This is a genomic window from Deinococcus aerophilus (assembly GCF_014647075.1).
Classification (GTDB): domain Bacteria; phylum Deinococcota; class Deinococci; order Deinococcales; family Deinococcaceae; genus Deinococcus; species Deinococcus aerophilus.
The window spans coordinates 1-57,292 of record NZ_BMOM01000022.1; the positions used below are offsets into that span (position 1 = coordinate 1).

A 57,292-nucleotide genomic window follows, 5' to 3' on the forward strand; every position below is an offset into this window, starting at 1 on the left:
CCCAGAATCTGTGACTTCGACACTCCCAGATTCTCTCGGCTGGGAGCGCTTTGGCGTCGTTATGCAGGTGCAACTCCTGAGTCCAGGGCAGACCATCGGTTCTTCCAGAATGTATCCTAGAGAATCCGGTTTCATTGATTGAAAGAGGGCCAGTAAATTTAAATAAATAACAACCTCAGAGCCCTTGAAAGGGACAGTCAAAAAACTGGTGGGCGGGGAAGTTCTCCCGGCCCACCAGCGCTGTGTCCGCGTTGCCGCAGTCTGTTGCGTTCCTGCCCGTCAGTGACGCTCGACGTTGCGCAGGAAGGCGGGGATGTCGTAATCCTTGGGATCATAGCTGCTGCCCGTGCTGCCGCGCTTGGGGCGCACGATGGTGTCGAGGCTGCTGGCCGAGCCGGCCAGGCTGCCCGCGAGCGCGCCGGGCATTTCGTTGAAGCCGGTGGCGATCACCGTGACGCGCACCTCGTCGCCGGCATCCTCGTCGGGGGTGATGCCGAACAGGATGTCGGGTTCCTCGAAGCCGGTGGCCTCGCGGATCTTCTCGACGATCTCGTTGGCGTCGGTCATGCTCAGGTCGTAGCTGCCGGTCACGTTCACGAGGATGCGGCGCGCGCCCTCGATGCCGCGTTCGAGCAGCGGGCTGTGGATGGCGCTCATGGCGGCTTCCTCGGCGACCTTCTCGCCCCGGCCCGCGCCGATGCCCATCAGGACCGTGCCGCTGTTGGCCAGCAGGTTGCGCACGTCGGCGAAGTCGAGGTTGATCATGCCCTCGACGTTGATCACGTCGCTGATGCCCTTGACGCCGTAATACAGCACGCGGTCGGCGATCAGGAACGCCTCGCGGAACGAGACCTTCTTGTCCACGGCGGTCAGCAGTTTCTGGTTGTTCACCACGATCATGCCGTCCACGCGGTCGGCCAGCTTGCTGATGCCTTCCTCGGCCACCCGGATGCGCTTGGGGCCCTCGAAGCCGAACGGCCGGGTCACGATGGCCACCGTCAGCACGCCCATCTCGCGGGCGATCTCGGCCACCACCGGAGCCGAGCCGGTGCCGGTGCCGCCGCCCATGCCCGCCGTGATGAACAGCATGTCGGTGCCCGCGAGGTACTCCTTGATGTGCTCGCGGTCTTCCAGGGCGGCCTTCTCTCCGACCTCGGGGTCGGCGCCGGCGCCCAGTCCGCGGGTCAGACGGTCGCCCAGCTGAATACGGATCTCGGCGTGGCTCTTGGCCAGCACCTGGGCGTCCGTGTTGCCGGCGATGAACTCCACGCCTTCGAGTCCCGATTCGATCATGCGGTTCACGGCATTGTTGCCGGCCCCGCCCAAGCCAATTACGCGAATTCTGGCCGCTTGCATCTTGTCTCCTTACGCTACAGTCCTGCCTCTGGGAGGCAGGCTGCCGTGGTTTATCTGGGGTAGTTTAACGCACCATATCGGGCGTGTCGGGTCAAACGGAGGCCCCGCTTCCCCCAGTGCCCCCAACGGTGGGAGACGGGCAAGGCGCGGGGCGCGGGAACTACATCCAGTCCTTGAACAGGCCGCGAATGCGGTCCATCAGGCCGGGGCCATCACTTTTCTGTGCGCTTTTCTGGGAGGTGGGTTTGGCGCTGCTTGCGGCGACGGGGGCCGGTTTGGCAGGTGCCGGGTCCTCGGGCGCGGGCGGCGGCACCATCAGGTCCTCGGCGCGCTCGCGGAATACGGCGGGGGGCACCCGGCCGTCCTCTCCCAGGCTGTACAGCAGCAGGCCCACGCTGGCCGCGTGCTGGGGGCCATTCACGATGTCGGTCAGGCCGCCGATGCCGCGTGGACGGCCGATGCGCACCGGCAGCCGGAAGCGGTCGCGGGCCAGCTCGACCGTGCCGCGCAGCATGGCGGCCCCGCCGGTCAGGACCATGCCCTGGGCAACCAGTTCCACCGGCCCCAGGGTGTGGTCGATCTCGTCGCGGATCATGGAGAAGATCTCGGCCAGACGGGGCTTGATGATACGCGAGAGTTCAAAGGCGCTGATGGCGTGGGTGCTGCCCGACGCCGTGGTGATCTCGAGCGTCAGGTCCTGGTCGGCCAGTTCAGGCAGGGCCGCGCCGTAGCGCCGCTTGACGTTCTCGGCCTCCTCCATGGGAATCTTGAGGATCTGCGCGAGGTCAGCCGTGACGTGCTCACCGCCGATGGGAATGCACGCCGAGTGGGCCAGGTTGCCGCGCTTGAACACGCCGATGTCGGTGGTGCCGCCGCCCATATCAACCACCACGACCGTCTGGGTCTGCTCGGCGGCCTCCAGCGTCGCCAGCCCGGAAGCCAGCGCGTGCAGCACGAAGCCGTCCACCCGCAGGCCCGCCTCCTGCACGCAGCGGCGCAGGTTCAGCAGCGGTCCAGCGGTGCCGGCCACGATGTGGACATCGACTTCCAGCCGCACGCCGTGCATGCCCACCGGACTCTTGATGCCCTCCTGACGGTCCACCACGTACTCCTGCGGCAGGGTGTGCAGAATCTCGAGGTTGGGGTCCAGCGGCACGGCGCGGGCGTTCTCGATGGCCCGATCAACGTCCGGCTGAGCAATTTCCTGGTTGCGGCGGATGGCGGCCAAACCGTGGCTGGTGATGGCCTTGGCATGGTTGCCGCCCACGCTGACGTAGGCACTCTCGACCCGGACTCCGCTGACCCGCTCGGCGGCCTGGACCGACTGACGGATGGCGTGTGTGGCCCGTTCCAGATTGACGACGCTGCCGCGCTTCATGCCCTCGCTGGGCACGCTGCCTTCGCCGATGATGTCCACGCTGCCGTTCGGAGCGACCTCGCCGATGACGGTGGTGATCTTGGTGGTGCCGATGTCCAGGCCCACGACGATTGTATTGTCCTTCATTCCTGGACGCTCACCCCCCAGGGGTAAATGGAAATGTCTTGTTTCGGATACATGGTGATGCTCCCAGCATACTTCAGTAGGGTGGCCGGGTCACCACTCCAGACCGATCCTGTGGGCAATTTCACCCGCAGCCCGGTCGGGGTATAGACGACCGACTGCACATTGTAGCGGCCCAGGACCTCCAGGACCCGCAGGGCCTCCGGCAAACGGTCCGGACCCCAGCCCTGCACCAGCGGCAGCCCGCCCAGATCCCGCGCTCCCGGCAGCAGGGTGCCGTCGGCGGCCACCCCGACCACCGGCCTGCCCGAGCGTTGCCAGCGCACCTGTGGAGTCCGTTCCTGCACCTCCACCGTGACCCGGTCTGGAAAGATACGGGTGATGGTGGCCGAGCGCACCCAGGGACTGCTCTTCAGGGCGCCCGTGCGCCACGCGCCGTAGTACAGCCAGCCGAAGCCGGGGGTCAGGCCGGCCAGCTCACGCACCTGCGCCGCCGTCAGATGCCGCTCGCCGACCACCGTGACGGCGCGGATGGGCAGGGCGAACCAGCTCGCTGCCAGCGCACCGGTCATCAGGACCGCGCCCAGCACCCACGGCCAGCGGGGCCGGCGCGGCGGGCTGCCGGACACGGTCTCTGTGGGATCTGAGTTCTCGGGCGCTGGGTCCTCGGCGGGCAGGGGAGCCTGAGGGGAAGGGGAACGGGTCACAGGGTTCCTGTGGAGGCGGCACGCTGCTCGCCACCTGTCCCGGAACCATCCGCCGCAAGGCCAGCCAGGGGCGCTTCAGGCCACAGCTCGTATTCCAGTTCCAGCGGCAGGCCCACCCGCCCGCGGATCAGGTCCAGCAGCGCGTGGACATCCGCCGCCGCCGCGCCGCCCAGGTTGACAATGAAATTGGCGTGTTCCGGAGCGATCAGGGCCTGCCCCACGCGGGTGCCCTTGAGGCCCGCCTCGTCGATCAGGCGACCGGCGCTGACGCCGCCCGGATTCTTGAACGCGCAGCCTGGCGTCTTCATCTTGGGCTGGCCCTTGCGGGCGGTGTCGGCCAGGGTCATCTTTTCTAGGACCTCTTGCGGGGTGCTGCGGCGCAACTTGAGGCGCACGCGCGTGACGATGTGGCCCCGCGGAATGCCGCTGTCGCGGTAGCCCCACGGCAGGTCGTCGGGAGTCACCACCCGCACCTCCCCGGGCGTCACGATTTCCAGGCTGTGCAGGCCGTCGAACATCTCGCCGTAGCGGGTGCCGGCGTTCATCCACACCGCGCCGCCCACCTGGGCCGGAATGCCCACGGTGCCCTCCAGATTGCTCAGCCCCAGCTTCTGCAGGGTGCGGATCAGGCCGGGCAGGGGCACGCCGCCGCCGACCCAGCCGGTCACGAGCTGTTCTTCATCACTCAGTTCGGGATCGGGGGTCAGGTCGCGCTCGGCCAGCGCTCCGGTCAGGCGAATCACCCGTTCGGGAACGCCGTCGTCGGCGATCACCAGATTGCTGCCGCCGCCCAGGATGCGGTAGGGCGCCTGCATCGCCTCGTGCAGCTGGGCATGGTCGCTGACGAACCACACCTCGGCGGGGCCGCCCACACCCAGCGTGGTGAAGCGTGACAGGGCGAGCCGTTCGATTCGGGCCCCACTCCGGCTGGAAGAGGTTGTCGTCATCGGGGCACGTCCCCGGCTGTTGTGGGCACGGTCGCGGCGGCGTCGGTGGCAGGACGGGTCAGTTCCCGGGCGAGCTTCCAGACGTCGCCCGCGCCCATGGTCACGATCAGGTCGCCGGGCTGCGCGGTGCCGCGCAGGGTCCGGACGACCTCGGCGCGGTCGGGCAGGTAGCGCACGCCCGCGTGTCCGTTCTGGGCCATGCGTTCCGAGATCAGGGTGGCGTGAATGCCCTCAATGGGAGGCTCGCCGGCGGCAGCGATGTCCAGCACCAGTACCTCGTCGGCGTCCATCAGGGCGTCGGCAAGCCGCTTCCAGCTCTGCTGGGTGCGCAGGTAACGGTGCGGCTGGAACACCACCCGCACCCGCCGCCCGGTCTGGCGCGCGGCCTGCACGGCGGCGGCCACCTTGGTGGCGTTGTGGGCGTAGTCATCAATGACCAGGGCGCCGCCCACAGTGCCGATGCGCTGCCAGCGGCGGCCCGGGCCACCGAACGCGGCCAGTGCCGCCGCCGCCGACGCGAAATCCCCGCCGTAAAGATGGGTGGTCGCCAGCGCCGCGAGCGCGTTGAGGACGTTGTGTCGCCCGGGCAACCCGACACGCGCCTCACCCAGCACCTGATCCCGGTGCGTCACGGTGAAGGTGGTGCCGTCTGCGTCGGGACGCAGGTCCACGGCGCGGTAGTCGGCGCCCTGCGCCTGACCGTAGCTCAGCACTTCCTGCGCCCCCTGGCACAGCGCGGCCAGACCCGGCCAGTCGGCGCAGTACAGCACCCGTCCGGACTGGGCCACGTAGCGCGCAAAGCCCGCGTGTTGCTCCTCGACCGTTTCCCAGTAGGTCGCCTGGTTGCCGCCCACATGGTCATCCTCGGCATTGGTGAACACCGCCGTCTGACTGCCCAGCTCGGCAAAGGCCCGGTCGGATTCGTCCACCTCGGCGACAAACGGCCCGGTGCCCATGCGGGCGTTGCTGTTGAATTCGGGCACGATGCCGCCCACAAAGGCCGACGGGTCCAGACCCGCGCCGGCCAGCGCCACGGCGATCATGCTTGTGGTGGTGGTCTTGCCGTGCGTACCGATCACGCCGATGCTCGGGCCCGCGCGCAGCAGTTCACTGAGCAGGGCCATGCGCGGGCGGACCTCGGTGCCCGCCTCGCGCGCCGCCACCAGCTCGGGATGCGTCTTGGGCACGGCCTCGGAGGCCACAAGGACGTCCACCGCGCCATGGGCGGGGGCCGTGATGTGGGCGGCGTCATGACCATGCAGCACGGCGATGCCCTCGGCCTGCAGCTGGGCCGTCAGCTCACTGGCCTGGTCGTCGCAGCCGCTCACGTGGGCCCCGCGCGCACGCAGCAGCCGGGCAAAAGCACTCATGCCGATGCCGCCGATGCCCATCAGGTGATAGTGCAGGGGGCGCGGGGTGCTGGCAGGAACGGGGGTGGAATTGGCAGGGAAGTCAGTCATGTCTTGGAGGGGGGAGCGCGGCTACCGTGAAGCGGGCCACTAGCGCAGGTGCTGTTCGATCAGGTCGGCGAAACGTCCCGCCGCCCCCACCTGAGAGCGCCGCAGGGCCGCGTCGTGCATGGCGGCCCGCGTGTCTGGCGCTGCACACTCTAACACCGCCGCGCCCAGATCCATCTCGGCGTGCTGCTGCTCGACCAGACGTCCGGCTCCCGCTTCCTGCACCCGGCGGGCATTGTGCCACTGGTGGTTCTCGGCCGACTCCGGCAGCGGCACCGTGACCAGCGGCACGCCGTGAAAGGCGGCCTCGGCCAGCGTGCTTGTGCCCGCGCGGGTGATTGCCAGATCGGCCACCGCCCACGCGTCCACGGCGTCCACGTATCCGGTGACGTGATACCAGTCCAGTTCACGCACCCGTGGGATGACCTCGGGCAGCCAGCGGGGGCCGGTGGCGTGCAGTACCTGAACGTCGCGGCCCACCGGCACGGCGCCGTGGTCAGGGACGTCCATATCAAAATTCAGATCAATGTGGGGAGGCCCTCCGTGTGCCCCGGCAGACAGGACCTGGTTGGGCCGCATCGCCGGCACCCGGCCCGCATCGCCCAGCACGCCGCGCAGCGCCCCCGGCACCGTGCGGTTCAGGAACAACGATCCCTGTGAGCCGCCCATGACCAGCACGGTCAGCGGCCCTGATTTGAGTTTCAGGCGGGCCAGGGCCTGCCCGCGGTCGGCCCGTTGCTCGCGCACGGGCATGCCCACCAGCGTCGCCTTGCGCGGGTCCAGGCCGAGCACCTGCTCATAGGCCGTGCCGATGGCGACCGCCCGCCCCGCCGCCAGCCGCTGGGTCAGGCCCAGGCGGGCATTCTGCTCGTGCAGAACGGTGGGAATCCGCAGGCTCTGGGCAGCCAGCACTCCCGGCAGGCTGGCAAAGCCCCCAAAACCCACCACCGCGCCGGGCCGCAGCCGGGCCAGCAGCGTCCGCGCCTGCGCCACGCCCTGACCCGCGCGGATCAGCTCGCGCGGGTCAGGGCGGCCCTGGCCGCTGCGGGCCAGTTTGCCTGCGTCTACCCCCTGAAACAGCAGGCCGGCCTCTGCGGCGATGCGTTCCTCCATGCCGCCGCGCTGACCCAGAATCAGCGCGGCGTGTCCGCGGGCGATCAGCTCCCGTGCAGTTGCCACCGCCGGGTAGATGTGCCCGCCCGTTCCCCCCGTTGCCATGACCACCAGACTCATCGGGGCCGAGTGTAACGCGCCGTGGGGGTGGGGCAGCCCGACTCCCCGGTCCGCGGTCCGGCCGGCGCGTGCCCCCGCCCCTGCTTATCCTCCGGTGCGCCCGCGTTTTTCCTGCAGCTCGGCCTTCAGGGCTCCCAGCCGCCGCAGCACCTCTTCGATGTTCTCCATGCTCGTCGCGTAGCTGAGCCGCACGTGACCGGGCGCGGCGAAATCGGTGCCGGGGACCACGGCCACCCGTGCGCCGTCCAGAATCAGGCGGGCGGCCTCCAGTTCATCGGGATGCAGGGCGGTGGTGTCGGGCATCACGTAGAAGGCCCCCTGCGGCTTGGGGGTGGGCAGGCCCAGCGCATTCAGGCCGGCGACGATGCGGTCACGCCGGCGACGGTACTCGCTGCGGGCGTGCTGCACGAAGCGGTTGGTGGCCTCGTGGTCCTGCAGGGCGGCCAGGGCGGCATACTGTGACACGCTGCTGGCGTTGCTCGTGCTCTGCGACTGCAGGGCGTTCATGGCGGCGATCACCTCGCGCGGGCCGCCCGCGTAGCCGATGCGCCAGCCGGTCATGGCGTAGGCCTTGCTCGCACCGTTGATGGTCAGGGTGTGTTCGGGCGCGAAGGTGCCGATGCTGACCTGCTCGGCGTCGTAGACCAGATGCTCGTAGATCTCGTCGCTCACGATCATCAGGTTGTGCCGCTGGGCGATGGCCGCGACCGCCTGAAGCACCTCGGGCGAAAAGACCGCGCCGGTGGGGTTGCCGGGGCTGTTGAGCACGATCATGCGGGTCATCGGCGTGACCCGGGCCTCCAGCGCCACGGGGTCGAGCTGAAAGCCGGTCTCGGCCTGGGTGGGCACCATCACCGGAAACGCTCCGGTCAGGGCGACCATCTCGGGGTAGCTTACCCAGTACGGGGCCGGAATCAGGACCTCGTCTCCGGGATTCAGCAGCGCAAAGAAAGCGTTGAACAGGGCCTGCTTGCCCCCGCCCGTGACCGTGACCGCGTCGGGCGCGTGGTCCAGCCCGTTCTCGCGCCGGAACTTGGCGCTGACGGCCTCGCGCAGTTCGGCGATGCCGTTCACCGCCGTGTAGCGGGTCTTGCCCTCCTCAATGGCGCGGATGGCGGCGGCGCACACATGCGGCGGCGTGTCGAAGTCCGGCTCGCCCACGCTCATGCTGATCACGTCCACCCCGGCCCGCCGCAACTCCAGCGCCCGTCCCGTGACCGCCACGGTCGCAGAAGGCTTGAGGCTCAGGGCACGCGCCGACAGCAGAAAAGGGCCGCTCATGCCCCAGGGTAGCGTGCGCGGGGCAGGGCCGGTCCGGGCCACACATGCCGCCCCCGGGCAGATGGTCCGGGGGCGGCATGTGTGGGTGGATGGTGGGCCGGCTCAGTGCAGCAGGCCGATGCTGCGCGCACGGCTGACGGCCTCGGTGCGGTCGCCGGCGTCGAGCTTGGCGTACAGCCGGGCCAGGTGGTCCTTGACGGTATCGGGGCTGACCCCCAGGTTCTTGGCGATCTCCTTGTTGGAAAAGCCCTGGGCAAGCAGGGGCAGCACCTCGGACTCGCGTGGGGTCAGGCGCGGCACGTCCACCTGGGGCAGCCGGTCAACGTCGGGGTGGGCCACGATGTCGCGCAGTTGCCGGGCCAGGCTCTCGGGATCGGTTTCCTTGCTGACATAGCCGCGTGCTCCGGCGGCGCGGGCCGCCTGCACGATGGCGGGCTCGGCGAAGGTGGTGATCAGGACACTGACAACCTGCGGGTGGGTCATGCGCAGGCGCTCGCAGACCTCGATGCCGGTCATGCCGGGCATCTTGACGTCCAGCAGCACGGCGTCGGGCTGCAGGCTGCGGCACGCTTCCAGGGCGCTCAGGCCGTCGGCGGCCTCGGCCACCACGTCGAAGCCCTGGTTCATCAGGGCGTACTTCAGGCCCATGCGGAAGAGGGGGTGGTCATCGGCAATGACGAGTTTCATGGGTGGACCTCCGGGAGGACGAGGGTGAAGCGCGTGGGCAGGGGGACAGGTTCGGGAGGGCTGGTGAAGGAAGGGCCTGGAAGCGCCGGGTCGGGGGGAGGCGGGCGGCTGTAACACAACCCGCCGCCGTGCGCCTCGGCGATGCGCCGGGCGATGAACAGGCCCAGCCCCGCGGTGCCGGCGGTGTACTGCTGCCCGGCGATGGTGGTGGGCTGCGAGGTGAAGGGCTGGGCCAGCTGGGCCAGGGAGCCGCCCAGGCCGGGGCCGTCGTCGGCCACGACCACGCCCTGCGGCGTGACCTGCAGTTCGACCGCCGAGGCGGCGTAGCGCAGGGCGTTCTCGGTCAGGTTGACCACGGCGCGTTCCAGCACCGGAGCATCGACCGGCGCGTGGCCGTGGCCTTCTACCCGCAGGTCCAGGCCGCGTGCCTGCGCCTGCGGCTGCACCCGGCGCACCACGTCATCCACGAGGGCGCGCAGGTCGGTGGGGCTGGGCTGAATGCTGACGTCGGCCCGCTCGAAACGGTGGGCGTCGGCCATCTGCTGCACCAGCGCGAGCAGCCGCGCCGTCTCGGCCTGCATCTGCGCGCCGATCTCACGCCGCTCGGGTTCGGGCAGGGGCAGGGTGGTCAGCGCGCGGGTCAGGTGGCCGGTGGCGACCAGCGGCGTTTTAAGGTCGTGGACCAGCGTGGCCATGAAGGCGTTGCGCCGGGTCTGCTCGGTGCCCAGGCGCGCAAGCAGGTCGGCAAAGGCCGCGCGCAGCGCACGCACCTCGGCCGGGTCGTCGGTGTGCGGGCTCAGGTGACCTTTCTCGACCTGTTCCTGCAGGCGGCTCAGGGGGCGCAGCAGCACTCCGCTGAGCACGTAGCCCACCAGGCTGCACAGCACCCCCACCAGCACGGTCCAGCCCGCCAGCGCCGCTCTGGGCAGGCTGGGGGCCGCCGCAAAGACGAGCACCAGATTGGGCAAAAAGGCAAGCAGAAAGATGATCAGCGCGAACTGCATCCGGAGCGTGTTGACCGACCACACCGCCGGCCTGTTCAGGACAGGATCACGGCGGCCGGGGATCGTACGGGCACTCACGAAACTCAGCTTAGGGACGGATCTCTGACAGAACCGTCACGCGCCAGGGGCGGCGGACGGCCATGTCAATCCCCCATTTTCCTTCCGACAGGTGGGGTGTCCGCTCGGCCCGGCCACATCTCAGGTCGCCGGGTTCATCTTTCCCGGATTCCCGGCCCGGTGTTGTGCAGGTTATTCCCGGGTCATTTATTCCTCGGTGCTCAGGACCGCCAGGAACGCTTCTTGCGGCACCTCCACCGTGCCGATCTGCTTCATGCGGGCGCGGCCCTTTTTCTGCTTGCTCAGCAGCTTCTTCTTGCGCGAGATGTCGCCGCCGTAACACTTGGCGAGCACGTCCTTGCGGTAGGCCTTGACGGTGGCCCGCGCGATGATCTTGGCGCCGATGGTCGCCTGAATCGGCACCGGAAACATCTGCCGCGGGATCACTTCGGCCATCTTGTCCACGATCTTGCGGCCCAGTCCGTAGGCCCGGTCCTCGTGCACGATCACGGCCAGGGCGTCCACGACCTCGTTGTTGACCAGAATGTCCACCTTGCGCAGGTTGCCCTCGCGGTAGCCGATCTGCTCGTAGTCCATGCTCGCGTAGCCGCGCGAGATGCTCTTGAGACGGTCGTGGAAATCGTAGAGGATCTCGGCAAAGGGCACCTCGTAGACCAGTTCCACGCGCCGGCCAGGGTAATTCATGGTGATCATCGAGCCGCGCCGCTCCTGCAGCAGGCCCATCACCGGTCCCACGTAGTCCTCAGGCAGCATCACCGACAGCTTGATGTACGGCTCCTCCACGCTCGTGATGCGGTCACGGGTAGGGAACTCGGCCGGGTTCTGGGTCTCGAACACGTCGCCGTTGGTCAGCGATACGCGGTAGACCACGGCGGGCGCGGTGGCGATCAGGTCCAGGTCATACTCGCGTTCCAGCCGCTCCTGAATGATCTCGGCGTGCAGCAGGCCCAGGAATCCGCAGCGGAAGCCGAAGCCCAGCGCCTCGGACGTTTCCGGCTCGAAATTGAAGGCCGCGTCGTTGAGCTTGAGTTTTTCCAGCGCGTCACGCAGCTTGCGGTAGTCCTCGGTGTCGGTGGGATACAGCCCCGAGAACACCACCGGCTGCGCGGGCTTGAAGCCGGGAAAGGCCTGATCGGTGCGGCGTTCCCGACCCGTCAGCGTGTCACCGACCTGCGCGTCGTGGATGTCCTTGATGCCAGCGGCGACCCAGCCGACCGCGCCCGCCTGCAACTCCTGACCCACGATCAGTCCCGGCGTGAAGGTGCCCACCTTGTCGACATCAAAGGATTTGTCGGCGTTCATCAGGGTGATCTGGTCCTTGGGCTTCAGGGTGCCTTCCAGCACCCGCACGAACAGGATCACGCCCTGATAGGCGTCGTAGAACGAATCGAAGATCAGTGCCTTGAGGGGAGCTTCGGGATCACCGGGGGGTGGGGGGATGCGCGCCACCACCGCTTCCAGGATCTCGTCGATGCCAATGCCTGCCTTGGCCGAGGCGAACACGGCGTCGTCGGCGGGAATCCCGATGACCTCTTCAAGTTCACGGGCCGCGCCCTCCGGGTCGGCGGCGGGCAGGTCGATCTTGTTGATCACCGGCACGATTTCCAGGTTGTTGTCGATGGCGAGGTAGGCATTCACGATGGTCTGCGCCTCGACTCCCTGCGAGGCGTCCACGAGCAGCAGCACACCCTCGCAGGCGGCCAGCGAACGGCTGACCTCGTAGTTGAAGTCCACGTGCCCCGGCGTGTCGATCAGGTTCAGCACGTAGGTCTCACCGCCGCTGCCGTCGTCCTGCAGGGGGCGGGTGTATTCCAGCCGGATCGGGGTGGACTTGATGGTGATGCCCCGCTCGCGCTCCAGTTCCAGGGTGTCGAGGGTCTGGTCGCGCTTGTCGCGCACGCCCATGGCCCCCAGCCGCTCCAGGATGCGGTCGGCCAGGGTGGACTTGCCGTGGTCCACGTGGGCGATGATGGAAAAATTGCGGGTGGCCGCAGTGGGGTGGGAGGTGGGGGGCCTGACGTTCACATCCCGCAGTCTAGCCGGATGCGGGCAAAAGGACAGCGGTGGGGGGCACAGCGTTGGCCCGGCGGCGGCACGGCGAGGCGACCTTGGGGACACAGCGGCCCGCTGCCAGCCCCCTGCACAACCTGGGCGGAAAAGTGCTTCCGCTGGTGCTGGACGTGTCCGGCGGTTGTGTTCCGTCCTGTGGCCGGTCCGCTGGGGCAACTCCTCAGTGATTGTCCGGGCTGTTAGCCTCGGGACATGAGCGTTTCGCTGGCCTACCACACCGATCTGGCCCTGCGCCGCCTGGAGGGCGCGGAGGTCATGCGCCACAGCGGCTGCGTGGTCGTCCGTTCGCCGCACAACCCGACCTTCTGGTGGGGCAATTTTCTTTTGATGCCGCGTGCGCCGCAGCCGGGCGATCTGGCGCGCTGGACGCGCGCATTCGAGACCAAGTTCCCCCAGGCGGGGTGGCGGACCTTCGGGATAAACACGGCGGACGGCGAGGCGGGGGCCGCCGGAGCCTTCGAGGAGGCCGGCTTTGAGGTTCACCGGGACACGGTGCTGACCGCCGGACGGACGCAGGCGCCGCGCACGTTCAACCGGGACGCGCAGGTGCGGCGGCTGGAGGGGCCGGCCGACTGGCAGGCGGCGCTGGAGCTGCGGCTGGCCGTGAACGCGGCCGACCCCGAGCCCCTGGAACCGGCGGACTACCGGGCGTTCGCGGCCCGCAAACTCGCCGCCTACCGCGCCGCGCAGGATGCCGGGGCCGGAGCTTTCTGGGGAGCCTTCGACGCGGACGGACGGATGCTCTCCGGCCTGGGTCTGTTCGACGCCGGACAGGGAGTGGCCCGCTATCAAAGCGTGGAAACCCACCCCGAAGCGCGCTCACGCGGGCTGGCCGGCACGCTGGTGCATACGGCGGGCGAGTGGGCGCGTGAGGCGCTGGGTACCCGGACCCTGGTGATCGTGGCGGACCCGGCCTATCACGCCCAGGCCCTCTACGAACGCGTGGGCTTCCGCCCCGGTGAGGTGCAGCTCGGGTTTCAGCGGCGACCGGCGGAAGGTTAGACGCGCCCAGATGGAGACACCCGGGCGGACCAAGCCCGCACAGGCGTCCCCTCCGTACCTGTGCCGCCAGCAACCAAATTCACGGCTCACGGGCCTTGCTGACCGCCTGAGCTGACACTGCGGCCTGTTGCGATCATCTGGCGTGTGTCTGGAGGACCAGCAGCGCAGGCTTACTCGTTGTCTTCCAGAATGGCCGCGTCGTTGTACTTGTTGGCCAGAATGAAAAACGTCGGGGCCCACAGTCCTACAAAGATACCGAAGCGTTCGCCGTGCGATTTTTCCTCGTGGGTCTTCTCGGTGCCGCCCTGGGTGGCCCAGATGGCGATGGAGGCCAGGATGGAGGCCAGTCCCGCGACGGTCAGAAAGTTGGAAATGCTGCGGTTGGACATCAGTAAGTCTCCTCAAAGCGTCTCACAGGCGGCCCGGCCCGGTGCATGGTCGCCCTCTCACGCTTGGTGCCACTGTGTCTCAACCTTACCCTTCCCTCTGCAAGCTGGGAAACAGAGGTCGCATTAAGGGGGCGTTTATATCAGTCCTGTTCATCCAGCAGCCGGGGGCTGGCATCCTCCTGCAACTGCCGCCGGATGGGGGCGAAGCTGCGGCGGTGTGCCGCGCTCACACCCAGCCGCTCCAGCGCGGCGCGGTGGGCCGGCGCTCCGTACCCCTTGTGTGCCGCGAAGCCGTAGCCGGGATGCTGCGCGTCCAGTTCCAGCATCAGGGCGTCGCGCTCGGTCTTGGCGAGCAGGCTGGCGGCGGCCACGCTGTAGCTCAGGGCGTCGGCCCGGGGCGGAGCCGTCAGGGGCAGCTCGGTGCGCAGCCGCAGATAATCGGTGACCAGTGCCTGGGGTGCGGGGCGCAGCCGTGCCAGCGCCCGCCCCGCCGCCGCATGGGTCGCGCCCAGGATATTCAGGCGGTCAATCTCGTCGGGCCAGGCATGTTCCACGGCCCAGGCCACGGCCACCCGCCGGACCTCTGCGGCGTAGGCTTCGCGCTGGGCGGCGCTGAGCTGCTTGCTGTCCCGGAAGGGATACTCGGTGGCCAGGCCCGGCAGAATCACGGCCGCCACCGTCACCGGACCGGCCCACGCTCCCCGTCCCGCCTCATCCACCCCCGCCACCCGGAAGTGGCCGCGCCGCCAGTGTTCACGCTCGAAGGTCCAGTCGGGGGTCACGGAAGCGGGAGTCACGGAAGACGGGGCGGGCATGCCACGAACGGTAACAGGCGCAGAGGGGCAGCTTGCCTCAGCCCGGGATCTTCCCAGCCGCCCCGGCTGGGGCCGCCCGCTCGCGGGCCCGTGAGCGCAGCACATGCTTGAGCACCTTGCCGCTGGCCGTCTTGGGCAGGTCCTGCACCACCTGAATCCGGCGGGGCAGGGCATGACCGGGCAGGTGGGGGGCGCAGAAGCGCAGCAGCTCCTCGGCCACGACGCCGGCGCCGGGATGCAGGGTCACGAAGGCCACGGCCCACTCCTCCTCGCCCCCCCGTCCGGCCACCACCACAGCCTCATGGACGCTGGGGTGGCGGTACAGCGCCGCCTCGATCTGGGCGCTGGACACCGCCTGCCCCCCCAGGTTCAGCAGGTCGCCCGCCCGGTCCAGGATGTCCATCCGTCCGTCAGTGTGGACCACCGCGAGGTCGCCGGTATGCAGCCATCCACCCTCCAGGGCGCGGCGGGTCGCGGCGCGGTTCTTGTAATAGCCCTTCATCACCTGATTGCTGCGAATGACGATTTCGCCGGGCGTGAAGCCGTCGTGCGGTACGGGCTCGCCCCCCTCCGAGACCACCCGCACCTGCCCGCCAAACACCATGGGGTGCCCCTGACGGGCCAGCGTCCGCGCGTCCCCAGGGGCGTCCGGTTCGGGCTCGCTGATCGTGAGCACGGCACTGGTCTCAGTCAGGCCGTAGCCGTGCAGCACCTCGAATCCCTGGGCGCGTAGGCTGCTCAGCAGGCGCGGCGGTGGAGTGGTGCCTGCCACCAGCAGCCGCACCGGACGCGGCAGGCTCAGGGGGGCCGCCGGGTCGGCGAGCGGCGTCAGGATGGCCGGCGAGGCGAACAGGTGCGTGATGCCCTGGGACATCAGGGCGCGCCGGACGTGGGCGGTACTGGCGGCCGGCAGCATCACGTGGGTGCCGCCCGCCGCCGTCACCGCCCACGCGCTGCCCCAGCCGTTGCCGTGGGCCAGCGGCAACGCGTGCAGGTACACGCTGCCGGGCCGCAGATTCAGATGATACAGCAGATTGGACAGGTTGATGTAGGCGTTGCGGTGCGTGACCATCACGCCCTTGGGATCGCTGGTCGTGCCGCTGGTGTAGTTCACGCTGATGGGAGCGTCCTCGTCCAGCGCGGCGGGCAGTTTCAGAGGAGCGGGCGGCGTCCGGGCCAGCCACTGTTCAAACGTTCCGTCCCCGCCCAGCGTGATGACAGGTATCCCCAACTGCCTTAACGTCTCGCCCACCCGCGCCTGACACGTTGCGTCCACCAGCGCCACCCGGGGATCGGCGTGCCCGGCCAGGAACGCCAGCGCCTCATCCGTGAAGGCCGGATTCAGCGGCACGATCACTCCGCCGGCCAGCGGCACGGCGAGAAAGGCGAGCAGGGCGTCGGGGGTATTGGGCGAGATCAGCAGAACATGCTCGCCCGGCAGCAGGTTCGTGCGGCGCAGCAGCGTGATCAGGCGCGCGGTCCGGTCCGAGAGGTCTGTGTACCGCAGCGCCGCGTCTCCGGCCCGCAGCGCCACACGTTCCCCGTACAGCTGCAGGGCGCGCAGCACGGGTTCCAGGGGGGTCAGCGGGGTTTTCATGCGGAAGCCTCCGGGGGTGAACGCAGCACAGAAGTCGAGGTGGGCTCAGTGTGCCGATGTGTCTACTCCGTGCTCAACGGTTGTCTAGGGCAATCCATTTTTCCTCTCATTTTAACAAAAGGCGTCTAGACAAATTTCTGCTGTATGCCGCTGCGTGGCCTTCATAATCAGCCCACCGACAATTCTTCCCTTCCGGCCCGCCCCCGGGCCATTTCCTCTGAGCTTCCACACGTAATTTCCACACGGTGAGGTGTCATGTCTCAACACCAGCGTTCTCAGCTTGAAGTGCAGGGCGTCACCCTCACCTTTGGAGGGCTCAACGCCCTGACCGACGTCAGCCTCGTGGTGCCTCCGGGCGAGGTGGTGAGCATCATCGGGCCGAACGGAGCCGGCAAGACCAGCCTGCTCAACTGCATCAGCGGCTTTTACCACCCCACCCGGGGCCGCATCACCTTCGGAGCCTATGACCTCAGCCGCGCGGCGCCCAACGTGGTCACCGGCTACGGCATTGCCCGGGCCTTTCAGAACCTGGAGCTGTTCCGGGGCCTGAGCGTCGTGGAAAACCTGTTGCTTGCGCGGCACACGCACCTTCGCTACGGCCTGCTCGACAGCCTGGTCTTCTATGGCCGTGCCAGCCGCCAGGAAGCCGAGAACCGCGCGTATGTCGAGCGCATCATCGATTTCATGGAGCTGGAGGAGCACCGGTCCCATCCGGTCGGGACGCTGGCCTACGGCATCCAGAAGCGGGTGGAGGTGGCCCGCGCCCTGACCCTCTCGCCCCAGCTGCTGTTGCTCGACGAGCCCATGGCGGGCATGAACGTCGAGGAAAAGGAGGACATGGTGCGCTTCATCCTCGACATTCAGCGCGAGCAGGGAGTGACGGTCGTGCTGATCGAGCACGACATGGGCGTGGTTATGGACATCAGCGACCGGGTCTACGTGCTGGATTTCGGGCAACTGATCGCGGGCGGACGGCCTGAGGAGGTCAGCGCCGACCCGCGCGTGATCGAGGCGTACACGGGCGTGGCCGAGGCCGGACCCCACAGCGCGGAGCAGGCGGTGGGGGCATGAGCGGCTTTGAGGTCGGTGACGTGACGACCCTGACCATTCCGCAGCTGCTTGCCAGGCGGGCCGAGCAGACCCCCCAGGCGGTCGCCCTGCGTCACAAGGAATACGGCATCTGGAACGAGACCACCTATGCCACCTATCTGGACCGCGCCCGACATGTGGCCGCCGGCCTGCAGGCACTGGGCGTGCGGCGGGGCGAGAAGGTGGCGGTGCTGGCCGACAACATCCCCGCGTGGGTCTTCATGGAAATCGGCGCGCAGGCGCTGGGAGCGGTCAGCGTGGGCGTGTACCAGAGCAGCGTGGCCGAGGAAGTCCGCTATGTGCTGGACTACACCGACGCTGTGGTCGTGCTGGCCGAGGACGAGGAGCAGGTGGACAAGCTGCTGGAGCGCCGCGCCGAACTGCCGCGCGTGCGCCGGGTGATCTACGAGGACCCGCGCGGCATGAGCAAACATGCCGGCGACGACTGGTTCCTGTCCTTTGAGGAACTGCTGGAACTGGGCAAGGCGGAAGCGGCGACCGTGTTCGACCGTGAGGCGGCGCTGGGAACGCCCGACGACGTGTGCCACTTCAGCCTGACCTCCGGCACCACCGGCAACCCCAAGGCGGCCATGCTCTCGCACCGCAACCTGCTGTACATGGGGCAGGCGCTCGGGCAGGTGGATCCGCTGAAGCCGGGAGACGACTACCTGTCGTTTTTGCCGATGGCCTGGATCGGCGAGCAGATGATGACCGTGGCGGTGGCGCTGGCCAACGGCGTGACCGTCAACTTCCCCGAGAGCACCGAGACGGCCATGCATGACCTCGTGGAGATCGGCCCGCACTTCATGTTCGCCCCGCCGCGCGTGTGGGAGGGCATTCAGAGTGCCATGTTCATCCGCATGCAGGAGAGTTACGGCCCCAACCGGGCGCTGTACCGCAAGCTGCTGAAATGGAGTACCGACGCCGCCGACGCCAGCCTGAGCGGCAAGAAGGCGGGCGGAATGACGGCCTTCAAACGCTGGCTGGCGTACTGGGGCCTGACGCGTCCGCTGCTCGACCAGCTGGGTTTCCTGCGCCTGAAACGTGCGTACACCGGCGGCGCAGCGCTGGGGCCGGACGTGTTCCGCTTCTACCACGGTCTGGGCGTCAACCTGAAGCAGATCTATGGCCAGACCGAGAACATCGGCATCGCCTATGTCCACCGCGACGGCGACGTGCGCTTTGACACCGTCGGCAAGATTCTGCCCGGCGGCGAGGTCCGTATTACCGAGGAGGGCGAGATCATCAGCCGCAGTCCCGCCGTGTGCGTGGGGTACTACAAGCGGGACGAGGCCAGCGCCGAGACCATAAGGGAGGGCTGGTTGCACAGCGGCGACGCCGGACGCCTGACGCCCGACGGGCACCTGCAGGTCATTGACCGGCTGAGCGACGTGATGAAGACGGCCGCCGGGGAGACCTTCAGCCCGCAGTTCATTGAAAACCGCCTCAAGTTCAGCCCGTACATCAAGGAGGCGGTGGCCTTTGGCGACGGACAGAGCGAGGTGACGGCCTTCCTGAACGTTGATCCGCTTACCGCCGGGCAGTGGGCCGAGAAACGCCAGATCGCCTACAGCACCTACATGGACCTCAGCGGCAGGCCCGAGGTGGCCGAGCTGATTCTGGACGAGGTGCGCCAGGCCAACGAGCGGCTGGAACCCCACGAGCGCATTGCGCGCTTCGTGCTGCTGTACAAACTGCTGGACGCCGACGACGACGAGCTGACCCGCACCGGCAAGGTGAGGCGCAAGCTGATCCGCGAGAAGTACGCGCCCATCGTGGCCGCGCTGTACGACGGCTCCGAGCGGGTGCGGGTGGAGGCCACCTTCAAGTATCAGGACGGTCAGACGCAGCGGGTGGAGACCGAGGTGGTGGTTCACCGCGTTCCGGGTTCGGAACGGGCGGTGCCTCGGGTGGGACCAAGGGCCGAGCGGGTTGGAGCGTGAGGACTGTGTTCCTCCGGATCCGGACCCGCGCACAAAGGGGGAGCTGAATGGAACTTCTGCCGCAACTGCTGATCGCCGGGGTCGTGATCGGCAGCATCTATGCCCTGGCAGCGCTGGGCTTCGTGCTGATCTACAAGTCCAGCCGTGTCATCAACTTCGCGCACGGCCAGATCATCGCCACCGGAGCGTTCATCGCCTTCGCGCTGACCCAGCGGGGCGTGAACTTCTGGATCGCCGGATTGATCGCCATGCTGACGACCTTCCTGCTGGGCATGCTGATCGAGCGTGTGTTTCTGCGGCGCATGGTGGGCGAGCCGATCATCAGCGTGATCATGGTCACGATCGGTCTGAGCAGCGTTATCGACGGGCTGTTGCACCTGACGCCCTACGGCGCGGGCACCTTCAGCTTCGAGCGGCCTGCGCTGCTCACCGGGCAGGGCATTGAGCTGTTCGGTCTGCCGCTGTCCAAGACCCAGATCGCGGGCGTGCTGATGGCGCTGGGGCTGCTGGGGGCGTTTACGTATTTCTTCAACAAGAGCACCCTGGGCATCACCATGCGCGCGGTGGCCGACGACCAGATGGCGGCCATGAGCGTGGGCACCAGCGTGGAGCGGGTCTTTGCCCTGGCGTGGGCAGCGGCGGGTCTGACCGCGGCGGCGGCGGGCGTGATCCTGGGCCTGATGAGCGGCCTGACGCTGGGCGGTCTGGCGGGCATCGGCCTCAAGGTCTTCCCGGTGGTGATTCTGGGCGGCCTGGACAGCGTGATCGGCGCCATCGTGGGCGGCATGCTGATCGGAATTCTGGAAAATCTCTCGGCGGGGTATCTGGACGGCATCGTGCCGGGCGGCGGTACCCGCGAGGTCTTTCCCTTCATCGTCCTGATCATTGTGCTGCTGATCCGCCCCTACGGGCTGTTCGGAACCAAGGAGATCGAGCGTGTGTAGGTGGCTGTACACGCTGGATGACGGGCGCAACCACCGTCTGCCGGCTTCCCATGAAGGTGCCTGCTGATGCCCGCCTCCCGCTTTACCCAGACCGGCAACTACCGCACGCGCTACCGGCAGGACCAGACGATCTTTGCAACCTATTCGGAGCAACTCAGCCTGATTGTGCTGCTGGCGCTGCTGCTGCTGCTGCCGCTGATTCTGCCCAAGACCCTGCTGCGCGACGTGAACATGATCATGATCTACGCGGTCGCGGTGATCGGGCTGAACATCACCACCGGATACACCGGCCTGATCAACATCGGGCAGGCGGCCTTCATGGGGGTGGGCGCGTACGCCACCGCGCTGGCGGCCACCCGGCTGAACCTGCCGTTCTTCCTCGCCATCCCCATCGGCGGACTGGCGGGCGCACTGGTCGGCACCTTCGTGGGCCTGCCCAGCCTGCGCCTGAAGTACCTGTACCTGGCGGTGGCCACGCTGGCCTTCCAGATCATCTTCGAGTGGGGGGTGGGGCACACGCCGCTGCTCGCCCAGGGCGGCGCGATCAGCCTGCCGCAGGTGCAGGTGTTCGGCGTCAAGGCCACCTTCTTCAACCACAATTTCGTGTGGTACTACCTGATTCTGCCGGTACTGGTGGTCATGGCGCTGCTGTGGCGCAATGTGTTGCGGACCAAGCACGGGCGCTCGCTGATCGCCGTGCGTGACAACGACCGCGCCGCCGCCGCCATGGGCATCAACCCCGGCACCGCCAAGATCACGGCCTTCATGATCGGCTCGTTCTATGCGGGCATCGCGGGCGGCCTGTTCGCATACTTCCAGAAAGCCGTGGTGATCGAGGACTACGGCCTGCACATCTCCATTCAACTGCTCGCCATGGCCATCGTGGGCGGCCTGGGCAGCCTGCCGGGATCGTTCCTGGGGCCGCTGTTCATCGTGGCGCTCGACCGCGTCGTGGGCAACACCAGCAACTGGATCGGCTCCCAGAACCTCTTTCCGGCGGGGGTGGACGCCGCCACCGCGCTGCGCCCGCTGTCCTTTGGCCTCGCCATTGTCCTGTTCCTGATGTTCGAACCGCGTGGCCTCGCCAACTGGTGGCGGCTGGGGCGGCTGTATTTCAAGAAGTGGCCGTACAAGTTCTGACGGCCTGTCCTCGACTGCTTTCCCTCTTCTCCAACCGCCGTTTTTCCCTTCCCGCCCTCATTCTCCCGGAGGTTCCACCCATGAACAAGACCCTGCTGCTGTCCGCCCTGGTTTCCGTGTCCTTCGCCGCCGCCCAGAAAACCGTCACGCTGCCGTGGTCCGGGGCGATCACCGGGCCGACCAGCGACGCCGGCGCGAGCTACGGCGCGGGCGTGGAGGACTACTGCAAGTACGCCAACGCGCAGAAGATGCTGCCGGGCATCACCCTGAACTGCGTGACCCGCGACGACCAGTACAACAATGCCAACACCCAGCGCAACTACGAGGACTTCGTGGGCAACCTGAACGCCCCAGTGTTCCTGGGATACGCCACCGGCGGCGCGCTGCAGCTCAAGAGCGTGATTCAGGAAACCAAGATTCCCACGCTCACGGCCAGCTACCACATCGGTATCGTGGACGCGCCCGACAACACCTACACCTTCCTGCCGGTGAGCAGTTACAGCGAGAACATCGTGGCGCTGCTGGAATACGTGGCGAAAAAGGAGCGCGGCGCGAAGGTGGCGCTGATCGTCAACCCCAGTCCCTTCGGGCGTGACCCGGTGGTGGACGCCCGCAAGGCCGCCGAGCGGCTGGGCCTCAAGATCACCGACGTGCAGGAGGTCGGCGGCAACAACCTCGACAACACCGCGCTGCTCAAGCGGCTGGAATCCCAGGGCGCGAAGTACATCATCAACCAGAACACCGCCGGCCCGGTCGCCAACATCCTGAAAGACGCCAAGCGGCTGGGCCTGCTGGGCAAGATGCAGTTCATGGGGGCGCATTACACCGGCGGCGAGGACCTGACCAAGCTCGCCGGGGACGCCGCCAAGGACTTCATCTGGGCCACCAGCTACTACCTGTACGACGAGGGCAACCAGCCCGGCATCCAGCTTGTCAAGAAGATCGGAGCGCAGTACAAGCGCGGCGCAGACACCATCCGCAGCGTGCATTACACCAGCGGCATGATGGCCGCCGCGATCGCCATTGAAGCCATGAAACGCGCCGGGGCCAATCCGGACGCCGCCGGGGTCTACCGTGGCCTGATCAGCATGAACGGCAGCAAGGCCTTTAACCCCGGCTTTGCGGTCGGCCCGGTGACCTTCAGCGCCAAGGACCACATCGGCGCCGAGAGCCTGCGCCTGCTGCAGGCCGACGCCACCGGCAACTTCAAGGCGATCACCGGGGCACAGCGCAGCGCGATGTTCCAGCTTGTTCACCCCATGAAGTAACGCGCTGAGGTCGGGGGGCAGGTTCCACCCTGGAGACCGCGCCCCCCGAAGGCCCCCACGCGCGGCGTTTCTTTCGCTCTTCGTACTGTTCTGTCCCCGCTGTTTCTGGAGGTGACCGCTTGACCCTTTCTTCCCCCCAGCCCGTTCCCACTCCACCGCCCCGGGCGGCCCCCGGCACCGATGACCTGACCGTCAACAACGTGGAAGTGGTGTACCACGACATCATTCAGGTGCTGCGTGGCGTCAGCCTGACCGTGCGGGCCGGACAGGTCACGTCCCTGCTGGGCACCAACGGTGCGGGCAAGACCACCACCCTGCGGGCCATCTCGGGCCTGCTCAAGCCCGAGAACGGCAAGATCCGCGAAGGCACCATCACCTTTGGGGGCAAGACGCTCAGCGCCATCGGCGGCACCGAGGTGGTGAAGGCCGGCGTGGTGCAGGTGCCCGAGGGCCGGCGTGTTTTCAAGCACCTGTCGGTGGAGGAGAACCTGCGCGCCGGGGCCATCCTGGGCCGGGGCGACTGGCACGCGGACCTGGAGCGCATCTACACCTACTTTCCCAAGTTGCCCGCGCTGCGGCACAAGCAGGCCGGCTACACCTCCGGCGGCGAGCAGCAGATGATCGCCATCGGCCGCGCGCTGATGGCCCACCCCCGGGTCCTGCTGCTCGACGAACCCTCGCTGGGCCTCGCGCCGCTGCTCGTCGCCGAGATCTTCGACAATGTGCGCCGCATCAACCGCGAGGAGGGTCTGAGCGTGCTCGTCGTCGAGCAGAACGCCAACATCGCCCTCAGGAACAGCGATTACGGTTACGTCATGGAAAACGGCCGCATCGTTATGGAGGGCCTGAGTGCCCAGTTGGCGAGCAACCCCGACGTCAAGGAGTTCTATCTGGGGGTGACCGAGGGCGGCGCGCGCAAGAGCTTTAAGGACGTCAAGAGCTACAAGCGGCGCAAGCGCTGGATGTAGGCGGGCGCTGTGTAGGCAGGCACTGTGCAGGCGGGCGCTGAGGTCCAGAGACACAGAGGTCCTGCGGCCACCGGCGGGACCGCCCCGCCGTCATTTCACTTCTCTCCCCGTGTGGGGACGGCCGGACCGGGGAACATTGTTCCGTCACGCCGGCCGGTGGGGACGCTTATGACCAATACACTTTCGCACGGTTCCACCTCGCCGCCCGGTGCCGCGGCCCTGCTGGGCCGACTCCGGGACCTTCCCCTCTACCGCGGGACCCTGCGCGGTCTGGCGCAGGACACCCCCTGGACCGAGCTGCCCTTCCTGACCCGCGAGCAACTGACCTCGGCCTTCGAGGCGGGAGAGCTGGCCCATCCCGAGGCCGTGCGGGTGCACCTCACGCCGCATCCGGGCGGGGGCTGGCTGCCGGAATACGCCACGCGGGCGGATATTGACGCGCACGGTCAGGCGGCGGCGGCGGCCCTGGCGCGGGCGGGCGTCCGGCCCGGCGACCACGTTCAGGTGGCCTTCGGCTATCACCGATTTGCGGGCGGCTGGATCATGCAAGACGGACTGGAGACCCTGGGCGCCAAGACCATTCCCTTCGGTCCCGGCGAGTCCGAGGCGCAGCTGGATACTCTCCGGAAACTGGGCGTGCGGGTGCTGGTCAGCGCCCCGAGCTTTGCGCAGAAGCTGGGCGAGGCGGGCGCGCACGTGGAACTGCTGATCTCCTCGGGCGAGCCGCTGACGAGCATCGCGGGCCGCCGCGAACGGGTGGAAGCGGCGCTGGGGGGCGTGGCCCTGGACGCCTATGCCAGCAGCGAGGCGGGTTTAATGGCCCTGGAAACCCCCGAGAAGCACGGCCTGCGCGTGGTGGAAGACTGGGTCTACCTGGAGGTGGTGGACCCGGAAAGCGGGCGGCCCGTACCGGACGGCGAGCGCGGAGAGCTGATCGTCACCCACCTGACCAAACAGGCCATGCCGCTGCTGCGCTTTCGCACCGGCGACCTGACCCGCCTGGAGCGCCGCCCGGACGGTGTGTATCTGCCCGGCGGCGTGTTCGGCAATGTGGGGGGCATGCTCAAGGTCAAGGGCGTCAAGCTGTTCCCGCGCGAGGTGGCCTTCTGGCTGGCCGGACACGGACTGGACCACACCCAGCACACGCTGCGGCTGTGGTCCCAGGCGGGCGCAGACCGGGTGGGCCTGGAGGTGCGCGGTGGGCGACGGGATGACCTGGAGGCTGTGCAGGCCGACTTCCAGCGGCGCTTTGCCATGCGGCTCGATACCCTGAGCGTCTTGCCGGACCACGGCGGCGCGGGGGTGCTTGATGAACGGACATGACGCCGCGCACAGCGGAAACTCGGCGAACCAGATAAAGCCCCGCATGATCGCGGGGCGGGTTCACCGACTTCACCCGGTCGGTCATGGTTGTTGGACACCCTCAGGATGGCGGAACTCGCCCCGGCGCGTGTGTGGGGCAACTTAAGTCCACATTGGGCGCGACTTTATCTGGCGTTGAGCGTGGCCCCGGGAGCCGCATGTGATAAACGGTGGGGTGTGACGGGTCGCAAGAAGCAGAAGATCAGAATTGCCCGCCCCCCCGCGCCGGCGGCCGGGGAAACGGTGGAAGAGTATTTCGGGGTTCGTCCGGCCCGCTTGGCCCCGCGGCTGCAGGACCTGCAGGCCCGGACCAAGCCCGGCGTGCGCGGCTTTCCTGGCGTGGACGCGGCCCAGGAACTGCTCGCCGTGACCCTGAGAAAGGACCGCGTGACCGGCGAGGTGCTGGACCTGAGCGCGGGGGGCGGCGTGCTCGGCGCGTTGCCCGGCGTGACGTTGCGGGCGGTGGAGGGATCGGCGGCGGCATTGAGCGTGCTGGAGGCTGCCGGGCTGCAGCCGGTGGCGGCCGCGCCCGGCGACAGCCTGGCAGAGCGCTGGCCCGAGCGGGCGCGGACGGTGGCGCTGGTCCTCGCCGGGGACCGCGGCAACGCCTATGTGCTCGCGCAGGTGGCGTGGGCACACGCCCAGACGCCGCCGGGCGGCACGCTGTATCTGGCCGGAGACCGAGACAAGGGCTTTGACCGCTACGTGCGCGCGGCGGGCGCCGCCTTCGGGTCAGGGGAGACGGTGGCCCGGGACGGCGGCATGCGCGTGGCCCGCCTGATTCGCCGCCCGGGACCCACCCCCCCGCTGCCCGAACCCGAGGGCTACGAGGCCTACGGCGTGCGGGTGGTCGGCCTGCCCGGTGTGTTCAGCGCAGCCAAACCGGACAAGGCCACGGCACTGATGCTGGACGCCCTGGAGTCGCTGGACCTGTCTGGACAGCGGGTGCTCGACCTGGGCTGCGGCGCGGGCCTGATCGGGGCGTGGGCGGCCCGCCGGGGCGCGCAGGTCACGCTGGTGGACGGCGACCTGCAAAGTGTCCGCAGTGCCCAGGCGACCCTGGAGGCCAGCGGCCTGAGCGGCGAGGTGCTGCACTCGGACGTGGACGCCGCGCTGGAAACACGCTGCTTTGACAGCATCCTGACCAATCCGCCGTTTCACGTCGGGCGCGGGGTGATGCTGGACGTGGCCCACGAGTTCATCGCCGCCGCCGCCCGCCGCCTCAAGCCGGGCGGCACACTGTACCTCGTCGCCAACGAACCGCTGCCCTACGAGGCGCCCCTGCGCGAGATCGGGCCGGTCCGCGAGCTGGTCCGGGCGGGAGGCTTCAAGGTGCTGGCAGCCACCCGCACGCCGTAGGCCCACAGGTTGGTGGCCGGGAACTTTGACCGGCCCGACTTCGTACCCACTGCTGTTGACCCGTGTCGGCCCGCCCCCACCTGCCGCCTTCCCGCCAGCTCCCCTGTCCATGGTGGTCTCAAAGTGCCGTTTCAAAGTGTGGTACAGTCTTTGATCCACTTCCGGACACGACGACCTGGGCAGCCGAAGGGATGCTCATGGATGCGTTTGCTACACTGGCGCGTTCAGGTGTCCGGCACCATCTCCGTGGCCCGGATGCCGCCCCCCACTTCCTTTTCCATCCTCTTGCCGCAGGAGGCCGCATGGCAGAGTCCACCAAAGTATCACCCGAGACCACCGATCCGCAGACCCTGGCCCCCGAGGTCAGCACCCCAGAAGTCGCCAAGAAGCGGGCCCGCGTAGGCGGACCCAAAAAGGAAACGGCCCCCAAGGTGCCTGCCCCGGCCGCAGACAGCGCGGTCAAGAAGCCGGCCGCCAAGAAACCGGCGGCCAAAAAGGCCGCCCCGGCCGCCAAGAAAACGGCCGAATCGGCGGCGGAAGGTGCGGCTCAGCCCAGCGCAGCTCCGGCCAAGAAGGCCGCGCCCAAGAAGGCGGCGGCCAAGCCTGCTCCGGCCTCTGCCTCCGAGGCTCCGGCCAAGGCGGCCAAGAAGCCCGAGGCCGCTCCCAAGGCGGCGGGCAAGAGTGCCGCCTCGCCCAAGTCCAGCGCCGCCGACAAGCCGTACTACGCGCACCCCAGCATTCAGGAACTGCTCAAGTCCGGCAAGGCGGCGGGCATCCTGGCGAGCGAGGACATCGCCACCGCGCTGGGCACCGCGCTGGAGGCCAACGGCATCGACCCGGAGAACGCCGACGCCTTCGAGGATCTGCAGCTGTATCTGGCGGCCCAGAACATCGAAGTTCAGGACGTTGATGAGGACGAGGAGGAGACCGACGAGGACGCCGAGGCCGAGGACGGTCCGGTGGCCGCCCGCGCCACCAACGAGCCCGACGACGAGGAAAAATACTTTGACGACATGCCGCGTGCGGTCAGCAATGACCCCGTGCGTCAGTACCTGCACGAGATCGGTCGGGTGCCGCTGCTGACCCTAGAAGAGGAGATCGCGCTGGCCCGCCGCATTGAGGAGGGCGAGGAGGCGCGCAAGATCCTGGAAGAGGACCTGGAGGTGGACGACCGGGGCCGCCGCCGCCTGATGCGTCAGACCGAGGACGGCGCGTCCGCGCGTCAGGGCCTCATCGAGGCCAACCTGCGTCTGGTGGTCTCGATTGCCAAGAAGTACACCGGCCGCGGCCTGGGCTTCCTGGACCTGATTCAGGAGGGCAACCAGGGGCTGATCCGCGCGGTGGAGAAGTTCGAGTACCGCCGCCGCTACAAGTTCTCCACGTACGCCACGTGGTGGATCCGGCAGGCCATCAACCGCGCCATTGCCGACCAGGCCCGTACCATCCGCATTCCAGTGCACATGGTCGAGACCATCAACAAGCTGACCCGCACCGCGCGGCAGCTGCAGCAGGAACTCTCGCGCGAGGCGACCCACGAGGAAATTGCCGAGGCGATGGGGCCCGGCTGGGACGCCAACAAGGTCGAGGAAGTCCAGAAGGTCAGCCAGGAGCCGGTGAGCCTGGAAACGCCCATCGGCGATGAGAAGGACAGCTTCTACGGCGACTTCATTCCCGACGACAACCTCGACAGCCCGGTGGACAACGCTGCCAAGACCCTGCTCAGCGAGGAGCTGGAAAAGGCCCTGAGCAAGCTCACCGAGCGCGAGGCGATGGTCCTGAAGTTCCGCAAGGGCCTCGTGGATGGCCGCGAGCACACCCTGGAAGAGGTGGGGCAGCGCTTCAACGTCACCCGCGAGCGCATCCGCCAGATCGAGAACAAGGCGCTGCGCAAGCTCAAGTACCATGAAAGCCGCACCCGCAAACTGCGCGATTTCCTGGACTGAGCCCTCTCATGATTCCTGCCGCCCCGCGCCGTGTGCCGGGGCGGTTTTCATATTTGCAACCCCGGTCCGCCCGGACGCGTATTCTCCGGCAGCATGACAGCGCAGGGTGAACCCTTGAGCGCCCACGGGGCGCAGACGCAGGACGCTCCCTCACAGGTGTCGTGGCGGGCCTATGGGCTGGCGCTGCTGCCCCTGGCGGCGGCGGGCTGGCTGCCGTGGTGGGCCACCGCGCTGCTGTGCGGGCTGTTCGGCGTGGCGGTGCGCTGGCCGCGCTGGGAGGAGGGCCGGCTGCTCCTGAGCCTGCTGATCGTGGGCGGGGTGGCGACTGCGGCGGTACCGGCCGCGCTGGCCGTGGGGCAGGGGGCGCTGATCGGGCTGGCGCTGCGCTACCTCGCCCTGTTCTTCGTGGTGCTGGCGCTGGGCTGGTCGGCGACCCGGATCACCGACGCGGGGCGGCGCAGCCGGGCGGCGCTGGGACCGGTGCTGCTGATCGGACTGGTCGCTCCTCAGCCGGGGCTGCTGCTGGCGCTGGCCGGCGGCGTGCTGGCCGGCGGGGGCCGCGACGAGCGAGTGGGGGGCCGCCCCGTGACGCCGGCTCCCCGCGTGTGGTGGGTGGCGGGCGCGGCGCTGGCCGCTGCGGTGCTGCTCAGCGTGCTGTTGCCGCGCTGGACTGTGGACTGGGCGGCGCTGGGGACGCCGGGGACGCCGCCGTCCGCCGTTCAGACCCGTCCGCCCGCTGCTCCGCCGCCCCCAGAACTGACCCAGTCTCCCGCCGCTCCGGCTGTGCCCGGCGTGCAACTGCCGTTTCAGCTCACCATGAACACCATCTCCTTGCCCCTCGACGTGATGTTGCTCGGTGGCTTGCTGTTGCTGCTGGCGGGCGGCGCGCTGATGTTCCGGTTTCGCCGGGAGGGAGGCCGCCGGCCCCATCTCGTCGAGCTGCTGATGGTGGCCAGCCTGCTGCTGACCGGGGCGCTGTGGCTGGCGGCAGGTGTGCTGCTGTCCGGCGGCGACGGCGGAGGTTCGGGGACGGCGCAGCAGCCCGCTGCTGGTGGGGGCAATGCCCTGGGAGAACTGCTCGGCAACATCACCGCGCGGCGGCAGATCGACATCAGCGGGTTCGCGCAGGCGGTTCTGGGGCTCAGTCTCCTGATGGTGTTCGCGCTGGCCGCGGTGCTGGTCTGGCTGAACTGGACTCAGCCCAGGGAGAAACAGGACAGCGGGGAAGCCTCACTGCTGCCGGGAACGGCCTCTGCCGCCGCCGTTCAGCCCGCCCTGCACCGGGTGCGCCACGCCTACCGGCAGGCCGAGGCGGAGTTGCGCGGGCATGGACGCGCCCGTGGGGCGGCCGAGACTCCGGCCGGGTACGCCGCGCGGCTCTCCGCCGCCGACCCGGCGCTGGCGGCCCCGCTGGACCGGCTGACCCGTGCCTACGCTCCGGTGCGTTACGGTGGGCGCGTTACCGATGAGGACGCCGCCGACGCCGAGGCCGCGGCGCGCGAGCTGGCCGGGGTGCTGCCCGGTCTGCCCCCGCCCCACGATCTGCCGGACCACTCGCCGGATGATGCCCCCGACTCCCCACTCCACAAGGACACTCCATGACCCCACCTGCCGTCTCTCAACCCTTTGCCCGCACCATTCTCGACAACATCGCCCGCGTGCTCGTGGGCAAGGAAGCCGTTTCTGGACTGGCGCTGGCGGGCGTGCTCGCCGGCGGCCACGTGCTGCTGGAAGACGCTCCCGGCACCGGCAAAACCATGCTTGCCCGCGCGCTGGCCCTGAGCCTGGGCCTGGGCTTTACCCGCGTGCAGTTCACCCCGGACCTGCTGCCGGGCGACGTGACCGGCGTCAGCGTGTTTCGTCCGGCCAGCGGCACCTTCGAGTTCGTGCCGGGACCGATCTTCACGGGCGTGCTGCTCGCCGACGAGATCAACCGCGCCACGCCCAAGACCCAGTCGGCGCTGCTGGAGGCGATGGGAGAGGGACAGGTCACCGAATCCGGCGTGACCCGCCCGCTGGAGCAGCCCTTCGTGGTGGTCGCCACCCAGAACCCCATCGAGAACGAGGGCACCTACCGCCTGCCCGAGGCCCAGCTGGACCGCTTTCTGCTGCGGCTCTCGGTGGGCTATCCCACGCTGGAGCAGGAGGTGCAGATGCTCTCGCGCCTGCAGGGCGCACACCCGATTCACGCGCTGGGCGCCGTTGCCACGCCCGCCGGGTTGCTGGCAGCGCGCGAGGCCGTGCAGACCATCCATGTCTCGGAGGACCTGCGGCGCTACCTCGCCTCGCTGGTGGCGCGTACCCGCGCGCACGGAGCCGTGGCGCTGGGGGGCGGGCCGCGCGCCAGCCTGGCGCTGCAGGGGGTCGCGCAGGCGCTGGCGTGGATGGAGGACCGGGCCTACGTCACCCCCGACGACGTGCAGCGTGCGGCGCCGGGCGTGCTGGCCCACCGGCTGAGCCTGAAGATTGAGGCGAGGCTGCAGGGCCTGAGCGCCGAGGAGATCGTGCGCGAGGTTTTGCGGGCCGAGCCCGTGCCGGTAGAAGGATCAGTGGAAGGGCCAGCGCAGACAGGGCCGGACAGGGGAGCCCCGGCCGCCGGTCCGCTGGCCGGGACGCGGTGAAGGGGCGGTGACGTGGCTGCTCACGGCCCTGCTGTGGCTGGCCGTGGTGGGGCTGCTCGCCGCCGGGCTGTGGTGGGCCTACCGCCGTCCGCCCACGGTCCTGCTGACGCGGGAAGTGCCGCCCAACGGCTTTCAGGGCACCCGCCTGTCCCTGACGCTGCGCCTGCACCTGAGCAGCCGGCTGCCCGTCCGGTATCTGGTGGAGGACCCCCCGCCGCGCACGGTGGTGCCCGATACGGCGCCGGCGCTGGCCGGTGAGCTGCTGGGGCAGGAGACGCGCGAACTGCGCACCGTTCTGAGCCTGAACAGCCGGGGGGTATACCCGTGGCCCGGCGCCCGCCTGCACTGGGCCGACCCCCTCGGCCTGTTCTGGCGCAGCGTGCCGCTGGGCGAAGCGCACCATCTGGAGGTCTTTCCAACCACGCATGGGCTGCGCCTGCCGGAGTTGCTGCGCCCGCTGCTCAGCGAGGGGGCCCTGAGCCGCCAGCTGGGCCTAGACGACCCCATCAGCCTCAGGAGCGTGCGCGACTACGTGCCGGGAGATCCGCCGGGCCGCATCCACTGGCGCTCCAGCGCGCGCACCGGCACCCTGTCGGTCCGCGAACCCGAGCGAACCGCCGCGAGCAGCGTCACCGTGTATCTGGATGTCAGCGGCGGTGGCGAGGTCTTTGCCGAGAGTGCCGCCCGCCTGGCCGCCAGCCTGCTGCAGGAGGCGCTGGCCCTCGAACTGCCGGTCTCGGTGGCGACCAACGCGGGCGCGACCGCCCCGGGCCGGCACGCCGAGGCGCTGCACGCGGCCTTGCTGGCGCTCGCCCGCCTGGAGCCGGACGCGGCGTCGCCCGTGATTCCGCCCGTGCGCAGCGGAGGCAACCTGATCATCCTGACCGCCCGGCCGTCGCCCGCACTGATCGCCGGAGCCATGCGGGCGCGGGCCACCGCCAGCCGGGTCGCCGTGGTGGCGATGCCCGAGGGCTTTTATCTGGAACCCGGTGAGCGGCCGCGCCGTCAGTGGGTCGCCGCCCCCGACGCGGTGCGGGCGCTGGAGCAGCAGGCCGGCGTGCTGGCCGGGGCGGGCATTCTGGTGTTCGTGCTGCGCGGGAACCAGAGTGTGCTGCGGCTGGGGGGCTGAACATGGCCCGGCTTCCCCTGCTTTGCATGAAGAAAGCGCACAGATCGGCTCTCAGACCCGCTTGGTAGCGTAGGGCATGACCCCAGATGACGACCACCGCACTGGTCCGGTTGGACCTCAGGCCGACCAGCCCCAGACCGAGCACTCCGGTGCCGACCAGAAGGACCACAAGATCACCAATGTGGAATTGCAGTTCATGGGCCGCCACAGCGCCCGCGAGGAGATTGACGCCGAGGTCAAGGCGAGCAGCCATGAATCCGGCGAGTACCGTGAGCACGGCATGGACAAACAGGATGTCGCCGTCGAGGAGACCATGGACGCGAGCGATCCGCCCAGCACCAACATGGGAGACGCGAACCGGAAGTAGGCTTGCCGTGACTGCCTGAAGGGGGGTGCGGTCAGCTTGACCGCATGTTGCCGCTGCCCGCGTGCCGCCGGATTTCCGCAGCGATCACGGGCAGAGCGCCTGCCGGGCCAATGCGGTTCAGACCGGTCGCGGCGGCCCGTGCCCGTACTGCCCCGCCTTCCAGAACCTCCTGAACGCCCCGCGCCAGAGCCTGTGGGTCCGGGGACAGCACGCGCAGGGCCTCACCCAGCAGCCGGCCCTGACGGCGGGCGAACCCTGCCGTGTACTGCGGTCCGGTGGTGGCAAAGGCAACGACCGGGATGCCCAGTCCGGCAAGCTGTTCGCTGGCGGTGCCGGACGTCCCCAGCGCCGCGTCCGCTGCCCGCGCCACCGCACCGAAGGCGCCGCGCAGCATTCGTACGTGGGCTCCCTCTCCGGTGGCCCACGCTTCGCTTTCCCCCTGAATGTGCAGGGTCCACCCATCCGGCAACGTGACGGCCTCCCAGCCGTGCGGCCAGGCCACCAGGGCGGTCACGTCCGGCAGCCGTGCGGCCACCCGCAGCATCACGGGCAGGCTCTCGCGGTGGTCCTCACGGGAACCGGGCAGCAGCGCCAGAACCGGGCGGCCGGAGGGAACACTCAGCGGGCGCTCGGGGGCGGGCAGCACGTCCATCGCAAAACTGCCGGCGAAGCGGGCCGCCACGCCGCGCCGGCGGTAGTACCGCTCGGTGGCCGCGTCGCGCACGAACACCGCGTCGGCGGAGCGGGCGAGCCGCAGCTCATAGGGCATCGGCAGGTTGGCTCCCAGGGCGTTGAGTTCCCGCAGGGCCCCGACGACCCCCAGGCCGTCCAGATAGTGGGCGCTCAGCAGCGGCTGCACGTGAATCAGGGCCGTGCCTGCCCGCCGCGCCGCCAGCGTACCTACCATCAGCGCGTAGGCATCCCCTACGACCACCACTGCGCCCGCGCCGCGCGCCGCGCGCACCGCGTCGGTCCACTGGCCCAGCGAGTCCCGGATTAGGCCGGCCCTCAGGTCGGCGCGCAGGCTGCGCAGGCTGCCAAAGGGAAAGCCTCCGCTGGGCAGCCGCAGCACCCGCCCGACCCGCCGCGCACCCGGTACCCGCCCGTAGGCCTGACCCTCGCCCACCAACGGTGCGTAGTGGACCGGACCCGCGTGCAGCCCGGCCAGCCGCGCTCCGATCAGATCTTCCGCCGTGCCGTTGGAGAGAAACAATACGGGCGCAGGCGTCACGGGCCGCAGGATAACGTGAACGCCGCCTGGGCGTGCGCGGCGTCCCTGCATGGTACGAATGGTGCAGCATGGTCTGCCCAGGTACCACATGAGCGAATTCGACGCCCTTCAGGCGGCTGTCCGTCGCCACGCCCACGAGCGTCAGGCGGAGGGCCGGGCCTGCGAGGCCTTCCTGAACGCGCTGTACCACGCGCTGCGCGCCGCCAGCGGACCGGGACTGCCGCTGAACAACGTGACGCTGGAATTCACGCCGGACCCGGCCAACCGGTTGCGTCCGGTGCCGGCGGGCGGCTTTCATGCAGCCTGGATGCGGCTTGGTCTGTGCGAGGTACTGGTGCGGGTGCGCCGCGTGGCCGGCGCATTTCAGGGCGAGTACGGCGAGGGCGGCAGCTTTGAGCTGGAGACGGTGGGCGAGGATGAGCTGATCGCCCTGGCCCGCCGGATGCTGCGCGACGTGGCCGACACCTACGCCGGCACCGGCCAGGAAAGCGCCAGACCGCTGAACTGAAAGCGGTGGCCCCCGGTGCGCGGCACGCCGGGCCAGAATGAAGCCACGAAAAACCGCCTCCCGGTCAAGCGGGAGACGGCGACCTGTGCGGGCAGGTAGGGGGATTAGCCCTTGACGGCCCCTGCGGTCAGGCCGGAGACGATGTTGCGCTGGAAGATCAGCACCAGGGTAATCAGCGGAATGGTCACCACGATGCTCGCCGCCATGATCGGTCCCCACGGCTGGTCATACTGCGACGCGCCCGAGTAGTTGGCGATCACGACCGGCACGGTGCGGTTGGTGCTCATGAAGGTCAAGGCGAACAGGTACTCGTTCCAGGCGTTGATGAACGCGAGCAGGCCGGTCGTGACCAGCGCGGGCATCATCACCGGGAACAGCACCCGGAACAGCGTCTGCAGCGGCGAGGCGCCGTCCACGAGGGCGGCCTCCTCCAGCTCGCCGGGAATGTCCCGCACGAAGGAGGTGAGCACCCACACGGTAAATGGAATGGTAAAGATCAGGTACGAGACCATCAGGCCCAGCGGATTGTCGAACAGGCCGAAGCGGGTGATCAGCGTGAACAGGCCGCCGAGCACGGCAATCTGAGGAAAGACGCTGACGGCCAGGATGACGTACATGATGAACTGCTTGCCCCGGAAGCGGAAGCGTCCCAGCGCGTAGGCGGCGAACGAACCGAACAGCAAGCTGACGGCCACTGCCCCCACCGCCACGATCAGGCTGTACAGCAGGCCCCGGCGGAAGCTGGGGTTGCCGAACACCTGAATGTAGTTGTCGATGGTGGTGGGTGCCCCGATGAACTGCAGCGGCGGCAGGAACAGGTCGGTGGCGCGTCGGAAGCTGGTCAGCACGGCCCAGAAGAAGGGAAACAGCAAGTAGGCGGCGATCACGATCACCAGGACGTAGAACAGCGTGCGCTGAAGGTAAAACAGGCTCGGATTGGTGCGTTTCAGGTTCATATCCCGTCTCCTCCCCTCAGTCGAACTTCACGCGGAAGGCGGTGACGTAGGCCACCACGATCGCCATGATGATGATGAAGATGGCCACCGATACGGCGCTGCCCACACCGAGCAGCTGGTTATCGATCAGCTGCTGACGGGCGTAGCCGGTCATGCTGGTGCTGGCGGCGTCGTTGGCCCCCAGCATCACGTACATAATGTCGAAGACGCGCAGGGCGTCCAGGCTGCGGAAGACCAGCGCCACCAGCAGCGCGGGCCGCAGCAGCGGCAGGGTCAGCCGCCAGAACTGGGTCCACTTGGACGCGCCGTCCATGTCGGCGGCCTCGTACATGTCGCCCGGCAGGCTTTGCAGACCCGCCAGAATCAGCAGGGCCATGAACGAGGTGGTCTTCCACACGTCCACGGCGATCAGCGCCCAGATGGCCGATGAGGGATCGGCGAGCAGCGCCTGTCCTCCCAGCACCCCCTGACCGATCAGGCCGAACGAGTCGTTGTACATGTAGGCCCACATCTGTGCCGAGACCACCGTGGGAATGGCCCACGGCACCAGCATGGCCGTGCGCAAAAAGGCGCGGCCCCGGAACGCGCTGTTCACGACCAGGGCCACGATCATGCCGAACACCGTCTCCAAGAACACCGAGACCACTGTGAAGGTCAGGGTGTTGCGCACGGCCTGCCACCACTGCGGATCTTGCAAGAAACCCAGGCCGATGCCCTCGGCGGTGGTGAACCAGAAGTTCTGCAGGCCCACGTAGGTCGCCTGACCCGGCGTGGTCAGGTTGGCTTCCTGAACCGAGAAGAAGATGGTTCGGTACAGCGGAAATCCGGCCACCAGCGCAATGGCGATCAGGGTGGGCAGCAGCAGCCAGAAGGCCTGCCACGCGCGGGCACCCTCGATGCCGCGCACCCTTTTTTGCTTGGGTGCGGGTGGGGCAGTTGGAGGCTTGGCGGGGGCGTTTACAGTCATGGCTTACGGCCTCCTTGTCCCTGAAAATAGAAAGGTCCCTGAGCAGGGGGGCTCCCGGTCATGGGAAAAGCGTGCCCGTCGGGGAAGTGGAGCCTTTAGCTTACAGGGGCGATCGCGATTTTGTGAAATCTTCTGCAAATTGCCCGGTGCTCTGCCCGGCCGGTGCCGCCGCTCTGCGGACCGGGCCGAAAAGAAGGGGGACACCCCTGTGAGCGGGCGTCCCCCAGGCCGCTGACGCGCAGCGGCTGAACAGTGAACGCTTACCAGCCGCGTCCCTTGATGCGTGCGAGGTCGGTTTCCAGCTTCTTGACGGCGGCCGTGCCGGTGCTCTTGCCGTTCAGCACGTCGCTGACCGCGCCGCTGAAGGCCTGCGAGACCTGGTTGTACTTCAGCTTGGTGGGGCCGGACGGACGGGCGACTGCGCTGGTGAACACGTCCAGCAGGCTACCGAAGAAGGGGTTGGCCTTCAGGACGGCCTGGTCCTTGTACAGGGCCGGGCGGGTGGGGTTGTAGGCCGCCTCCACCGCACGGATCTTCTGCTCTTCGGCGCCGGTCAGGTAGCGCACGAGGTCAATCGCGGCGGCCTGGTTCTTGGAGTACATGCTCACGCCCAGGTTCCAGCCGCCCAGGGTCGCGGCGTTGCCGTTGCCGCCGCTGGGCAGCGGGGCCACGCCGATCTTGCCCTTGACCTTGCTGTCGGGGCTCTGGCCCAGGGCCCAGGCGTAGGGCCAGTTGCGCATGAAGGCCGCGTTGCCCGACTGGAAGATGCCGCGCGCTTCTTCCTCGCCGTAGGTGGTGACGCCGGCGGGGCTGATCGACTTGACCCAGCTGGCGGCGGTGTCGATGGCCTTGGCAGCGTTGGGGTTGTTCACCGTGATCTTGCCGGTGTTGTCGACGATGGTGCCGCCGCCGAAAGACACCAGCCATTCCAGCGCGTCACAGGTCAGGCCCTCGTAGTTCTTGCCCTGCCACACGAAGCCGGTAAAGGTGCTGTTGGCTTTTTTCTCGCCGTCCTGAATCTTCTTGGCCATGGTGGCCAGCTCGGTCCAGGTCTTGGGCGCAGCGTTGTAACCGTACTTCTTGAGCAGGTCGGTGCGGTAGTACAGCAGGCCCGCGTCGGTAAACCACGGCAGTGCCACCAGCTTGCCGTCCACGGTATCAGCGTCGATGATGCCCTTGAAGTGCGCGTTGACTTCTGCCGCCGGTACCTTGCCCTTCAGATCCACGAAGTGCTGTGCAAGCAGGCCGGGCCAGATGATATCGAGCTGGTAGACGTCAATCGCGTCGCTCTTGGCGGCCAGCTGCTGCTGGTACAGGCCCAGACGGTCGTTGGTCAGGTTGGGGCTCTCGAAGATTTTGACGGTGTTGCCGGTCTTCTTGGCCCAGCGCGCCGCGCCGTCCTTGCACAGCTGCAACTCCTGGCCGACGGTTCCGCAGGCCAGGGTGACCTGAACGGCTCCGGCCTGGCTGGACGCCGCGATGGCGGCAGTAAGGCTGAAAAGTGCAATGGCTTTCTTCATGCATCCTCCTGTGTGGATACCGAACACGCTCCGGCCTACCACTTCCCCTCGGAAGCGGTTCCACAAATACTTCGTTGATGTTCTGGAAGGCTACACCCCTCATTTACAGGTGTCAATGTGAACTTACTCATTTCCAGTCAGATTCAGGCCCGTCCTTCTCGCTCAGAAAATGGACGGGCAAGGCAGCAAAAATCCTTCTGATCCAACTTGCAGCACGGAGAATCCGGTCTCCGAGACAGATCACTGTTGTGGACCAGAGCTTCTCCGGGGGTGGTCCACACTTTGAGGCAGTTGAGACAGGGGGAGGCCCTGCTTGTTACGCTGCATTTGGGCGTGCTGGGCCGCTGGCCCCACCCTGCCAATTCCGCTACAATACCCGTCATGATCCGCTCTGCACTTGACCTTCGGGGACCCCGCGACTAGCCCATCAGGCCTGTCCGCGCGTCCCCGGCTGTGTCTGGCCGGGGCGTTTTTTTGATCTCTGCTTTTGCCTTTTCGTGCTTTCAAGTTTCGCCTTCAAGGAGCCTGCCCCATGACCCAGACCGATGACCAAGCTGTCCCCAACGTTGCCCCCAGCATTCAGGAACCGCGTGCCGAGCGCTACAACCCGCACGCCCTGGAATCTAAATGGCAGGAGCGCTGGGAGGAGGCGGGCCTGTACCGCTTCGACGAGAACGCGCCCGGCGAGAAGTTCTATGCGCTGACCATGTTTCCGTACCCGAGCGGCAACCTGCACATGGGGCACTGGTATGCCAACGTCGCGCCGGACGCCCGCGCCCGCTGGATGCGTATGCGCGGCCACAACGTGCTGTTTCCCATGGGCTTCGACGCCTTTGGGTTGCCTGCCGAGAACGCGGCCATCAAGAACAACGTGAACCCCGCAAAATGGACCTACAGCAATATTGCGTCCATGACCGAGCAGTTCCGGCGCATGGGCACCATGATCGACTGGAGCCGTCAGTTCGCCACCTGTGACCCGGAATACTACCGCTGGAACCAGTGGTTCTTTACCGAATTCTTCCGGCGGGGGCTGGCCTACAAGAAGGGCGGGCTGGTTAACTGGTGCCCTAAGGACCAGACCGTCCTGGCCAACGAACAGGTGGTGGACGGTGCGTGCGAGCGCTGCGGCACGCCCGTGGAGCGGCGCAACCTGAGCCAGTGGTACCTGAAGATCACCGACTACGCCGAGGAACTGCTGGATTTCTCGGAAACCGACATGCCCGAGCGCGTACGCCTGATGCAGACCAACTGGATCGGCAAGTCGGTGGGTGCCGAGATCGTCTTTGATACGCCCGCCGGACCCGAGACGGTCTTTACCACCCGCCCCGATACCGTGATGGGCGCGACCTTTCTGGTGCTGGCCCCCGAACACGCCAAGGTGGAGGCCCTGACCACCGACGAGCAGCGCGGAGCGGTCGAGGCGTATGTGGCGGCGGCGGGCCGCAAGACCGATGTAGAACGGCAGCAGGACGTGGGCGAGAAGACCGGGGTCTTCACGGGCAGCTTCGCGACCCACCCGGTCAGCGGCCACCAGCTGCCCATCTGGGTCGCGGATTACGTGCTGGTCACCTACGGCACCGGCAGCATCATGGCCGTCCCTGCCCACGACGAGCGCGACTTCGCCTTTGCCCGCAAGTTCGGGCTGGAGATCACGGAGGTCATCCGCCCCGAGGACGGGGAGCCGATGGGCGCGGACGCGGAGGGAGCCTACAGCGGCCCCGGCGTGATCGTGAACAGCGGCGAGTTCGATGGTCTGCCCGGCGGCAAGGCGAGCATCGCCACCGTGATCGAGAAGCTGGAAGCCCAGGGGGTCGCGAAGGCCCGGACGACCTACCGTCTGCGCGACTGGTTGGTGAGCCGCCAGCGTTACTGGGGTACGCCCATTCCCATCGTGTACTGCCCGGAACACGGCGCGCAGCCGGTTCCGGCCGACCAGTTGCCGGTGCGCCTGCCCGAGAACGTCGAATTCACGCCCACCGGCCAGAGTCCGCTGAAATTGGACCGCGAGTGGGTGCAGACCACCTGCCCGGTCTGCGGCGGTCCCGCCGAGCGCGATACCGACACCATGGACACCTTTGTGGACAGCAGCTGGTACATGTACCGCTTCCTGTCGCCGCACCACGATCAGCATCCCTTCGACCCGGACAAGGCGAATCTGTTGCCCGTGGACCTGTACACCGGGGGCATCGAGCACGCCATCTTGCACCTGCTGTACAGCCGCTTCTGGACCAAGGTGATGCGCGACATGGGCCTGACTGCCCAGAACGAGCCCTTCGCGTGGCTGAGAAACCAGGGCATGATCCTGGGTGAGGACAACGAGAAGATGAGCAAGTCGCGTGGCAACGTCGCTGACCCCGACGATCTGGTGCGCGAGTACGGCGTGGATACGGTGCGCACCTACCTGATGTTCATTGCGCCGTGGGAGCTGGGCGGTCCCTGGGACCCGCAGGGCATCAACGGTCCTGCCAAGTGGCTGAGCCGCGTGTGGACCCTGTTCTTCGGCGAACGCACGGCGGGACCCGACGAGGCTGTGACGGCAGCAGACCTGCGCTACGCGGTTCACAGCACCCTGAAGAAGGTGACCGGTGACTTTGACCGGCTGAGCTTCAACACCATCGTGGCCGCGCTGATGGAGTTGACCAATACCCTGGTCCGTGCCCGGCGCTCGCCCGCGTTCGGTACGCCCGAATGGAATGAGGCGCTGGACATCTTCAACCGGATGCTGGCCCCAGTCGTGCCCCACATCGCCGAGGAAATCTGGCATGAGCGGGGGCAGAGCGGCAGCGTGCATGTGCAATCCTGGCCGGTGGTGGACGACGCTGCGGCCACCCGCGACACCGTGACCATCGGCGTGCAGGTCAGCGGGAAGGTGCGCGGTCAGGTCAGCATTTCCAAGACCGCCACCCAGGAGGAGGCCCTGGCCGCCGCCCGCGCCGAGCCGGACGTGGCCCGCTTTATCGAGGGCAAAGCAGTGGTCAAGGAGATCTACGTGCCGGGGCGGATCATCAATATCGTTGTGAAGTAGGTATTCGAGATGGAGCAGAGGGGCGTGCGGATCATGTGATCCATACGCCCCTCTGCCTGGTTTTTCTGTGGAACCCGAAACCGTTTCGGTTATGGGGAGAAGTCGGCTTGTCTGTCCGTGACGTCTGTCTGGGTGTGGAAGATGTACCAGACGGCTGTTGCGGTCAATTCTGACCCGCCCAGAAGGCGTCCAGCGCCGCCTTGACCTCGGGCATCTTCTCGAAATGGGGCAGGCCGTCGGTGCCCTCTATCCGCACGGCGCGCACGCCCGGCTGCTGCGCGAACTGCTGCAGGCGGTCAAAGCTCACAAAGGCGTCCTGGTCATACAGCACGACCACCGAGATGCCCAGCTTGCTGTACAGGAGGCTGTAGGCATCGTTGGAGAACAGTTGGCCGCTGATGAAGTACACCGGAGCATATTTCGCACCGGGCTGGCGGGTCGTTTCCAGCGAATAATTCACCAGCCCGCCGTCCACCGGACCCCGGAACGAGCGGCTCAGGAAGTATTCGATGCTCGGGCGGGTGCGCAGGGCGGCGTACAGCGGCGTGCTGACGGCGTTCAGGCGGTTGTACAGCGTCTGTCCGCCGTCCTCGGCGCCCGCTTCCTGGCTGCCGCCGCGCGGCTGACCCAGGCCGGTGGGGCTGATCAGCGCCAGACTGCGGATGCGCGGCTCACCCAGGGCGGCGCGGGCGGCAAATTCGCTGCCCAGGCTCAGGCCCACCACGTCCACGTCCGCGCCGATCTGGGCGACCAGGGCGCTCAGGGCGCGGGTCATCAGCTCGGGGGTGTAGCGGGTGTCGGGGCGGGCGCTGCTGCCAAAGCCGGGCCATTCCAGCGCATAGACCGGGCGGGTGCCCACGTAGGCGTCCCACAGCGGCTTCATCTCGTAGGCGCTGGCAGCGGCGTTGATGCTCGGGGTCAGCACCAGGGGGCGGCCCTGCCCGCGTGGATCGGCGTAGTACGCAACCTGCCCAAAACCCGGCAGGTCCAGATACCGGCGTTCGCCGCTCAGGGCGGGGCGCAGATCAGTGGTGGCCCGGGCGTCCGGCACCGGCGCGGTGGTGGTTCGTGGAGCACAGGCCGCCAGTCCGGCAATCAGGGCACCCGCGAGGACAACGAGAACAGCGGTCTTCTGAAGGGGCTTCATAATGTAATCCTGATCTCTAAGAGCCCGGAGTGTCTGTTGAAGGCGATACGGTTCCCTTTATGTTGCGGACGGCTAGACTGCGTCTTAATGCGTTCCGAACTGCTGTCCCGCGTGCTCTCGCTGCTGCCCGACCCCCAGGAAGGACGGTCCGAACTCCGGCAATACGCTGGCATGCTGCGCGACTATCCCCGGCGGGGCGGCAAGGGCATCCGCAGTGAGTTGCTGCTGGCGAGCGCCCGTGTCCACGGGGTGCAGCAGGATACGCCCGGCTGGGACGCGGCGCTGTGGCTGGCGGCGGCACTGGAACTGTTTCAGAACTGGGTGCTGATCCACGACGACATCGAGGATGACTCGGAGGAGCGCCGCGGCCAGCCCGCACTGCACCGCCTGCACGGGGTTCCGCTGGCAATCAATGCCGGCGACGCGCTGCACGCGTACATGTGGGCCGCCGTTCACCGTGCGGGCGTGCCCGGCGCCATGGACGAATTCCTGAACATGATCCACCACACCGCCCGGGGCCAGCACCTGGACCTGTGCTGGGTGGAGGACCGCCGCTGGGATCTGGCCGAGGCCGATTACCTGGAGATGGTGGAGCAGAAGACCGCGTATTACACGGTGGTCATTCCGCTGCGGCTGGGCGCATTGGCGGCGGGGGCCCGGCCATCCGAACAGTTCACGCCCGCCGGGCTGGCGCTGGGCGCGGCCTTTCAGATCCGCGACGACGTGCTGAATCTGGCGGGCGACGCGGTCAAGTACGGCAAGGAGATCGGCGGCGACCTGCTGGAAGGCAAGCGCACCCTGATCGTGCTGCACTGGCTGAACACCGCTCCGCCCGAACAGCGTCAGGTTTTCTTGCAGCAGATGGGCCTGAACCGCCCCGACAAGGACCCCCACACCATCGCCAAGATTCACCGCTGGCTGCTGGACAGCGGCAGCGTGGCCCATGCCCAGGCCTATGCCCACGCCCAGGCCCAGGAGGGTCTGGCACTGCTCGCCGGGGCCTTCCAGGATGCACCGGACGTGCAGGCGGCCGGGGAACTGATGGCGGCCATGCGGAAGCTCGCGACGCGCGAAGCTTAGCCCCCCTTTTTCTTCAGTCGCCGCTGTGTACCAGTTGCAGCGCCGCCTCCGCGAACACCGCGAACGCCGCATTCATCTGTCGCATCACCGCGTCCACGGGCCGGCCTTCTTGCAGATGCAGGCCAGCATTGAACTCGATGCCGAAGGCGGGCACCCCGCTGCGGCGGCTGTGGCTCAGGCTGAGGGTATCCGTGCTCCACGGCTCACCCAGCGTCACGCGGCGGTAGGGGCTGGCGTTGATCACGTCGGCAAAGGCGGTCTCGGCAGCGTTCTGCAGCGCCCCCCACCGGTCGTGCGGAAAGGTGGGGGCCGCCTCGGTGCCGGGCATCAGGCAGATGGCGGGACGGGGGGTGCCGGTGTCCAGGCCCAGCTTCGGGCCAAACGGGGCCATGCTGTGGCCCACGATCATCAACCGCGCGCCGGACAGCGCTGCGGTCACGGCGGCGTCGAAGGGGTCCCAGAGGCGCCGCAACCGCTCCTCACGCGCCTGTTCCGAGAGGTCGTACCCGGGGCCGTAGAGCGGCCGGCGGTCAAAATCAGTGTGCTTGATCACGCCGTTGTCCACCCGGTCGTCGCGCTCACGGTTGAGGTCCACGGCAAAGCGGCTCCAGGGAGCCTGCACGTGCCGCGCGCCGGGCAGCGAGTACAGCAGATCGGTGTAGGCGTCGCCGTCGTCAAAGAGACGTTGCAAGAAGGCCTCGCGCGCCGGGGTGTCGAAGATGTCGTCGCCCAGCATCTCGCGCAGCACGTCGGCTGGAAGCTGGCCCGAGGGATGGGGGGTAACGATCAGCAGGGAGGTGCGCTCAGGAGTCACGGTCCGAGCATACGGGGTGGCCGGGGTCACCTCCGCGGCATGAAGTTCTGCGCCGCGAGCCTTCATGTCAGGAACTGCTGCAGCATGAATGGCGCTTACGCAGCGCGCCACAGAAAGACCGGGCCGTTCGGCCTAGAATGAATGCTGTGCGTCTGGAGTCCCTGTCTACCCTGAATTACCGCAACCTCGCGCCGTGTACGCTGCGTTTTGGTGCGGGTGTGACGGGTGTGTTCGGTGAGAACGGCGCGGGCAAGACCAACCTGCTGGAGGCGGCCTACCTCGCGCTGACCGGCCAGACCGACGTGACCCGCTTGGAACAGCTGGTGCAATCGGGCGAGCAGGAGGCATATGTGCGCGCCGACCTGGAATCGGGCGGCAGCCTGAGCGTGCAGGAGGTCGGCCTGGGACGGGGGCGGCGGCAGCTCAAGGTAGACGGTGTGCGGGTGCGTGCGGGCGACCTACCGCGCGGCAGCGCGGTGTGGATCCGTCCCGAGGACAGCGAACTGGTGTTTGGCTCGCCCAGCGTGCGCCGGGCCTACCTGGACTCGCTGCTCTCGCGCCTGAGTGCGCGCTACGGCCAGCAGCTCACCCGTTACGAGCGCACCGTCTCGCAGCGCAACGCGGCCCTGCGCGGCGGGGAGGAGTGGGCCATGTCGGTGTGGGACGACGCGCTGGTGGGCCTGGGAGGGGAGATCATGAAGTTCCGTCGCCGGGCCCTGACCCGGCTGGGCGAACTGGCCTCGGAATCCAACGCGGCGCTGGGCAGCCGCAAGGCCCTGGAACTGACCCTGCTGGAATCCACCACGCCCGAGACCTACGCCGCCGATCTGGCCGCGCGGCGCGGCGAGGAGGTGTCGCGCGGGTCCACCGTGACCGGGCCGCACCGCGACGATCTGACGCTGACGCTGGGCGGGCTGTCGGCGGGTGAATATGCCAGCCGGGGCGAGGGGCGCACGGTGGCCCTGGCGCTGCGCCGCGCCGAGCTGGAACTGCTCGCCGAGCGCTTTGGCGAGCAGCCGGTGCTGCTCATCGACGACTTCAGCGCCGAACTCGATCCGGGGAGGCGGGCCTTTTTGCTGGAGCTGGCGGCGGGCGTGCCGCAGGCCATCGTGACCGGCACCGAGCGCCCTCCCGGCGCCGCCCTGCACTACCGGGCGCAGGCGGGCCGGTTCACGCCCGCCGACGCCCCCGCTTCCGAGCTGGACGGGCTGACGGCACTGCCGCTGGAGGTCCACATATGAGCCGTGACCGGTACAACGGAGAACGCAACAACCGGGGCCGCCGCTTGAGTGGACCGCGCGGCCTCGGGGAACTGATGGGCGCCACCCTGGGCACGGCGCGCATTGCCAAGGGGGTGGGCCGGGCGCGGGCGATCCTGGCGTGGCCGGGCGCGGTCGGGCCGGAGATTGCCCGCATCACGCGGCCCCGCTCGCAGCAGGGCGGGGTGTTGTTCGTGGAGGTCCGTGACAGCGCCACCGCCCACCATCTCACCATGCAGCGCCACCACTTTCTCAAGGCGCTAAATGCCGCGCTGAGCGACGCTCCGCTGAGCGAGATCCGCTTCAGCGTGGGCAGCGTCCGTGTGCCGGCGCTGGCCCCCACGCCCGCACCGCTGCCCGCCCCCGACCGTGAGCGTGCCCGCGAACTGGTGCAGGAGGTGGGTGAGGACCTGCGTCCGGCCGCCCTGCGCGCTGCCGAGGCCATTACCCGCTCGCGCAAGTGGCGCGAGGCCCAGGGCTGGCGCCCGTGCCCGGTGTGCGGCGAGGCCAGCCGCGAGCAGCCGTGCCGTGCGTGCGCCCTGACGTTGGAGGACCCCATCGTCCGGCGGCTGTCGCGGACGCTGCTGCGCCACCCCGAACACCTGCTGGACCTGCCCGACATGCTGGGTGACAGCGGGGCCAACGCGGCCCGTCACCTGGCCCTGCAGCGCCTGGAAGAGCAGCTGGAACTGCTTGCCCTGGAATGTGTGCGCAGCGGCCAGGAGGGGGGCTACCGCGAATTCCTGGCGCAGCAGGCGGCGGTGTATCTGGCCCTGAAATTGCGGCGGCCGCGCGCGGCGCTGAAGCCCTCGGACCACGCGCTGCTGCCCGGCGGGGCCCGCAAGGTGCTCGGGGCAGGTCGTCCCCCCGGTTTTCCCCCGGAACGGTGAAGCCCACGCTGGTCGCGCCCCGGCGGGCGGGGGTATCGTGACCGCATGACCGACGCCCCCCCTTCCCCCGGCGTGCCCGGCGGCAGCGCTTCTCCGTCCTCGGCCCAGCACCGCGCCGCCGCGCCGCGTGCCGTGCGGGTGGCGGTGCTCACCATCAGTGACACCCGCACGGCCGAGACCGACACCAGCGGGCAGTACCTGCTGGGCGAACTGAAGGCGGCCGGCCACGAGGTGGTGCAGTACCGGGTGGTGCGCGACGACGCCGTGCAGATTCGCTCCGCGCTGGTGCAGTTCGTGCGGGAGGCGACGGTGGTGCTCTCCAGCGGCGGCACCGGCCTGACCGGGCGCGACGTGACCGTGCCGGTGGTCGAGTCGCTGATTACCAAGCCCATTCCTGGTTTCGGAGAGCTGTTCCGCATGCTCAGCTACCAGCAGGTCGGCGGCGCGGCGATGCTTTCCCGGGCGCTGGGGGGCCTGTGCCGGGGCGCGGCAGTCTTCGCCATGCCCGGCAGCCTGAATGCCGTCCAGACTGCGTGGGAGGGCATTCTGCGCGACGAGATCGGCCACCTGGCCTTCGAGGTCGAGCGCCACGGGCAGCCCGGCGTGATCACCGGCGGCCCGTCCGTGTCTTCACCTTCCGTCCCGGCTGCGCCGGCCCGGCCCGCCACACCTGCGAACGGGGGCGTGGCGGCTGGACTGGGCCGACACCGCCGGGAGGAGCGCTGATCCGGACCCGGGGTGACGGAACCCCCGGGACCCTTGCCGCAAGAGAAGTCGCCCCGAGTCCGGAGGGGCCCCGCCCGCTGGGAGTTACGTGATGTCAGACACACCGTTCATCCTGTTGCAGACCGCCGTACAGCTCCCCGCGCCGTCTTCCGGGGCCACCGTGGAGCTGCTGGCAGGAGTGCCGCTCAGCGCCGCCCTGCTCGCCCTGACGCCCATCACTGAAATCACCCTGCCCTTCGCGCTGGCCCTCGGGCTGATCGCGCTGTACTGGCTGCTGCGGGTGGCGCGGGAGGCCCGACTGGGGTATCTGCCGCGCGTGGCGTGGTGGGCGCTGCCGGGGCTGGCCCTGCTGCTGCTGACGCCCACGCTGGATGTTCCGGCCCTGTTCGGAATCGGGGCGGCGGCGCTGCTGCTCGCTGAGTTCTGGCCGCTGCCGTATCGCCGCGTGGCCACGCGGCCCTCGCCCGCATGGCCGCTGGTGGGTCTGCTGGGCGGGGTGGCCCTGATGGCAGCGGTTCTGAACGCCCCAGACCCGCAGCCACTGGCGTTTGTGGCCGCCGTGGGCGCGCTGCTCGCCGGGGCGGCGGGGCTGCTGGGCGTGGTGCTGTATCCGGGCCGGGGCACCGGCGGGGCCGTCGCCGCAGGCCGCCCGTCCCCCCTGAACTTTCAGGCCCGCTGGCACCGCACGGTGACCCCCGAGTGGCCGGACCTGAGTGTGACGCTCAGCGAGCGTGGAGCACACCTCAAGAACATCTCGCGGCGTCCACTGCTGCTCGCCGGGTGGTCGCCGGCCGGCATCAATGCGTGGTACCGGGTGCGCGGCCCCGACGGCCGGGTGCTCGCCGAACTGCGCGCCGGGCAGGAGGCGCTGCTCCCCATGAACGGGCGCGACAGCGGCGTACGGGTGTGGTATGGCCCGGACCCTTCCAGCGATCCGCACCTGTTCCGCGCCGACTGGACCCCCACGGCGCGGGCCGACCAACGCGTGCTGAACTGAAGCCCGGATGGGCGGAGCGCCGCCCGCTTCTCACGCCTATCAGGCGGCGGGCAGGTATGGTGGGCAGATCGTGAGTTTGGTGTTTGACTGGACGGCGCTCAGGGCGCTGACACATGGAGACGGCACCGGGGGCACGCTGCGCCGCGAGGCCAGCGATTTCCGGGTAGAAGAGGTGCCGGCCTATGCGCTGGCCGGGCAGGGAGAGCACCTGTACCTGCGTGTAGAGAAAACCGGGCACACCACCGCCCATGTGCTGCGCGAACTGGCTGCTCAGCTGGGCATTCGCGAGCGCGACATTGGCGTCGCGGGCCTCAAGGACCGCCACGCGGTCACGACCCAGTGGCTGAGTGTTCCGGCCAAGCATGAGGAGCGGCTGGGACAGTTCCAGCTCGGCGGCGTGCGGATTCTGGAAACCACCCGGCACGGCAACAAGCTGGGCATGGGCCACCTGCGGGGCAACCGTTTCGTGGTGCGGGTGCGCGGAGCGCCGGACCAGGCCGGGGCGGCGGCGGAGGCCCTGCAACTCCTGAAGGACAGTGGGGTCCCCAATTACTTCGGGCCGCAGCGCTTCGGGCTGGGCGGCCTGAATGCCGAGGAGGGATTGAGGGTGCTGCGCGGAGAGTCACGGCTGCGCGATCCGCGCGTGCGGCGCTTTCTGACCGCCAGCGTGCAGAGCGCGGTGTTCAATGCCTTTGTCAGCCTGCGGCTGGAGCGCGGCGTGTTCGCGGGACTGCTCACGGGCGACATGGCCAAGAAGCATGACACCGGCGGGGTCTTCATGGTCGAGGACGCGGCCCTGGAGTCGCCGCGGGCCGCCCGGGGAGAGGTCAGCGCCACCGGTACCCTGTTCGGCAAGAAAACCCGGCCGCTGGTTCTGGAAGCCGGTGAGCTGGAGCGCGAGGCCCTGTCCGCCTTTGGCCTGACTCCACAGGTGTTCACCTCGCGCCATGGGGACCGCCGCCTGACTCGCGTCTTTCTGGAGGACGGCTCGGTGGTTCCCGAGGAGGACGGGTACACCATGGCCTTCACGCTACCCCGCGGCAGTTTTGCCACCAGCGTGCTGCGCGAGGTGATGAAGACGGGAGTAGACGGTCCGGCGCTGGCCGAGGCGGAGCACAACGGTGCAGAACTGGACGGTGAGGCAGATGACCGGGATGCAGAAGGCCCGTTTCAGGACATCCCGGAGGCCCACGGATGAACGTTGCCCGGCTGTGGCTGCTGATCGCCGGGCTGTCGGGGGGCCTGAGCGCGGGAGCCAACGCGGTGCAGGGCGTGCCGGGAATGTCGGCGGCGCTGTCGTTGTCTCCGACCTACGGCGGCGCGCTGGTCACGGGCCGGGTGCGCGTGCCGCGCAACAATGAACTCACCGGCGTGTGGAGCAGCGTGGGCCGCGCCCGCCTCATGAAGTGCACCCCGCGCTGCGGGGTCGTGTCGGCGGTGCCCATCCAGGGCAGCGTGATTCTCAGCTCGGACTCGGGCTACCGCGTGGTGCTGGGCGGCAAGTTCAGGACCGGCCAGAAGGTCAGCCTGGTCCTGCGCTTCCGCGAGGGCACAGTGGTCAACGTCATGGCGACGGTGGGGCGCTGAGCGCGGGCACCCCCCAACCCGCCTTTCTGGGGGCCACCTACGGCACGCCGGACGACCGGGTTCGCCTGACGGCCGCTTCGCGGACTTCGCGCCCGGCAGAGCGGGAACCGCAGGACTGGGCAGCGGGGAACTGGGCCATCATCACGGCCTGGAATCCGGCCGGTCAGCGCCAGCCCGACGCCGACAACCGGCGGGCCGAAGGAGCCCTGCTCGCCATGATCCAGGACCGCCCGTTCCGGATGGGAATCAACGGTGACGGTGGGTGGGCCGAGCCGTCGGTGATTCTGAGCCGCGTCTCCCTGCGGGAGGCTGCGGCGCTGGGCCGGCATTTTGGGCAGGCGGCGGTGCTGTTCGGAGTGGGCCGCCGGGCCGCCCTGGTGTGGCTGTGGCCCGGGAGGATGGTGATCGAGCGGCGCTGGGTGACTTCCTCAGCGTGAACGAAAAAAGGCTCCCGCAGGAGCCTCTGATTTGAAACTTGCCTTCAGGAGAACTTGACGCCCTGCGACTTCAGCACCCGGCGGGCCGTGTCGGTGGGCTGTGCGCCCTGGGCGAGCCAGTGCTGGGCACGCTCCACGTTGACCTTCAGGTAGTTCTCCGAGGTCTTGCGGGGATCGTAGTGGCCCAGGTTCTCGATGTAGCCCCCGTCGCGCGGACGGCGCGAATCGGTGACGACGATGCGGTAGTGGGGGTTATGGGTGGAACCGAAACGGGACAGGCGAATCTTGACCATGCGAGTGGACCTCTGAGGGGGGGGTTTTTGAGGGTACTGCTCCCGCTAGGATGGCGGGGTTCATGCGGGCCGACAGCAGCCAACCGGGCCGCGCACCGAAGCAGAGTATCAGGGCCGCGTGAGGAAAGGCAAGGGGTCCTAGAACCCCGGCGGTACCGGCACACCGTCCTGGCGATACTGAAAGGCCATGCGCTGCGGCCCGATGATCTGCGAGCCGCCCACCGTACCCAGCGGCGTGCCGCGCTCGACCCGGTTGCCCACGCTGACCAGCGGATCGCGCAGGCCGAAATAGGCGCTGACCGTGCTGGAATGGTCGACGAGGACCACCCAGCCCAGCGAGGCGTAGTACGTCACCGCCATCACGTTGCCTTCCAGCGCACAGACGGCCTGGGCATCGTCCGTACCGGCCAGCACGACCCACGGCGAGCCGTCCGAGCCGTAGGGCAGGCTGACCCGCCCGCCCGGCAGCGGAAAGCCCAGCGGTCCGGTCAGGGCCGGCAGCGGGGTCAGTTCCTGCTCGATTCTCTGCTGAACCTGCTCGACCTGCTCGCTGCGTTGTTGCAGGGCCGCCTGCTCACGCTGCAGCTGAAGTTCGCGTTGCCGCTGGCTTTCCTGCTGGGCGGCGAGCTGCTGCTGGGCCCGCACGCGGGCCTGTTCGGCGGCCCTTTGCGAGGCCTGCCGGGCAGCCTGCTGGCGCTGGGCCTGCAGGCGGGCTTCCAGGGCAGCCTGCGCGGCGGCGCGCTGCCGGGCCTGCTCACGCGCGACCCGCTCCTGCTCGGCCTTGACCCGGGCCAGACGCAGGGCCTCCTGCCGGGCGCGTTCCTGGGCCTCGCGGATGCGGCGCTGTTCCTCCTCGCGGCGGCGGCGTTCCTCGGCCAGACGGCGCTGACGCTCGGCCTCAATGCGCTGGCGTTCGGCGACCACCTGGGTTACCAGTGTGTCGATGGTGCGGGCGGTCAGGGCGCGCTCGGCCTGGCGCTGGGCGGCCAGGGTCCGCTGGCCCTGCTCGCTGGAGCGCAGCCTGGCCAGCAGCTGGTTCTGCTGGGTGCGCCGGGCCTTCAGGCTGTTCAGGGCAGCCGTGCGCTGGGCCTGCAGGTCGCGCAGCTGCCGGGTCTGCTGGTCCTGCTGCTGCCGCTGCTCCTCCAGGGTCTGCACCTCGTCTTTCAGGTTCTGAATGATGCCCGCGTTGTAGCGGGCGGCCAGATTCGAGTACCGCAACCGGATCAGCAGGTCCGACAGGCTGCGCGACTGAGACAGCAGCCCCAGGTAATCGCCGCTGCGGCTGCGGTACATGGTGTTCAGGATCTCGCGCACGTCGCTCTTCAGGCGCTCGACCCGGGTCTGCGTGACCGACAGCTGGGAGGTCGTGTCGGCGAGCTGCCGCTCGGCCTGGTCCGTGCGGACATTCAGGGCGGCCAGCTCGTTTTCCAGCTCCGCCACCTGCGCGGCCAGGGCGTCGAGCTGCGCGAGCGTTTCCTTTTGCTGCGCGCTGAGGTTCTGGATGTTCCCGCGCAGCCGCTCCAGTTCCTTGGCCTGCTGGGCGCTGAGCTGCTTTTGCTCTTTCAGTTCGCGTTGCAGCTGTTCCAGGCGCTGACTGGTCGTGGGCAGTTGCAGCGCAGGTCTGGCCGGGCGGGTGCTGACCGGCGGCGCCGCGCTGGAGGATGGAGCCGTCTGCGCTCCCACCCCACCGATCAGCAGCGCGCCCAGCAGCATGGCCGCAGTCGACCGGACGGCCACCGTATCCGGCCCGCGGCGCGGCGCCCCTTGCCTCACTCCAGCTCCCGCAGGTAGCGCCGGGTGGCGAACAGACTGCCCACCAGCCCCACAAGCACGCCGAGCACGGCCACCCCGCCGAGCACCGGCAGCAGCGTCTCGGGATCGGTTACTACCGGGAACACCGGGGCCAGCTCGCGCACGCGCCCGGCCAGGCCCAGGTAGGTGGGCGTCAGCAGCGCCAGCGCCAGCGCCGCCGCCACGATGCCCACAAGCAGGCCCTCGATCACGTGGGGCATGCGGATAAACGCGCGGGTTGCGCCCAGCAGCCGCATCACGCTGATCTCGTCGCGCCGGGCATACATCGCCACCCGCACCGCATTCAGGATATTGAACAGGGTGCCCAGCAGCAACAGGCCGACCAGGGCGTACCCCGAGCCGCGCACGGCCGTGAGCGTCCGCACGGTGGGGTCCACGTAGCCGGCGCCGTATTCCACGTCCTCCACACCGCTGAGCTGAGAGACCGCCGCCGCCACCGTGCGCGAGTCTTCCACCCGACTGACCTTCATGCGCAGGGTATCGGGAAAGGGATTGCCCACCAGATCCGCCGCGTCGCGGGTGTACGGCGAGTCGCGGGTCATCTCGTCGAGGACCTGCTCACGCGTGACCAGCCGCGCCTCGCGGACCTGCGGCAGCGCCCGCACCTGGGCGAGCAGGTCCGCCTCGGCGGCCTCGGGCTTCAGGAAGGCGGCGACTTCCACCTGCGATTCCAGCTGGGCCAGCGTGCGGTCCACGTTCAGGGTGAGCAGCAATACGAAGCCCAGCATCAGCAGGGTCAGGGTCATGGTCACCAGCGTGGCGAGCGTCGCCGTGATGTTGCCGCGCATGGCGAGTAGCGCCTGGCGGAGGTGGTACCTCACAGCGCGTACCCGCCGTAGGGATCGTCGCGCACCAGTTTGCCCTTGCGCAGCGTCAGGGTGCGGTGGCGGTAGGTTTCCACCAGTTCACGGGCGTGGGTGGCAACGATAACCGTGGTGCCGCGCAGGTTGACATTCTGCAGCACCTTGAGCACCTCGCGGCTGTTCTCCGGGTCGAGGTTGCCGGTCGGTTCGTCGGCGAGCAGCAGTGGGGGGTCGGCCACGATGGCCCGCGCGATGGCGATGCGCTGCTGTTCGCCCTGCGAGAGCTGCACCGGCAGGGCATGCTTCTTGTGTTCCAGCCCCACCGTGCGCAGCGCCGCCGTGACCCGCGAAGGCCACTCGCGCTGGTGAACGCCGGTGACCCGCAGCGCGAAGGCCACATTGTCGAAGGCGTTCAGGTGCGCGAGCAGCAGGTTGTCCTGAAACACCGTTCCCATGCGCCGGCGCAGCAGCGCGGTGCGGCGGCCCCGGTAGTGCGACAGCGGCTCGCCCGCCACCCGGACCTCGCCGCCGGTGGGCAGCGCCCGCTTGAGCACCAGGTTCATGAAACTGCTCTTGCCCGCACCCGAGTGGCCCACCAGATACGCGAACTCTCCCTTGCCGATGCGCAGGCTCACGTCGTCCAGCGCCAGGGTATGGGTCACCGGATATGCCAGCGAAACGTTGTGGAACTGGATCACGCGGCCACCGCAGCGGCGCCGGGACCCAGGCGGGCCGCGGCCGGACAGACCCGGCAGGTGCTGAGGGCCGGGAAGCGCACCCCAAGCGCGATAAAGACGGCGACGTTCAAAGACAGGCTGTTCATGCTCGCCGCCCAGCATAGCCCAGACCCCCTCTATACCGTAAAGAAATGGTCAGGGAGCCGCACACCCGGGGAGCCAGAGCTGTCACCTCGGCCTCAATAGGGCTTCACCTGCCCACACTATCCTGTAGGGGTGAATGCCAAACGCCTGACCATTGTGGGGGCCGCGCTGACGGCCACGGCCGCCGTTGCCTACGCGCAGCTCGGCGGCTACTCCCAAACCAACCTCACCAATTCTGCCGTCGGCAAGACGTTGCTGGACGTGATCGGGGATCTCAAGCAGTATTACCTCTACCCGGTGGACGAGGACAAACTGCTGCGCGGCGCGATCAACGGCGCGGTGGGCAGCCTGAACGATGAATTCACCTACTACAGCCAGCCTGAAGACAATGCCATCGACGCCGAGAACCTTGCGGGCAACTTCTACGGCATCGGCGTGCAGCTCGTCGCTGCCAACCCGGACGGCACCGGGGGCAAGATCGACAATGTGTTCAAGACCGGGGCGGCCATCGCCGCGGGCGTGCAGATCGGTGACGTGTTCGTCAAGGTGGACGACACCGAGGTGATCAACAGCAAGCTCAACGAGATCGTGCGTCTGGTACGCGGCAAGCAGGGCACCACCGTCACCATCACCTTCGCGCGGGGGGGCAAGCCCTACACCGTCAAGATGGAGCGCCAGCCGGTGACCATCGTGGATGTGGAACAGACCATTCTGCCCGGCAACGTGGGCTACATCGCGCTGAACACCTTCTACAACGAGAAGGTCAGCCAGCAGTTCCGCGCCGCCGTGGCCGACATGAAGAAGAAGAACGTGCAGAAGCTGATTCTGGACCTGCGCGACAACGGTGGCGGTCTGCTCAATGCCGGGGTGGACGTGGCCGATCAGTTCCTGCAGAGCGGTCCCATCGTGAGCCTGCGCGACCGCAACAAGAAGACCGAGGTCTTCGGCACTGCCCGCAACCAGCCCACCGACTACACCGGCAAACTCGTGGTGCTGGTGAACAAGAACAGCGCGTCCGCCTCCGAGGTTGTTTCCGGGGCGCTGCAGGACAAGGGCCGGGCACAGGTCATCGGGGAGCAGACCTTCGGTAAGGGTGTGGCCCAGATTCCGATCAATCTGCCCGACGGCGGCAAGGTCGCCATCGTGAACAGCGAGTGGTTGACCCCCAAGGGCCGCCAGATCCACAAGAAGGGCGTTACGCCCGATATCGTGGTGAAGGACACCCGCAACACCACGGCGCTGAACTTCAGCGGCAGCGGTCTGACGGCGGGCGACAAGATCACCCTGAACGTGGGGGGCAAGCCCGTGACGGTCACCGCCGACAAGGACGGCAAGTTCACCTACACCGGCGAGGTCAAGCGTCCGACCCGCAGCGCCACCCAGGGTGAGGCTGTGGTGGACGTGCAGAACGACGCCATTTTGCAAAAGGCCCTGGACCTGCTGAAGTAATCAGGGAATCCGGGCCAAACTCAAAGATTGCCCCTCCCCGGCTGTTGCGGGAGGGGCAATCTTTTGGGCGGTTGGTCCCTACTTGCCGACAAACACCGCGGTGGTCAATCCCGGCACGGTCACGCCGTTGCCGCTGACCTTGCTCGTCTTGACCACGGGATCGCTGCTCGCGGCCAGGGCCGGGTGCAGGCTCAGCTTCAGGCCGGCCAGGGCCGCGTCGTTCAGGGTCACGGCCTTGCCGCCTCCGTTGAAAACCACCACGATGTTCTTATAGGGATTGGTCGGGCTGACCGCGCCGCTGAGCTTCATGGCAATCACGCCGGGAAGCTGTTTGGGGCCCGTATTCAGGAAGGTCAGGCCGCGCTGCACCTGCGCCGCCGTTTCCATGCGGAACAGGTCCGAGGAGTAGCGCACCCGCAGGAACTCGCGGTAAGAATCGAAGGCCCGCTGGATGTCGGCCGGGCTGGGCTTCAGCGCCGCGTTGCCCAGGATGGGGCGGTACAGGTCCCAGTTGCCCCCGTTCTTCTCGGCCATCGGGAGGCCCCGGCCGAAGCCGTTGGTCTGCCCGGTCCAGTCGATGGTGTTGAACCAGTCGCCGCTGTTGTAGCTGTCGGTGTCGAAGCTCTTGGAGCGCAACAGGTCGTCGCCCGAGGTGCTGAAGGGCAGGCCCTGCCCCAGCAGGATGAGGCTGTTGGCCAGGTTCTGCATGCGGGTGCGCTGGGCCGGGGTCGCGTTCAGCGGGGCCTTGAGCAGCACGGCGTCGTAGAGGGTCTGGTTGTCGTGGGCGCTGGCGTAGTTGATGCTCTCTCGGGGAGAGGCGGCGTATCCGGCCGGAGCGTCACCGTATTTGATTCCCGCGCCCGTCACGGTCTGTCCCGCCGCGTTGGTCAGTTTGTAATCGCGCAGGTTGCCGGTCAGGCCCACGCGGATCAAGTCGGAGAGTTGCAGCAGCTTGGCCGCGTCGGTGTTGCCCGGCTGCCCATTGGGCAGGCCCACCAGCCCGGTGGCGAAGCCCTGTTCCTGCAGGCCTCCAAACGGGTTGCCCCCCCGCACCGCGTCCCGGATGCGGTCGTTGAAGGTGCCGATGCCCTGACCGTACATGTTGGTCTGGGTGGCGTTCACGCCGCGCTTGTTGCCCTGAACCTCGCCGAAGTCCCAGCCCTCGCCGTACAGGTAGATCTGCTTGCCGTCCACACCGTCTTTCGAGACGGTCAGGGCGTCCAGCGCCGCGCGGGCCGCCGCCATATCCGAAACGAGGTGGTGGCCCATCAGGTCGAAGCGGAACCCGTCTACCTTGTAGGCTTTCGCCATCAGAACCAGGGTGTCCAGCATCAGCCGGCGCATCATGGTGTGTTCGGTGGCGGTGTTCGAGCAACACGTGGAGTTCTCCACGCCGCCGTTCACGTTCAGGCGGTGGTAGTAGCCGGGAACAATCTTGTCCAGCACGCTGCGTTCCGCCTGGCCCGCCGCGTTGGTGTGGTTGAAGACCACGTCCTGAATCACGCGCAGGCCCGAGGCGTTGAGCGCCATGACCATCTGGCGGTATTCCCTGGTGCGCTCGCCCGGCTTCACCGCGTAGCTGCCCTCGGGCACCATGTAGTGGTACGGGTCATAGCCCCAGTTGTAGGGATCGGCGTCCCTGACGGCGTTCACGGCCTTTTGCTGTTCCTCGCTGTTGGAAGCGAATTTGCTCAGGTCGCTGCCCACCGACTTCCAGGCCTCCTTGTTCTCGTCGATGGTGGCGATGTCGAAGGTGGGCAGCAGGTGGATGGCCTTCAGTCCCGCGTCGGCCAGCGCCCGGAGGTGTTTCATGCCGTCGCTGCCGCTCTGGGTGAAGGCCAGGTAGGTGCCACGCTGCGCGGCCGGGACGGTCCGGTCGGCGGCACTGAAGTCGCGCAGGTGCAGTTCGTAGAAGCTGAGGTCATTCACAGAGCGCAGCGCGGGCTTTTTCAGCGTGTCCCATCCGGTGGGCTTCTGCGCGGGGTCGTTCAGGTCGGTCAGCAGGCTGCGCGTGCTGTTGAGCGTCAGGCCCACCGAATAGGGGTCGGTCACGAGGTTGGTCTCGATTTTTCCCGTGCTGGGCGCGAAGACCCGGGTCTCGAACCGGTAGGCGCGGTTCTTCCAGCCCGCGTCGCCGGCCGCCGTCCAGACCCCGTTTTCCCCCCGGGTCATGGGTACGGTTTTCTCGTTCCCGCCGTCGGCGTCACTCAGGCGCAGTTTCACGTCCTGGGCGGTGGGGGCCCAGACCCGCACGGTGGGCATGTTGCCCGTCCAGGTTACGCCCAGCGGCCCGCTGTAGGCGTACAGATCGTCCAGCGCCCACGCGGTCTGCACTCCGGTCGCGTCCAGCACAGTGCCGTCCGGCATCACCGAGGACACCGCCAGCTGCCCGCGCAGCGCCGCTGCTATCTTGCCCCGGTCCTCTGCACGCACCCGCAGCAGGGTGTAACCGGCCAGATAGGGGGCTTTGGCCTTGAGCGCCGGCGTCAGTCCGCCCGCGGCCTCCAGGGTCAGGGTCGTGCCGCCGTCCACGCCTGCCGGGGTGAGCTTCAGCGAGGCATCCTGTGCGGTGTGCAGCGTCAGCAGCGCCCCCGGCTGCACGAAGTCCGGTTTGACGGCCACCAGATCGCGCTCCAGCATGATCGCCCGCTGCTTTTTCAGGTCGCCCACCTGCCGCACGCTGGTGTCCGGTTTGGTGGTGTTGACCGCCGTA

The 57,292-nt window shown here is 68.3% G+C and carries 50 protein-coding genes (1 of these 50 cut by a window edge); 25 read left to right on the forward strand and 25 right to left on the reverse strand.

The window, feature by feature from the left end:
- Positions 1-279: 279 nt before the first annotated feature.
- The 10 genes from ftsZ to lepA all read right to left on the reverse strand — a co-directional run bounded on the left by ftsZ (position 280) and on the right by lepA (position 12,276).
- Positions 280-1,356, reverse strand: coding sequence for a cell division protein FtsZ (gene ftsZ, locus IEY21_RS12410; protein WP_188904669.1), 1,077 nt, complete (start codon positions 1,354-1,356; stop codon positions 280-282).
- 160 nt (positions 1,357-1,516) lie between these two features.
- The gene (gene ftsA, locus IEY21_RS12415; protein WP_188904670.1) at positions 1,517-2,860 is read right to left on the reverse strand and encodes a cell division protein FtsA; all 1,344 of its coding nucleotides are present in this window, start codon (positions 2,858-2,860) and stop codon (positions 1,517-1,519) included.
- Positions 2,857-3,564 (reverse strand): cell division protein FtsQ/DivIB, encoded by a 708-nt coding sequence (locus IEY21_RS12420; RefSeq protein ID WP_229753074.1) that lies wholly within the window; start codon positions 3,562-3,564, stop codon positions 2,857-2,859. Before IEY21_RS12420 ends, ftsA begins: the two co-directional genes overlap by 4 nt.
- Complete coding sequence (locus tag IEY21_RS12425; protein ID WP_188904671.1) at positions 3,561-4,511, reverse strand: UDP-N-acetylmuramate dehydrogenase; 951 nt, start codon at positions 4,509-4,511, stop codon at positions 3,561-3,563. Before IEY21_RS12425 ends, IEY21_RS12420 begins: the two co-directional genes overlap by 4 nt.
- The gene (gene murC, locus IEY21_RS12430; RefSeq protein ID WP_188904672.1) at positions 4,508-5,971 is read right to left on the reverse strand and encodes a UDP-N-acetylmuramate--L-alanine ligase; all 1,464 of its coding nucleotides are present in this window, start codon (positions 5,969-5,971) and stop codon (positions 4,508-4,510) included. Before murC ends, IEY21_RS12425 begins: the two co-directional genes overlap by 4 nt.
- Before the next feature lie 39 nt (positions 5,972-6,010).
- Complete coding sequence (gene murG / locus IEY21_RS12435) at positions 6,011-7,201, reverse strand: undecaprenyldiphospho-muramoylpentapeptide beta-N-acetylglucosaminyltransferase (protein ID WP_188904673.1); 1,191 nt, start codon at positions 7,199-7,201, stop codon at positions 6,011-6,013.
- A gap of 84 nt (positions 7,202-7,285) precedes the next feature.
- The gene (locus IEY21_RS12440) at positions 7,286-8,482 is read right to left on the reverse strand and encodes a pyridoxal phosphate-dependent aminotransferase (protein WP_188904674.1); all 1,197 of its coding nucleotides are present in this window, start codon (positions 8,480-8,482) and stop codon (positions 7,286-7,288) included.
- Between the two features lie 102 nt (positions 8,483-8,584).
- Positions 8,585-9,169, reverse strand: a complete 585-nt coding sequence (locus tag IEY21_RS12445; RefSeq protein ID WP_188904675.1) for a response regulator transcription factor — start codon at positions 9,167-9,169, stop codon at positions 8,585-8,587.
- Positions 9,166-10,173 carry a sensor histidine kinase gene (locus tag IEY21_RS12450; RefSeq protein ID WP_188904711.1) on the reverse strand — a complete coding sequence of 336 codons (1,008 nt, stop codon included), beginning with the start codon at positions 10,171-10,173 and terminating at the stop codon, positions 9,166-9,168. The genes IEY21_RS12445 and IEY21_RS12450 overlap by 4 nt, the downstream gene beginning before the upstream one ends.
- Positions 10,174-10,437: 264 nt before the next feature.
- Positions 10,438-12,276, reverse strand: a complete 1,839-nt coding sequence (gene lepA / locus IEY21_RS12455; protein WP_188904676.1) for a translation elongation factor 4 — start codon at positions 12,274-12,276, stop codon at positions 10,438-10,440.
- Positions 12,277-12,513: 237 nt separating this feature from the next.
- Here lepA and IEY21_RS12460 point away from each other — a divergent pair, with 237 nt between their 5' ends.
- Positions 12,514-13,323, forward strand: coding sequence for a GNAT family N-acetyltransferase (locus IEY21_RS12460; RefSeq protein ID WP_188904677.1), 810 nt, complete (start codon positions 12,514-12,516; stop codon positions 13,321-13,323).
- Between the two features lie 170 nt (positions 13,324-13,493).
- Here IEY21_RS12460 and IEY21_RS12465 read toward each other — a convergent pair whose 3' ends face one another.
- The 3 genes from IEY21_RS12465 to IEY21_RS12475 all read right to left on the reverse strand — a co-directional run bounded on the left by IEY21_RS12465 (position 13,494) and on the right by IEY21_RS12475 (position 16,124).
- Positions 13,494-13,712, reverse strand: coding sequence for a hypothetical protein (locus tag IEY21_RS12465; RefSeq protein WP_188904678.1), 219 nt, complete (start codon positions 13,710-13,712; stop codon positions 13,494-13,496).
- A gap of 140 nt (positions 13,713-13,852) precedes the next feature.
- Positions 13,853-14,527: a ribonuclease HII gene (gene rnhB / locus IEY21_RS12470; RefSeq protein WP_188904679.1), complete on the reverse strand. Its 675-nt coding sequence runs from the start codon at positions 14,525-14,527 to the stop codon at positions 13,853-13,855.
- 37 nt (positions 14,528-14,564) lie between these two features.
- Positions 14,565-16,124: an AMP-binding protein gene (locus tag IEY21_RS12475; RefSeq protein ID WP_188904680.1), complete on the reverse strand. Its 1,560-nt coding sequence runs from the start codon at positions 16,122-16,124 to the stop codon at positions 14,565-14,567.
- Positions 16,125-16,379: 255 nt separating this feature from the next.
- Between IEY21_RS12475 and IEY21_RS12480 the strand changes: the two genes are divergently transcribed.
- The 13 genes from IEY21_RS12480 (at position 16,380) to IEY21_RS12540 (ending at position 32,257) form a co-directional block, all read left to right on the forward strand.
- Positions 16,380-17,195: an ABC transporter ATP-binding protein gene (locus IEY21_RS12480; RefSeq protein ID WP_188904681.1), complete on the forward strand. Its 816-nt coding sequence runs from the start codon at positions 16,380-16,382 to the stop codon at positions 17,193-17,195.
- Complete coding sequence (locus IEY21_RS12485; protein WP_188904682.1) at positions 17,192-19,156, forward strand: AMP-binding protein; 1,965 nt, start codon at positions 17,192-17,194, stop codon at positions 19,154-19,156. Before IEY21_RS12480 ends, IEY21_RS12485 begins: the two co-directional genes overlap by 4 nt.
- 47 nt (positions 19,157-19,203) lie before the next feature.
- Positions 19,204-20,100, forward strand: a complete 897-nt coding sequence (locus IEY21_RS12490; RefSeq protein ID WP_188904683.1) for a branched-chain amino acid ABC transporter permease — start codon at positions 19,204-19,206, stop codon at positions 20,098-20,100.
- 66 nt (positions 20,101-20,166) lie between these two features.
- Positions 20,167-21,240: a branched-chain amino acid ABC transporter permease gene (locus tag IEY21_RS12495; protein ID WP_188904684.1), complete on the forward strand. Its 1,074-nt coding sequence runs from the start codon at positions 20,167-20,169 to the stop codon at positions 21,238-21,240.
- Between the two features lie 80 nt (positions 21,241-21,320).
- Entirely contained in the window at positions 21,321-22,508 is a 1,188-nt protein-coding gene (locus tag IEY21_RS12500) for an ABC transporter substrate-binding protein (protein ID WP_188904685.1), read from the forward strand.
- A gap of 119 nt (positions 22,509-22,627) precedes the next feature.
- Complete coding sequence (locus tag IEY21_RS12505; RefSeq protein ID WP_308424839.1) at positions 22,628-23,476, forward strand: ABC transporter ATP-binding protein; 849 nt, start codon at positions 22,628-22,630, stop codon at positions 23,474-23,476.
- 168 nt (positions 23,477-23,644) lie between these two features.
- On the forward strand, positions 23,645-24,799 hold the full coding sequence (locus IEY21_RS12510; protein ID WP_188904686.1) for a phenylacetate--CoA ligase family protein: 1,155 nt from the start codon (positions 23,645-23,647) through the stop codon (positions 24,797-24,799).
- Between the two features lie 216 nt (positions 24,800-25,015).
- Positions 25,016-26,197, forward strand: a complete 1,182-nt coding sequence (locus tag IEY21_RS12515; protein ID WP_188904687.1) for a class I SAM-dependent methyltransferase — start codon at positions 25,016-25,018, stop codon at positions 26,195-26,197.
- A 302-nt stretch (positions 26,198-26,499) separates the two neighbouring features.
- A complete protein-coding gene (gene rpoD, locus IEY21_RS12520) occupies positions 26,500-28,140 on the forward strand; it encodes an RNA polymerase sigma factor RpoD (RefSeq protein ID WP_268237800.1) in 1,641 nt (546 codons plus the stop codon).
- Between the two features lie 93 nt (positions 28,141-28,233).
- Positions 28,234-29,742: a DUF4129 domain-containing protein gene (locus IEY21_RS12525; protein WP_188904688.1), complete on the forward strand. Its 1,509-nt coding sequence runs from the start codon at positions 28,234-28,236 to the stop codon at positions 29,740-29,742.
- The gene (locus tag IEY21_RS12530) at positions 29,739-30,761 is read left to right on the forward strand and encodes an AAA family ATPase (RefSeq protein ID WP_188904689.1); all 1,023 of its coding nucleotides are present in this window, start codon (positions 29,739-29,741) and stop codon (positions 30,759-30,761) included. Before IEY21_RS12525 ends, IEY21_RS12530 begins: the two co-directional genes overlap by 4 nt.
- A gap of 7 nt (positions 30,762-30,768) precedes the next feature.
- The gene (locus IEY21_RS12535) at positions 30,769-31,890 is read left to right on the forward strand and encodes a DUF58 domain-containing protein (RefSeq protein WP_188904690.1); all 1,122 of its coding nucleotides are present in this window, start codon (positions 30,769-30,771) and stop codon (positions 31,888-31,890) included.
- Positions 31,891-31,966: 76 nt separating this feature from the next.
- On the forward strand, positions 31,967-32,257 hold the full coding sequence (locus IEY21_RS12540) for an M-like protein (protein ID WP_229753075.1): 291 nt from the start codon (positions 31,967-31,969) through the stop codon (positions 32,255-32,257).
- 31 nt (positions 32,258-32,288) lie between these two features.
- Here the strand turns inward: IEY21_RS12540 and IEY21_RS12545 are convergent, their stop codons facing one another.
- Positions 32,289-33,488, reverse strand: a complete 1,200-nt coding sequence (locus IEY21_RS12545; protein ID WP_229753076.1) for a lipid-A-disaccharide synthase-related protein — start codon at positions 33,486-33,488, stop codon at positions 32,289-32,291.
- 88 nt (positions 33,489-33,576) lie between these two features.
- Between IEY21_RS12545 and IEY21_RS12550 the strand changes: the two genes are divergently transcribed.
- Positions 33,577-33,996 carry a hypothetical protein gene (locus tag IEY21_RS12550; protein WP_188904692.1) on the forward strand — a complete coding sequence of 140 codons (420 nt, stop codon included), beginning with the start codon at positions 33,577-33,579 and terminating at the stop codon, positions 33,994-33,996.
- Positions 33,997-34,100: 104 nt separating this feature from the next.
- On the opposite strand, the gene IEY21_RS12555 is transcribed toward IEY21_RS12550, so the two are convergent.
- From IEY21_RS12555 to IEY21_RS12565, 3 genes are all read right to left on the reverse strand, one after another.
- Positions 34,101-34,952, reverse strand: coding sequence for a carbohydrate ABC transporter permease (locus IEY21_RS12555; RefSeq protein ID WP_188904693.1), 852 nt, complete (start codon positions 34,950-34,952; stop codon positions 34,101-34,103).
- 16 nt (positions 34,953-34,968) lie between these two features.
- Entirely contained in the window at positions 34,969-35,919 is a 951-nt protein-coding gene (locus IEY21_RS12560; protein WP_188904694.1) for a carbohydrate ABC transporter permease, read from the reverse strand.
- 260 nt (positions 35,920-36,179) lie between these two features.
- Complete coding sequence (locus IEY21_RS12565) at positions 36,180-37,439, reverse strand: ABC transporter substrate-binding protein (protein WP_188904695.1); 1,260 nt, start codon at positions 37,437-37,439, stop codon at positions 36,180-36,182.
- Positions 37,440-37,971: 532 nt separating this feature from the next.
- On the opposite strand from IEY21_RS12565, the gene leuS reads away from it, so the two are divergent.
- Positions 37,972-40,464 (forward strand): leucine--tRNA ligase, encoded by a 2,493-nt coding sequence (gene leuS, locus IEY21_RS12570; RefSeq protein ID WP_188904696.1) that lies wholly within the window; start codon positions 37,972-37,974, stop codon positions 40,462-40,464.
- A 163-nt stretch (positions 40,465-40,627) separates the two neighbouring features.
- On the opposite strand, the gene IEY21_RS12575 is transcribed toward leuS, so the two are convergent.
- Positions 40,628-41,611, reverse strand: a complete 984-nt coding sequence (locus IEY21_RS12575) for an alpha/beta fold hydrolase (protein ID WP_188904697.1) — start codon at positions 41,609-41,611, stop codon at positions 40,628-40,630.
- 87 nt (positions 41,612-41,698) lie between these two features.
- On the opposite strand from IEY21_RS12575, the gene IEY21_RS12580 reads away from it, so the two are divergent.
- The gene (locus IEY21_RS12580) at positions 41,699-42,691 is read left to right on the forward strand and encodes a polyprenyl synthetase family protein (RefSeq protein ID WP_188904698.1); all 993 of its coding nucleotides are present in this window, start codon (positions 41,699-41,701) and stop codon (positions 42,689-42,691) included.
- A gap of 13 nt (positions 42,692-42,704) precedes the next feature.
- On the opposite strand, the gene IEY21_RS12585 is transcribed toward IEY21_RS12580, so the two are convergent.
- The gene (locus IEY21_RS12585; RefSeq protein ID WP_229753077.1) at positions 42,705-43,505 is read right to left on the reverse strand and encodes an N-formylglutamate amidohydrolase; all 801 of its coding nucleotides are present in this window, start codon (positions 43,503-43,505) and stop codon (positions 42,705-42,707) included.
- Between the two features lie 137 nt (positions 43,506-43,642).
- Between IEY21_RS12585 and recF the strand changes: the two genes are divergently transcribed.
- From recF to IEY21_RS12620, 7 genes are all read left to right on the forward strand, one after another.
- Positions 43,643-44,746 (forward strand): DNA replication/repair protein RecF, encoded by a 1,104-nt coding sequence (recF, locus tag IEY21_RS12590; RefSeq protein ID WP_188904700.1) that lies wholly within the window; start codon positions 43,643-43,645, stop codon positions 44,744-44,746.
- A complete protein-coding gene (locus tag IEY21_RS12595) occupies positions 44,743-45,654 on the forward strand; it encodes a DciA family protein (RefSeq protein WP_229753078.1) in 912 nt (303 codons plus the stop codon). Before recF ends, IEY21_RS12595 begins: the two co-directional genes overlap by 4 nt.
- Before the next feature lie 45 nt (positions 45,655-45,699).
- Complete coding sequence (locus tag IEY21_RS12600; protein WP_188904701.1) at positions 45,700-46,380, forward strand: MogA/MoaB family molybdenum cofactor biosynthesis protein; 681 nt, start codon at positions 45,700-45,702, stop codon at positions 46,378-46,380.
- Between the two features lie 91 nt (positions 46,381-46,471).
- A complete protein-coding gene (locus IEY21_RS12605) occupies positions 46,472-47,377 on the forward strand; it encodes a hypothetical protein (RefSeq protein ID WP_229753079.1) in 906 nt (301 codons plus the stop codon).
- 70 nt (positions 47,378-47,447) lie between these two features.
- On the forward strand, positions 47,448-48,575 hold the full coding sequence (gene truD, locus IEY21_RS12610; RefSeq protein WP_229753080.1) for a tRNA pseudouridine(13) synthase TruD: 1,128 nt from the start codon (positions 47,448-47,450) through the stop codon (positions 48,573-48,575).
- Complete coding sequence (locus IEY21_RS12615) at positions 48,572-48,964, forward strand: hypothetical protein (protein ID WP_188904703.1); 393 nt, start codon at positions 48,572-48,574, stop codon at positions 48,962-48,964. Before truD ends, IEY21_RS12615 begins: the two co-directional genes overlap by 4 nt.
- 140 nt (positions 48,965-49,104) lie before the next feature.
- Positions 49,105-49,401 (forward strand): DUF3293 domain-containing protein, encoded by a 297-nt coding sequence (locus IEY21_RS12620; RefSeq protein ID WP_229753083.1) that lies wholly within the window; start codon positions 49,105-49,107, stop codon positions 49,399-49,401.
- A 44-nt stretch (positions 49,402-49,445) separates the two neighbouring features.
- On the opposite strand, the gene rpsP is transcribed toward IEY21_RS12620, so the two are convergent.
- The 5 genes from rpsP to IEY21_RS17020 form a co-directional block, all read right to left on the reverse strand.
- Positions 49,446-49,694: a 30S ribosomal protein S16 gene (gene rpsP, locus IEY21_RS12625; RefSeq protein ID WP_188904704.1), complete on the reverse strand. Its 249-nt coding sequence runs from the start codon at positions 49,692-49,694 to the stop codon at positions 49,446-49,448.
- Positions 49,695-49,832: 138 nt separating this feature from the next.
- Positions 49,833-51,407 carry a murein hydrolase activator EnvC family protein gene (locus IEY21_RS12630; RefSeq protein ID WP_188904705.1) on the reverse strand — a complete coding sequence of 525 codons (1,575 nt, stop codon included), beginning with the start codon at positions 51,405-51,407 and terminating at the stop codon, positions 49,833-49,835.
- 56 nt (positions 51,408-51,463) lie between these two features.
- A complete protein-coding gene (locus IEY21_RS12635; RefSeq protein ID WP_229753081.1) occupies positions 51,464-52,327 on the reverse strand; it encodes a permease-like cell division protein FtsX in 864 nt (287 codons plus the stop codon).
- Positions 52,324-53,007: a cell division ATP-binding protein FtsE gene (gene ftsE / locus IEY21_RS12640; RefSeq protein WP_188904706.1), complete on the reverse strand. Its 684-nt coding sequence runs from the start codon at positions 53,005-53,007 to the stop codon at positions 52,324-52,326. The genes IEY21_RS12635 and ftsE overlap by 4 nt, the downstream gene beginning before the upstream one ends.
- A complete protein-coding gene (locus IEY21_RS17020; protein ID WP_268237801.1) occupies positions 53,004-53,132 on the reverse strand; it encodes a hypothetical protein in 129 nt (42 codons plus the stop codon). Before IEY21_RS17020 ends, ftsE begins: the two co-directional genes overlap by 4 nt.
- A 130-nt stretch (positions 53,133-53,262) precedes the next feature.
- Here IEY21_RS17020 and IEY21_RS12645 point away from each other — a divergent pair, with 130 nt between their 5' ends.
- Complete coding sequence (locus IEY21_RS12645; protein ID WP_188904707.1) at positions 53,263-54,579, forward strand: S41 family peptidase; 1,317 nt, start codon at positions 53,263-53,265, stop codon at positions 54,577-54,579.
- Positions 54,580-54,657: 78 nt separating this feature from the next.
- On the opposite strand, the gene pulA is transcribed toward IEY21_RS12645, so the two are convergent.
- Positions 54,658-57,292 carry the 3' portion of a pullulanase-type alpha-1,6-glucosidase gene (pulA, locus tag IEY21_RS12650; protein WP_188904708.1) on the reverse strand. 743 nt of this gene lie beyond the right edge of the window, so the window shows 2,635 of its 3,378 coding nt (coding positions 744-3,378); the start codon falls outside the window, past its right edge — the gene reads right to left on this strand; it ends in the stop codon at positions 54,658-54,660.

Bases quoted from the DNA above. Each gene is read 5' to 3' on its own strand.
- murC (WP_188904672.1), bottom strand. From the start codon at position 5,971: ATGACTGACTTCCCTGCCAATTCCACCCCCGTTCCTGCCAGCACCCCG.
- IEY21_RS12630 (WP_188904705.1), bottom strand. From the start codon at position 51,407: ATGCTGCTGGGCGCGCTGCTGATCGGTGGGGTGGGAGCGCAGACGGCT.
- IEY21_RS12490 (WP_188904683.1), top strand. From the start codon at position 19,204: ATGGAACTTCTGCCGCAACTGCTGATCGCCGGGGTCGTGATCGGCAGC.
- IEY21_RS12460 (WP_188904677.1), top strand. From the start codon at position 12,514: ATGAGCGTTTCGCTGGCCTACCACACCGATCTGGCCCTGCGCCGCCTG.
- IEY21_RS12500 (WP_188904685.1), top strand. From the start codon at position 21,321: ATGAACAAGACCCTGCTGCTGTCCGCCCTGGTTTCCGTGTCCTTCGCC.
- IEY21_RS12580 (WP_188904698.1), top strand. From the start codon at position 41,699: ATGCGTTCCGAACTGCTGTCCCGCGTGCTCTCGCTGCTGCCCGACCCC.
- ftsA (WP_188904670.1), bottom strand. From the start codon at position 2,860: ATGAAGGACAATACAATCGTCGTGGGCCTGGACATCGGCACCACCAAG.
- IEY21_RS12450 (WP_188904711.1), bottom strand. From the start codon at position 10,173: ATGCAGTTCGCGCTGATCATCTTTCTGCTTGCCTTTTTGCCCAATCTG.
- recF (WP_188904700.1), top strand. From the start codon at position 43,643: ATGAATGCTGTGCGTCTGGAGTCCCTGTCTACCCTGAATTACCGCAAC.
- rnhB (WP_188904679.1), bottom strand. From the start codon at position 14,527: ATGCCCGCCCCGTCTTCCGTGACTCCCGCTTCCGTGACCCCCGACTGG.
- IEY21_RS12440 (WP_188904674.1), bottom strand. From the start codon at position 8,482: ATGAGCGGCCCTTTTCTGCTGTCGGCGCGTGCCCTGAGCCTCAAGCCT.
- IEY21_RS17020 (WP_268237801.1), bottom strand. From the start codon at position 53,132: ATGAACAGCCTGTCTTTGAACGTCGCCGTCTTTATCGCGCTTGGGGTG.
- IEY21_RS12600 (WP_188904701.1), top strand. From the start codon at position 45,700: ATGACCGACGCCCCCCCTTCCCCCGGCGTGCCCGGCGGCAGCGCTTCT.
- IEY21_RS12605 (WP_229753079.1), top strand. From the start codon at position 46,472: ATGTCAGACACACCGTTCATCCTGTTGCAGACCGCCGTACAGCTCCCC.
- IEY21_RS12565 (WP_188904695.1), bottom strand. From the start codon at position 37,439: ATGAAGAAAGCCATTGCACTTTTCAGCCTTACTGCCGCCATCGCGGCG.
- IEY21_RS12465 (WP_188904678.1), bottom strand. From the start codon at position 13,712: ATGTCCAACCGCAGCATTTCCAACTTTCTGACCGTCGCGGGACTGGCC.
- ftsZ (WP_188904669.1), bottom strand. From the start codon at position 1,356: ATGCAAGCGGCCAGAATTCGCGTAATTGGCTTGGGCGGGGCCGGCAAC.
- IEY21_RS12445 (WP_188904675.1), bottom strand. From the start codon at position 9,169: ATGAAACTCGTCATTGCCGATGACCACCCCCTCTTCCGCATGGGCCTG.
- IEY21_RS12525 (WP_188904688.1), top strand. From the start codon at position 28,234: ATGACAGCGCAGGGTGAACCCTTGAGCGCCCACGGGGCGCAGACGCAG.
- IEY21_RS12495 (WP_188904684.1), top strand. From the start codon at position 20,167: ATGCCCGCCTCCCGCTTTACCCAGACCGGCAACTACCGCACGCGCTAC.
- IEY21_RS12485 (WP_188904682.1), top strand. From the start codon at position 17,192: ATGAGCGGCTTTGAGGTCGGTGACGTGACGACCCTGACCATTCCGCAG.
- IEY21_RS12560 (WP_188904694.1), bottom strand. From the start codon at position 35,919: ATGACTGTAAACGCCCCCGCCAAGCCTCCAACTGCCCCACCCGCACCC.
- leuS (WP_188904696.1), top strand. From the start codon at position 37,972: ATGACCCAGACCGATGACCAAGCTGTCCCCAACGTTGCCCCCAGCATT.
- IEY21_RS12575 (WP_188904697.1), bottom strand. From the start codon at position 41,611: ATGAAGCCCCTTCAGAAGACCGCTGTTCTCGTTGTCCTCGCGGGTGCC.
- IEY21_RS12595 (WP_229753078.1), top strand. From the start codon at position 44,743: ATGAGCCGTGACCGGTACAACGGAGAACGCAACAACCGGGGCCGCCGC.
- IEY21_RS12615 (WP_188904703.1), top strand. From the start codon at position 48,572: ATGAACGTTGCCCGGCTGTGGCTGCTGATCGCCGGGCTGTCGGGGGGC.
- IEY21_RS12550 (WP_188904692.1), top strand. From the start codon at position 33,577: ATGAGCGAATTCGACGCCCTTCAGGCGGCTGTCCGTCGCCACGCCCAC.
- murG (WP_188904673.1), bottom strand. From the start codon at position 7,201: ATGAGTCTGGTGGTCATGGCAACGGGGGGAACGGGCGGGCACATCTAC.
- IEY21_RS12480 (WP_188904681.1), top strand. From the start codon at position 16,380: ATGTCTCAACACCAGCGTTCTCAGCTTGAAGTGCAGGGCGTCACCCTC.
- IEY21_RS12510 (WP_188904686.1), top strand. From the start codon at position 23,645: ATGACCAATACACTTTCGCACGGTTCCACCTCGCCGCCCGGTGCCGCG.
- IEY21_RS12530 (WP_188904689.1), top strand. From the start codon at position 29,739: ATGACCCCACCTGCCGTCTCTCAACCCTTTGCCCGCACCATTCTCGAC.
- IEY21_RS12425 (WP_188904671.1), bottom strand. From the start codon at position 4,511: ATGACGACAACCTCTTCCAGCCGGAGTGGGGCCCGAATCGAACGGCTC.
- rpoD (WP_268237800.1), top strand. From the start codon at position 26,500: ATGGCAGAGTCCACCAAAGTATCACCCGAGACCACCGATCCGCAGACC.
- rpsP (WP_188904704.1), bottom strand. From the start codon at position 49,694: ATGGTCAAGATTCGCCTGTCCCGTTTCGGTTCCACCCATAACCCCCAC.
- IEY21_RS12475 (WP_188904680.1), bottom strand. From the start codon at position 16,124: ATGAAAACCCCGCTGACCCCCCTGGAACCCGTGCTGCGCGCCCTGCAG.
- IEY21_RS12540 (WP_229753075.1), top strand. From the start codon at position 31,967: ATGACCCCAGATGACGACCACCGCACTGGTCCGGTTGGACCTCAGGCC.
- IEY21_RS12555 (WP_188904693.1), bottom strand. From the start codon at position 34,952: ATGAACCTGAAACGCACCAATCCGAGCCTGTTTTACCTTCAGCGCACG.